This is a genomic window from Streptomyces albus subsp. albus, assembly GCF_000719865.1.
Lineage (GTDB): Bacteria > Actinomycetota > Actinomycetes > Streptomycetales > Streptomycetaceae > Streptomyces > Streptomyces albus_E.
Map to the genome: position 1 here is coordinate 57,672 of NZ_JOID01000004.1, position 57,671 is coordinate 115,342.

At 73.5% G+C, this 57,671-nt stretch carries 49 protein-coding genes and 1 riboswitch (2 of these 50 cut by a window edge); of the genes, 35 read left to right on the forward strand and 14 right to left on the reverse strand.

The genetic code is table 11. The features are described 5' to 3' along the window. Positions 1-34: the 5' portion of a transcriptional repressor LexA gene (lexA, locus tag IF83_RS0104945; protein WP_463607008.1), read on the reverse strand. 698 nt of this gene lie to the left of the window's left edge; the window shows 34 of its 732 coding nt (coding positions 1-34); it begins with the start codon at positions 32-34; the stop codon falls past the left edge of the window. A 564-nt stretch (positions 35-598) separates the two neighbouring features. Here lexA and nrdR point away from each other — a divergent pair. The 6 genes from nrdR to IF83_RS29875 all read left to right on the forward strand — a co-directional run bounded on the left by nrdR (position 599) and on the right by IF83_RS29875 (position 7,464). After that, the gene (gene nrdR, locus IF83_RS0104950) at positions 599-1,147 is read left to right on the forward strand and encodes a transcriptional regulator NrdR (protein ID WP_051722472.1); all 549 of its coding nucleotides are present in this window, start codon (positions 599-601) and stop codon (positions 1,145-1,147) included. Positions 1,148-1,258: 111 nt separating this feature from the next. Then, positions 1,259-4,138, forward strand: coding sequence for a vitamin B12-dependent ribonucleotide reductase (locus IF83_RS0104955; protein WP_030542780.1), 2,880 nt, complete (start codon positions 1,259-1,261; stop codon positions 4,136-4,138). Positions 4,139-4,338: 200 nt separating this feature from the next. After that, a complete protein-coding gene (locus IF83_RS0104960; protein WP_030542781.1) occupies positions 4,339-4,944 on the forward strand; it encodes a YdbC family protein in 606 nt (201 codons plus the stop codon). A gap of 171 nt (positions 4,945-5,115) precedes the next feature. After that, entirely contained in the window at positions 5,116-6,024 is a 909-nt protein-coding gene (locus tag IF83_RS0104965; RefSeq protein WP_030542782.1) for an ADP-ribosylglycohydrolase family protein, read from the forward strand. 67 nt (positions 6,025-6,091) lie between these two features. Further along, entirely contained in the window at positions 6,092-6,793 is a 702-nt protein-coding gene (locus tag IF83_RS0104970) for a ribonuclease HII (RefSeq protein ID WP_030542783.1), read from the forward strand. 65 nt (positions 6,794-6,858) lie between these two features. Then, positions 6,859-7,464: a hypothetical protein gene (locus IF83_RS29875; RefSeq protein WP_030542784.1), complete on the forward strand. Its 606-nt coding sequence runs from the start codon at positions 6,859-6,861 to the stop codon at positions 7,462-7,464. Positions 7,465-7,485: 21 nt separating this feature from the next. On the opposite strand, the gene IF83_RS0104980 is transcribed toward IF83_RS29875, so the two are convergent. Continuing rightward, on the reverse strand, positions 7,486-8,106 hold the full coding sequence (locus tag IF83_RS0104980) for a hypothetical protein (RefSeq protein ID WP_037678787.1): 621 nt from the start codon (positions 8,104-8,106) through the stop codon (positions 7,486-7,488). Between the two features lie 291 nt (positions 8,107-8,397). Here IF83_RS0104980 and IF83_RS0104985 point away from each other — a divergent pair, with 291 nt between their 5' ends. From IF83_RS0104985 to IF83_RS0105010, 6 genes are all read left to right on the forward strand, one after another. Beyond that, entirely contained in the window at positions 8,398-10,557 is a 2,160-nt protein-coding gene (locus tag IF83_RS0104985) for a RecQ family ATP-dependent DNA helicase (RefSeq protein ID WP_030542786.1), read from the forward strand. Between the two features lie 158 nt (positions 10,558-10,715). Beyond that, positions 10,716-12,017, forward strand: a complete 1,302-nt coding sequence (locus IF83_RS0104990; protein ID WP_030542787.1) for a DUF4192 domain-containing protein — start codon at positions 10,716-10,718, stop codon at positions 12,015-12,017. Positions 12,018-12,261: 244 nt separating this feature from the next. Next, a complete protein-coding gene (locus IF83_RS0104995) occupies positions 12,262-13,026 on the forward strand; it encodes an NUDIX hydrolase (protein ID WP_030542788.1) in 765 nt (254 codons plus the stop codon). Between the two features lie 231 nt (positions 13,027-13,257). Continuing rightward, positions 13,258-14,199, forward strand: a complete 942-nt coding sequence (locus IF83_RS0105000; protein ID WP_078843176.1) for a FadR/GntR family transcriptional regulator — start codon at positions 13,258-13,260, stop codon at positions 14,197-14,199. Between the two features lie 316 nt (positions 14,200-14,515). Beyond that, entirely contained in the window at positions 14,516-16,096 is a 1,581-nt protein-coding gene (locus IF83_RS0105005; protein WP_078843177.1) for an RNA polymerase sigma factor, read from the forward strand. A 159-nt stretch (positions 16,097-16,255) separates the two neighbouring features. Next, positions 16,256-17,089: a S1 family peptidase gene (locus IF83_RS0105010; protein ID WP_030542791.1), complete on the forward strand. Its 834-nt coding sequence runs from the start codon at positions 16,256-16,258 to the stop codon at positions 17,087-17,089. 115 nt (positions 17,090-17,204) lie between these two features. Here the strand turns inward: IF83_RS0105010 and IF83_RS0105015 are convergent, their stop codons facing one another. After that, a complete protein-coding gene (locus tag IF83_RS0105015; RefSeq protein ID WP_030542792.1) occupies positions 17,205-17,429 on the reverse strand; it encodes a DUF7455 domain-containing protein in 225 nt (74 codons plus the stop codon). A 438-nt stretch (positions 17,430-17,867) separates the two neighbouring features. Between IF83_RS0105015 and IF83_RS0105020 the strand changes: the two genes are divergently transcribed. Beyond that, positions 17,868-20,006 carry a DNA gyrase/topoisomerase IV subunit B gene (locus IF83_RS0105020; RefSeq protein WP_030542793.1) on the forward strand — a complete coding sequence of 713 codons (2,139 nt, stop codon included), beginning with the start codon at positions 17,868-17,870 and terminating at the stop codon, positions 20,004-20,006. A gap of 37 nt (positions 20,007-20,043) precedes the next feature. On the opposite strand, the gene IF83_RS0105025 is transcribed toward IF83_RS0105020, so the two are convergent. From IF83_RS0105025 to IF83_RS0105035, 3 genes are all read right to left on the reverse strand, one after another. Next, positions 20,044-20,976: a sucrase ferredoxin gene (locus IF83_RS0105025; RefSeq protein ID WP_030542794.1), complete on the reverse strand. Its 933-nt coding sequence runs from the start codon at positions 20,974-20,976 to the stop codon at positions 20,044-20,046. A gap of 446 nt (positions 20,977-21,422) precedes the next feature. Next, on the reverse strand, positions 21,423-23,237 hold the full coding sequence (locus IF83_RS0105030; protein ID WP_244176848.1) for a SulP family inorganic anion transporter: 1,815 nt from the start codon (positions 23,235-23,237) through the stop codon (positions 21,423-21,425). Next, positions 23,234-23,575, reverse strand: coding sequence for an ArsR/SmtB family transcription factor (locus IF83_RS0105035; protein WP_030542796.1), 342 nt, complete (start codon positions 23,573-23,575; stop codon positions 23,234-23,236). The genes IF83_RS0105030 and IF83_RS0105035 overlap by 4 nt, the downstream gene beginning before the upstream one ends. Positions 23,576-23,730: 155 nt before the next feature. Here IF83_RS0105035 and IF83_RS0105040 point away from each other — a divergent pair, with 155 nt between their 5' ends. Continuing rightward, entirely contained in the window at positions 23,731-24,933 is a 1,203-nt protein-coding gene (locus IF83_RS0105040) for a CobW family GTP-binding protein (RefSeq protein ID WP_037678747.1), read from the forward strand. 90 nt (positions 24,934-25,023) lie between these two features. Here IF83_RS0105040 and IF83_RS0105045 read toward each other — a convergent pair whose 3' ends face one another. Further along, a complete protein-coding gene (locus IF83_RS0105045; protein ID WP_030542798.1) occupies positions 25,024-27,477 on the reverse strand; it encodes a DNA gyrase/topoisomerase IV subunit A in 2,454 nt (817 codons plus the stop codon). 202 nt (positions 27,478-27,679) lie between these two features. On the opposite strand from IF83_RS0105045, the gene IF83_RS0105050 reads away from it, so the two are divergent. The 4 genes from IF83_RS0105050 to IF83_RS0105065 all read left to right on the forward strand — a co-directional run bounded on the left by IF83_RS0105050 (position 27,680) and on the right by IF83_RS0105065 (position 32,745). Beyond that, positions 27,680-29,059 carry a M16 family metallopeptidase gene (locus IF83_RS0105050; RefSeq protein WP_167343571.1) on the forward strand — a complete coding sequence of 460 codons (1,380 nt, stop codon included), beginning with the start codon at positions 27,680-27,682 and terminating at the stop codon, positions 29,057-29,059. After that, positions 29,056-30,444: a M16 family metallopeptidase gene (locus tag IF83_RS0105055; RefSeq protein ID WP_030542800.1), complete on the forward strand. Its 1,389-nt coding sequence runs from the start codon at positions 29,056-29,058 to the stop codon at positions 30,442-30,444. Before IF83_RS0105050 ends, IF83_RS0105055 begins: the two co-directional genes overlap by 4 nt. Before the next feature lie 337 nt (positions 30,445-30,781). Further along, a riboswitch (cyclic di-AMP (ydaO/yuaA leader) is annotated at positions 30,782-31,004 on the forward strand. 14 nt (positions 31,005-31,018) lie between these two features. Continuing rightward, complete coding sequence (locus IF83_RS0105060) at positions 31,019-31,816, forward strand: M23 family metallopeptidase (protein WP_030542801.1); 798 nt, start codon at positions 31,019-31,021, stop codon at positions 31,814-31,816. A 221-nt stretch (positions 31,817-32,037) separates the two neighbouring features. Next, positions 32,038-32,745 (forward strand): GntR family transcriptional regulator, encoded by a 708-nt coding sequence (locus IF83_RS0105065; protein ID WP_030542802.1) that lies wholly within the window; start codon positions 32,038-32,040, stop codon positions 32,743-32,745. 420 nt (positions 32,746-33,165) lie between these two features. On the opposite strand, the gene IF83_RS0105070 is transcribed toward IF83_RS0105065, so the two are convergent. Continuing rightward, a complete protein-coding gene (locus IF83_RS0105070; RefSeq protein WP_030542803.1) occupies positions 33,166-33,447 on the reverse strand; it encodes an HPr family phosphocarrier protein in 282 nt (93 codons plus the stop codon). A gap of 298 nt (positions 33,448-33,745) precedes the next feature. On the opposite strand from IF83_RS0105070, the gene IF83_RS0105075 reads away from it, so the two are divergent. From IF83_RS0105075 to IF83_RS0105090, 4 genes are all read left to right on the forward strand, one after another. Then, positions 33,746-36,574 (forward strand): bifunctional acetate--CoA ligase family protein/GNAT family N-acetyltransferase, encoded by a 2,829-nt coding sequence (locus IF83_RS0105075; RefSeq protein WP_030542804.1) that lies wholly within the window; start codon positions 33,746-33,748, stop codon positions 36,572-36,574. A gap of 83 nt (positions 36,575-36,657) precedes the next feature. Beyond that, positions 36,658-37,251 (forward strand): DUF5998 family protein, encoded by a 594-nt coding sequence (locus tag IF83_RS0105080; RefSeq protein ID WP_030542805.1) that lies wholly within the window; start codon positions 36,658-36,660, stop codon positions 37,249-37,251. Further along, positions 37,251-38,447, forward strand: a complete 1,197-nt coding sequence (locus tag IF83_RS0105085) for an alkaline phosphatase family protein (protein ID WP_030542806.1) — start codon at positions 37,251-37,253, stop codon at positions 38,445-38,447. Before IF83_RS0105080 ends, IF83_RS0105085 begins: the two co-directional genes overlap by 1 nt. 79 nt (positions 38,448-38,526) lie before the next feature. Next, entirely contained in the window at positions 38,527-39,213 is a 687-nt protein-coding gene (locus IF83_RS0105090) for a thymidine kinase (protein ID WP_030542807.1), read from the forward strand. Here the strand turns inward: IF83_RS0105090 and IF83_RS0105095 are convergent. Beyond that, entirely contained in the window at positions 39,188-39,949 is a 762-nt protein-coding gene (locus IF83_RS0105095; protein WP_030542808.1) for a VOC family protein, read from the reverse strand. The genes IF83_RS0105090 and IF83_RS0105095 overlap by 26 nt on opposite strands. 263 nt (positions 39,950-40,212) lie before the next feature. Between IF83_RS0105095 and IF83_RS0105100 the strand changes: the two genes are divergently transcribed. Continuing rightward, positions 40,213-41,049, forward strand: coding sequence for a sulfurtransferase (locus tag IF83_RS0105100; protein ID WP_030542809.1), 837 nt, complete (start codon positions 40,213-40,215; stop codon positions 41,047-41,049). A 73-nt stretch (positions 41,050-41,122) separates the two neighbouring features. On the opposite strand, the gene sepH is transcribed toward IF83_RS0105100, so the two are convergent. From sepH to IF83_RS0105115, 3 genes are all read right to left on the reverse strand, one after another. Continuing rightward, on the reverse strand, positions 41,123-42,214 hold the full coding sequence (gene sepH, locus IF83_RS0105105; protein WP_030542810.1) for a septation protein SepH: 1,092 nt from the start codon (positions 42,212-42,214) through the stop codon (positions 41,123-41,125). 554 nt (positions 42,215-42,768) lie between these two features. After that, positions 42,769-44,079, reverse strand: a complete 1,311-nt coding sequence (locus IF83_RS0105110) for a D-arabinono-1,4-lactone oxidase (protein ID WP_030542811.1) — start codon at positions 44,077-44,079, stop codon at positions 42,769-42,771. Further along, positions 44,048-45,283, reverse strand: a complete 1,236-nt coding sequence (locus IF83_RS0105115) for an MFS transporter (RefSeq protein ID WP_030542812.1) — start codon at positions 45,281-45,283, stop codon at positions 44,048-44,050. The genes IF83_RS0105110 and IF83_RS0105115 overlap by 32 nt, the downstream gene beginning before the upstream one ends. Before the next feature lie 117 nt (positions 45,284-45,400). Between IF83_RS0105115 and IF83_RS0105120 the strand changes: the two genes are divergently transcribed. Together IF83_RS0105120 and IF83_RS0105125 are read left to right on the forward strand one after the other, a co-directional pair. Beyond that, the gene (locus tag IF83_RS0105120; RefSeq protein WP_030542813.1) at positions 45,401-46,540 is read left to right on the forward strand and encodes a ferrochelatase; all 1,140 of its coding nucleotides are present in this window, start codon (positions 45,401-45,403) and stop codon (positions 46,538-46,540) included. Continuing rightward, entirely contained in the window at positions 46,537-47,370 is an 834-nt protein-coding gene (locus IF83_RS0105125; protein ID WP_030542814.1) for an inositol monophosphatase family protein, read from the forward strand. The genes IF83_RS0105120 and IF83_RS0105125 overlap by 4 nt, the downstream gene beginning before the upstream one ends. Before the next feature lie 89 nt (positions 47,371-47,459). Here the strand turns inward: IF83_RS0105125 and IF83_RS33610 are convergent, their stop codons facing one another. After that, positions 47,460-47,762, reverse strand: a complete 303-nt coding sequence (locus IF83_RS33610; protein ID WP_158710997.1) for a hypothetical protein — start codon at positions 47,760-47,762, stop codon at positions 47,460-47,462. Between the two features lie 174 nt (positions 47,763-47,936). Between IF83_RS33610 and IF83_RS0105135 the strand changes: the two genes are divergently transcribed. The 4 genes from IF83_RS0105135 to IF83_RS29880 all read left to right on the forward strand — a co-directional run bounded on the left by IF83_RS0105135 (position 47,937) and on the right by IF83_RS29880 (position 51,504). Then, positions 47,937-48,590 carry a response regulator transcription factor gene (locus tag IF83_RS0105135; protein ID WP_030542815.1) on the forward strand — a complete coding sequence of 218 codons (654 nt, stop codon included), beginning with the start codon at positions 47,937-47,939 and terminating at the stop codon, positions 48,588-48,590. A gap of 6 nt (positions 48,591-48,596) precedes the next feature. Continuing rightward, positions 48,597-49,844 carry a sensor histidine kinase gene (locus IF83_RS0105140; protein WP_030542816.1) on the forward strand — a complete coding sequence of 416 codons (1,248 nt, stop codon included), beginning with the start codon at positions 48,597-48,599 and terminating at the stop codon, positions 49,842-49,844. A gap of 381 nt (positions 49,845-50,225) precedes the next feature. Then, entirely contained in the window at positions 50,226-50,525 is a 300-nt protein-coding gene (locus tag IF83_RS0105145) for a DUF4193 domain-containing protein (RefSeq protein ID WP_019709681.1), read from the forward strand. Positions 50,526-50,538: 13 nt separating this feature from the next. Continuing rightward, complete coding sequence (locus tag IF83_RS29880; protein ID WP_078843178.1) at positions 50,539-51,504, forward strand: hypothetical protein; 966 nt, start codon at positions 50,539-50,541, stop codon at positions 51,502-51,504. Positions 51,505-51,544: 40 nt separating this feature from the next. Here IF83_RS29880 and IF83_RS0105155 read toward each other — a convergent pair whose 3' ends face one another. Further along, positions 51,545-51,988 carry a DUF3093 domain-containing protein gene (locus IF83_RS0105155; RefSeq protein ID WP_030542818.1) on the reverse strand — a complete coding sequence of 148 codons (444 nt, stop codon included), beginning with the start codon at positions 51,986-51,988 and terminating at the stop codon, positions 51,545-51,547. A 58-nt stretch (positions 51,989-52,046) separates the two neighbouring features. On the opposite strand from IF83_RS0105155, the gene IF83_RS0105160 reads away from it, so the two are divergent. The 6 genes from IF83_RS0105160 to IF83_RS0105190 form a co-directional block, all read left to right on the forward strand. Continuing rightward, entirely contained in the window at positions 52,047-52,631 is a 585-nt protein-coding gene (locus IF83_RS0105160) for a PaaI family thioesterase (RefSeq protein WP_030542819.1), read from the forward strand. Further along, on the forward strand, positions 52,628-53,143 hold the full coding sequence (dut, locus tag IF83_RS0105165; RefSeq protein WP_030542820.1) for a dUTP diphosphatase: 516 nt from the start codon (positions 52,628-52,630) through the stop codon (positions 53,141-53,143). The genes IF83_RS0105160 and dut overlap by 4 nt, the downstream gene beginning before the upstream one ends. A gap of 1 nt (position 53,144) precedes the next feature. Beyond that, complete coding sequence (locus tag IF83_RS0105170) at positions 53,145-53,936, forward strand: DUF3710 domain-containing protein (RefSeq protein WP_030542821.1); 792 nt, start codon at positions 53,145-53,147, stop codon at positions 53,934-53,936. Positions 53,937-54,129: 193 nt separating this feature from the next. After that, positions 54,130-56,676, forward strand: coding sequence for a DUF4118 domain-containing protein (locus IF83_RS0105180; RefSeq protein ID WP_030542822.1), 2,547 nt, complete (start codon positions 54,130-54,132; stop codon positions 56,674-56,676). Between the two features lie 92 nt (positions 56,677-56,768). Beyond that, the gene (locus tag IF83_RS0105185) at positions 56,769-57,485 is read left to right on the forward strand and encodes a response regulator (RefSeq protein WP_051722473.1); all 717 of its coding nucleotides are present in this window, start codon (positions 56,769-56,771) and stop codon (positions 57,483-57,485) included. 34 nt (positions 57,486-57,519) lie between these two features. Beyond that, positions 57,520-57,671, forward strand: the start of a protein-coding gene (locus IF83_RS0105190; protein ID WP_030542824.1) for an OB-fold nucleic acid binding domain-containing protein. Its footprint extends 250 nt past the window's final position; 152 of the gene's 402 nt are visible here — the first part of the coding sequence; the start codon lies at positions 57,520-57,522; its stop codon lies beyond the right edge, outside the window.

Below are 57,671 nucleotides of genomic sequence, written 5' to 3' on the forward strand. Positions count from 1 at the left end.
CCGGTGTTCCGTCGGCCGGGCGGCTCTGCTCCAGCCCGTGCGGGACCCGGTCCTGGGCGGTGATGGTCGCGCTGTCTGCGGTGGTGGTCACGTCGGCCCCTCTCTCAAGTGTCTCCCTCTAGCTGGACAACGGTAGTTGCTTTCGAAAGGTTGCGCCAAACACACGTTCGAGTGAAAATTCGCAGTTCAATCGGCTTGATCATGAGATCAGGTGTATATGCCGAGGGTTCCTCCGAGTGAGGAGCCGCGCGCGGGGTACGCGTGCCACGGTGTGCCGGCGCGGGGTGTGCGCCGTCCGGCCGTGTGGCGCGCCCCAGTCTGACACCCCCGCCCCGGGAGGCGCGGCGCGGCCCGGCTCCCGTAGTCTTCGGAAGCCGGCCGGGGCCGCCACGCCCGGTCACCGTGTCTGACGGTCAGCCACCAGATCTAGTGGTCCCATAATCGGCGCGGTCCCAGAAGTTGTGGTTTCGGGTGCGGCGGGGGCTCGGTCATCACCTATGCTGGTGCCTGCTCCGAACGGCCCACGCGGCCGTGCCGGGGCGGTGCGGCCGTGCCGTGCCGTAGACGCGATACGAGGGTCCGAGGAGGGTGAGGAACGATGCACTGCCCCTTCTGCAGGCACCCCGACAGTCGCGTGGTCGACAGCCGGACGACGGACGACGGGACGTCCATCCGCAGGCGCCGGCAGTGCCCGCACTGCTCCCGCCGGTTCACCACGGTGGAGACCGCCTCGCTCATGGTGATCAAGCGGAGCGGGGTCACCGAGCCCTTCAGCCGCGACAAGGTTATCTCCGGGGTGCGCAAGGCATGCCAGGGGCGGCCGGTCACCGAGGACGCCCTGGCGAAGCTGGGCCAGCGGGTGGAAGAGGCCGTGCGCGCCACCGGCAGCGCCGAACTCTCCACCCACGACGTCGGTCTGGCGATACTGGGGCCGCTCAAGGAGCTGGACCTCGTCGCCTATCTGCGCTTCGCGTCCGTCTACCGGGCGTTCGACTCTCTCGAGGACTTCGAGGCCGCCATCGCCGAGTTGCGCGAGGAGCGGCCTCCCGCGGAAGTGGATGACCCCCCGGCCGGGGCTCCGGCCGGACCGGCGGTCCCCGCGCCGGCCGTCACCGGATCCGGGCGTGGGGGTTCCCACGCCGGCTGAGCGGCGGCCGGTCCACCCGGGGCGCGACGCGTCCGGGTATCAGAACAGACACCGTGCCGGGGGAAGATTCCGGGCACATCAGGGCGTTTCAGCCCGTATCAGGGAGGCGGCATGACAGAGACGGCGAGCGGTCCCGCACGAGGTTCCCGTTCCAGGGGGAGCAAGGCGAGCAAGGGCCTGCGCATCGAGCGGATCCACACCACTCCCGGTGTGCATCCGTACGACGAGGTGGTCTGGGAGCGCCGTGACGTCGTCATGACCAACTGGCGCGACGGTTCGGTCAACTTCGAGCAGCGCGGCGTCGAGTTCCCCGACTTCTGGTCGGTGAACGCGGTCAACATCGTGACCAGCAAGTACTTCCGCGGCGCGGTGGGCGCGCCCGACCGCGAGCACAGCCTGAAGCAGCTCATCGACCGCGTGGTCCGGACGTACCGCAAGGCCGGTGAGGAGCACGGCTACTTCGCCTCCCCCGCCGATGCCGAGATCTTCGAGCACGAGCTGGCCCACGCCCTGCTCCACCAGATCTTCAGCTTCAACTCGCCGGTGTGGTTCAACGTCGGGACGAAGCAGCCCCAGCAGGTCTCCGCCTGCTTCATCCTCTCCGTCGACGACTCCATGGAGTCGATCCTCGACTGGTACAAGGAAGAGGGGATGATCTTCAAGGGCGGTTCCGGCGCGGGCCTGAACCTCTCCCGCATCCGTTCCTCCAAGGAGCTGCTCTCCTCCGGCGGCAACGCCTCCGGCCCGGTCTCCTTCATGCGCGGCGCCGACGCCTCCGCCGGCACCATCAAGTCCGGTGGCGCCACCCGCCGCGCGGCCAAGATGGTCGTCCTCGACGTGGACCACCCGGACGTCGAGGCCTTCATCGAGACCAAGGTGAAGGAGGAGGAGAAGGTCCGCGCGCTGCGCGACGCGGGCTTCGACATGGACCTGGGCGGCGACGACATCACGTCCGTCCAGTACCAGAACGCCAACAACTCGGTCCGGGTGAACGACGAGTTCATGAAGGCCGTGGAGGCGGGCGGGAAGTTCGGCCTGCGCGCCCGGATGACCGGAGAGGTCATCGAAGAGGTCGACGCCAAGGGGCTGTTCCGCAAGATGGCCGAGGCCGCCTGGGCGTGCGCCGACCCCGGCATCCAGTACGACGACACCATCAACCACTGGCACACCTCACCGGAGTCGGGCCGGATCACCGCCTCCAACCCCTGCAGCGAGTACATGCACCTGGACAACTCCTCGTGCAATCTGGCCTCGCTGAACCTGATGAAGTTCCTGCGCGACGACGACCGGGGCAACCAGTCGTTCGACGCCGAGCGCTTCGGCAAGGTCGTCGAACTGGTCATCACCGCGATGGACATCTCCATCTGCTTCGCGGACTTCCCGACCCACAAGATCGGGGAGACCACCCGCGCCTTCCGCCAGCTGGGCATCGGCTACGCCAACCTCGGCGCCCTGCTGATGGCCACCGGCCACGCCTATGACTCGGACGGCGGCCGCGCCCTCGCCGGCGCCATCACCTCCCTGATGACCGGCACCTCGTACAAGCGCTCGGCCGAACTCGCCGCGGTCGTCGGCCCGTACGAGGGGTACGCCCGCAACGCCGACGCCCACAACCGCGTCATGAAGCAGCACGCCGACGCCAACGCCGCCGCGAAGCGCATGGACGACCTCGACACCCCGGTCTGGGCCGCGGCGACCGAGGCCTGGCAGGACGTCGTCCGCGTCGGCGCCAAGAACGGGTTCCGCAACGCGCAGGCGTCCGTGCTCGCGCCGACCGGCACCATCGGCCTGATGATGGACTGCGACACCACCGGCGTCGAGCCCGACCTGGCGCTCGTGAAGTACAAGAAGCTCGTCGGCGGCGGCTCCATGCAGATCGTGAACAACACGGTCCCCAAGGCGCTCAAGCGCCTCGGCTATCAGCAGGAGCAGATCGAGGCGATCGTCGCCCACATCGCCGAGCACGGCAATGTGATCGACGCTCCCGGCCTGCGGCCCGAGCACTACGAGGTCTTCGACTGCGCCATGGGCGAGCGCTCCATCTCGCCGATGGGCCACGTCCGGATGATGGCGGCCGCCCAGCCGTTCCTCTCCGGCGCCATCTCCAAGACCGTCAACATGCCGGAGTCGGCCTCGGTCGAGGAGATCGAGGAGATCTACTACGAGGGCTGGAAGCTCGGCCTCAAGGCGCTCGCCATCTACCGCGACAACTGCAAGGTGGGCCAGCCGCTCTCCACGAAGAAGTGGGAGGAGAAGGGCAAGGGCGCTGCCGAGGAGGAGCCGGCGGCCGCCAAGGTCGTCGAGTACCGTCCGGTCCGCAAGCGGCTGCCCAAGGGCCGTCCCGGCATCACCACCTCCTTCACGGTCGGCGGCGCCGAGGGCTACATGACGGCCAACTCCTACCCGGACGACGGCCTGGGCGAGGTCTTCCTGAAGATGTCCAAGCAGGGCTCGACCCTCGCGGGCATGATGGACGCCTTCTCGATCGCCGTCTCGGTCGGCCTGCAGTACGGCGTGCCGCTGGAGACCTACGTCTCCAAGTTCACCAACATGCGGTTCGAGCCGGCGGGCATGACGGACGACCCGGACGTGCGGATGGCGCAGTCGATCGTCGACTACATCTTCCGCAGGCTGGCGCTCGACTTCCTGCCGTTCGAGACCCGTTCGGCGCTGGGCATCCACTCGGCCGAGGAGCGCCAGCGCCACCTCGAGACGGGCTCGTACGAGCCCTCCGACGAGGAAATGGACGTCGAGAGCCTCGCGCAGTCCGCCCCCCGCCGGGCCGAGAGCTCCCCGGCCCCGGCGGCGCAGCCGTCGAAGGCCGCCGAGGCGCCGGCGCCCAAGGAGGCGCACAGCTCCACCGAGCTGGTGGAGATGCAGCTCGGCCTGAATGCCGACGCCCCGCTCTGCTTCTCCTGCGGTACGAAGATGCGCAGGGCCGGCAGCTGCTACCTCTGCGAGGGCTGCGGCTCGACCAGCGGCTGCAGCTGACGGGCGCCGCCTGCCGGGCGGCCCGCGGGGCCGCGGCCCGGCGGGAGCCGGCGCGGACATGACGGAGCAGAGGCGGAGGGGACCGGTCGCCGGCCGGTCCCCTCCGCCGCGTCCCGGGTGCGGAGGGCGCACGCGTCACGCGGGGGCGCACTCCGTGATCACCGGGGTCCGGCGGGCGCGCGGGGCCGTACGATGGCGCGGTGCTGGTCAAGTGGATTCGCTGCACCGTGGTGGACCGCCGCGGTTTCGAGCGCGGGCAGCGGAAGTGGGCGGGGCTGCTCGGCGAGCCCGGCTTCCGGGGGCAGGGCGGCGGCTGGAGCCGTATCCGTCCCGGTGTGGCCCATCTCTTCGGGTTCTGGGAGAGCCGCGCCTTCTACGATTCCTTCATGGCCCGCTCGCACCACCGGCTCGCCGCGGCGCAGGCCGGCACCTACACCGACGCCCGGGTCAGGCTCTTCGAGCACCGGTTCGACGTCAAGGTGGGTTTCCGGCCGACCTTCGCCGACGCGGACGTGGCGCGGGTCGCGCACTGCCGGGTCCACGAACCCCGGGTGGAGCACTTCACGCTGATGCAGGAGAAGGTCTGGAACCCGGCGATGGCCGGATCCCCGGGCATGCTGCGCGGCGTCTTCGGCGAGGCGCCCGGGAACGAGTTCCTGGTGCTCTCCCTGTGGGCGTCGGCGGCGGAGCACGGGAAGTACCGGGAGGAACGCGTGGAGCGGCTCGCCCTGCGGGCCCAGCTGGAGGCCGACGTGGCGGCGATCACCGGTGACGTGGTCGACCTCGAGCCCTCCTGGACCGTCTGACCGGCCGCGGCGCCGAGGCGACGGGTCCCCCGCCGTTGCGCCGGACGTCGCCCACGGGCCGGCCGCGCGGCTGTTCCGCACGCGCCGGCTGACGGGAGCACACTCGACCGGCCCTCCGGGGCGCCGGGGTGTCCCGACGCGTACGGTGCCAGAGGTTAGAGTGCCTGGACGATGACCGCTGATCCCGACCTCGCGCGCCGCTGCGCCCGTGCCCTCGCCGGCCTCCGTGGTCTGACGGTGGGCGACGCGCTCGGTGCCCGGTTCACCGACCCCGCGCACCATGCCGCACTGCGGCGGCGCGAGCTGCCCGCGGGAGTGGCGCGGTGGACCGACGACACCGAGATGGCCTGCTCGGTGGTCGGCGTGCTGTCCGAATACGGCTCCATCGACCAGGACGCACTGGCGCGCTCCTTCGCACGCCACCACGACCCGGACCGTGCCTACGGCTCCACCGTCAACCGGATCCTGCGGGCGATGGGCGAGGGCGGCGACTGGCGCGAACTCGCCTCCGCCCTCTTCAACGGCACGGGGTCCTGGGGCAACGGCGCCGCGATGCGGATCGCCCCCCTGGGCGCCTGGTACGCGGGCGAACCGGAGCGGGCGGTGCGTGAGGCCGAGCTCTCCGCCTACGTCACCCATCAGCACCGGGAGGCCGTCGCCGGAACCATGGCCGTGGCGGCCGCGGCGGCCCTGGTGGCGGCTCCCGGCAGCGGCGGCGGCCCGGAGGGCCTTCTCGGCGCCGTGACCGAGCTCGTGCCGCGCAGCGCCGTCCGGGCCGGTCTGCGGCGGGCCCGTGACCTGCTCGACTACGCCGATCCGGGCACGGTCGCCGCGGTGCTCGGCTGCGGGCGCCGCAACAGCGCGCATGACACCGTGCCCTTCGCCCTCTGGGCCGCGGCCCGCCATCTCGGCGACTTCCGGGCGGCGTTCTGGACCACGGCCCAGGCCGGCGGGGACGTGGACACCACCTGCGCGATCGTGGGCGGAGTGGTCGCCGCCGCCGAGGACGGGGCACCGCCCGCGGCCTGGCTGGAGCGCACGGAGCCGCTGCCGGAGTGGGCGCCCGCCTGCGCGGGCTGACCGGTGCGGCCCGTACGGGTGCCCGCCCGCCGGCCGTCCGACCCGGCCGCGTAACCTGTCTGGCGCCATGCCGTACGAACCACCGACCCACAGCGTCGAGCGCTCGATCCGCGCCACCACCGGCGCGCGCGTCGTCGCCGGCGTCGACGAGGTCGGCCGCGGTGCCTGGGCAGGGCCGGTCACGGTGTGTGCCGCCGTCACGGGACTGCGCCGGCCGCCGGAGGGCCTGACCGACTCGAAGCTGCTCACCCCCAAGCGCCGTACGGAGCTGGCCGCCCGGCTGGAGGGATGGGTCACGGCGCACGCTCTGGGGCACGCCACGCCCCAGGAGATCGACGAGCTCGGCATGACCGCGGCCCTGCGCCTGGCGGCGGTACGGGCCCTGGAGGCGCTTCCGGTCCGCCCCGACGCCGTCATCCTCGACGGCAAGCACGACTACCTCGGAGCGCCGTGGCGGGTCCGCACGGTCATCAAGGGCGACCAGTCCTGTGTGGCCGTGGCGGCCGCCTCCGTGCTCGCCAAGGTGCGGCGGGACGCGCTGATGGCCGATCTCGGCCGGGAATACGAGGAGTTCGCGTTCGCCACCAACGCCGGCTACCCCTCGCCGGCGCACCGGGCCGCGCTGGCCGAGCGGGGGCCGACCGCCCACCACCGGGTGTCCTGGGCCTATATGGACGCGCTGCCCCGGTGGAGGCACCTCAAAAAGGCGCGGACCCACGGGCCGGAGGAGACCGCGGAGTGCGGGGGGCAGCTCGGCTTCGATTTCTGAACGGTTCCCGTTCCCTCCCCGCCCCACCGGTGCGGATCGCACCGGTGTTTGATAGACATCAGCTCATGCCTCTCATCCCCGAGGAGCCTCAGATTCACGCGAGTGTCCCGGGTCCCCGCGCAACTCCGGCCGCCGGCCGTACCGCGCAGACCCCCCGCCCTGTCCCCGGTCCCCGTCCCACGCCGCCGCGGCCGTCCCGGCCCGGCACCGCCCGCGGCGCAGCCGTGCCGGCGCAGCGCGGTCCCCGCGACCGGACCGCGCCCGCGGCCCCCACCGCGGCCGGACCGCAGATCCAGCTGATCCCCGCCCCCGCGGACGGCGCGCTGGACGCCGCGGAGGAGGCCGTCGACCTGCTCCTGGACTCCGGCCGCGCCCCCGGTGACGTCCTCGTCCTGACCACGGGTGAGGAGCACCCGTGGGCCGCGCACGAACTGTCCTTCGGAGAGAAGGCCTACTGGGCGCAGCACGATGCGCGCGAGGACGTCTTCTACGCGGCCGCCTCGGCGGCCGGGCGCACGACGGCACGCCCCGTCGTGGTCGTCGCGGTCAACGGCGGTGCGGACGACGATGCCGTCCAAGCCCTGCCGGCCGCCATGGCGAAGGCCGGTTCGCTGCTCATCGTGTGCGGTGACCCCGAGCGGATCAACTCCCTCATCGGCACCGGAGCCTGACCGCGCGGTGCGCTCCGTCCGTCAGCGGGCGGCCGTACGGCGCCGGGCTTCCGGTGCCCCGCCGGCCGTCCGCCGGGGCGTGACCGCGCCGCGGGTCCGTCCCGCCGGGCGTGCGGCGCCGCCGGGTGCCGCCCCGGCGTGCGGATGGCGGCCGCCCCGGCCCTCGCCGAGCACCCGCCAGCCGCCGGGAGTCAGCACGATGTAGGCGCCACAGCGCAGCCCGTGCAAGGTGCAGGCGTCGCGCAGTCCCCACATCCAGGCTCCGTCGAGGGGCGTCCACTCCTCGCCCCCGTCCCGGCAGTGGAGGAGCACGGCCGTCCGGACGGGACTCCGGCGCCGCAGGTCGTGCGGGACGATCCGGCGCAGCCGGTCGAGCAGGGCGTTGCGGAGCACCCAGCCGTCGGCGACGGTTTGGCCACCGGGGAACGACGCGCTGGCGATGACGCGTTGTTCCGCGTCGAGGACGGCGGCGACGACGATCCCCGGCGCGGGCCGGTGGCGGGTGTGCAGCCCGGTGACGATCTCCCGGGGGTCCCGCAGCAGCGGGATGCCCGCGGCCGCCCACTCCGCGGGTTCCAGGGCCCGCCCGAGCCGGGCGGCGGGCACGGTGGCCGAGGGCGGGACCGCCGCCGGAGAGATCATGGAACCGGAGGTCACGGTCCTCCCTTCGGGGTGCGCGCAGCCGCCATCGGGCGGAGGCGGGGCGCGGGGGCACACCGGACCGGCCTCCGGCCCGTGTGCGAACGAAGCTGTGGTTATCCGATTCTCCCTGGCGGGAGGGCTCCCCGGCAATGAGCAGCCGGGGAGAGCGGCCCGCGAGAACGGCCCGCGAGAACGGCCGGGACAACGGGCCCGCCCGGAACCGGGCCCGTGGGGCGGGGCCGGGTCCGTCCGGTGTCGGCGTGGTCCTCCACGAGGTGGTTGCATGGGGGCATGGACGATCTGGAGCTCCGCACCGAAGCCGACGCCATCCTCGCCGAGCTCGTCGGCGACCCGGAGGGCTCGGCGCGGCTGCGGGAGGACCAGTGGCAGGCGGTGGCGGCTCTGGTGGAGGAACGCCGGCGCGCCCTGGTGGTGCAGCGCACCGGCTGGGGCAAATCGGCCGTGTACTTCGTCGCCACCGCGCTGCTGCGCCGGCGCGGCTCCGGCCCCACGGTGATCGTCTCCCCGCTGCTGGCGCTGATGCGCAACCAGGTCGACGCGGCCGCACGGGCCGGCATCCGGGCGCGCACCATCAACTCGGCCAACCCGGAGGAGTGGGACACCATCCACGAGGAGGTCGAGCGGGGTGAGACGGACGTTCTCCTCGTCAGCCCGGAGCGTCTCAACTCGGTGGATTTCCGCGACCGGGTGCTGCCCAAGCTGGCGGCCACGACGGGTCTGCTGGTGGTCGACGAGGCGCACTGCATCTCCGACTGGGGGCACGACTTCCGCCCCGACTACCGCCGGCTGCGGGCGATGCTCACGGAACTCGCCCCCGGCGTACCGGTACTGGCCACCACCGCCACCGCCAACGCGCGGGTGACCGCGGACGTGGCCGAGCAGTTGGGCACCGGTGCCGGCGAGGCCCTGGTGCTGCGCGGTCCGCTGGAGCGGGAGAGCCTGCGGCTGGGGGTGGTCCGGCTGCCGGACGCCGCGCACCGCCTGGCCTGGCTTGCCGAGCACCTGGACGAGCTGCGGGGCTCCGGGATCGTCTACGCCCTGACCGTCGCCGCGGCCGAGGAGGCCACCGCCTTCCTGCGGCAGCGCGGCTTCCGGGTGGCCTCCTACACGGGGCGCACGGAGAACGCCGACCGGCTGCAGGCCGAGGCCGACCTGCAGGAGAACCGCGTCAAGGCGCTGGTGGCGACCTCGGCGCTGGGCATGGGCTTCGACAAGCCGGACCTGGGCTTCGTGGTCCATCTCGGCTCGCCCTCCTCGCCGATCGCCTACTACCAGCAGGTGGGGCGGGCGGGCCGCGGCGTGGACCACGCCGATGTGCTGCTGCTGCCCGGCAAGGAGGACGAGGCCATCTGGCGCTACTTCGCCGACACGGCCTTCCCGCCCGAGGCGCAGGTCCGCCAGACCCTCTCCGCCCTGGCCGAGGCGGGGAGGCCGCTGTCCGTGCCGGCCCTGGAGGCCCTGGTCGACCTCCGACGCACCCGCCTGGAGACCATGCTGAAGGTGCTCGACGTGGACGGGGCGGTCAAGCGAGTCAAGGGCGGCTGGATCTCCACCGGCGAGCCGTGGGTCTACGACGCCGAGCGGTACGCCTGGGTCGCCCGGCAGCGGGCGGCCGAACAGCAGGCCATGCGGGACTACGTGAACACCTCGCAGTGCCGGATGGAGTTCCTGCGCCGGCAACTCGACGACGAGGGGGCGGCTCCGTGCGGCCGGTGCGACAACTGCGCCGGGGCCTGGGCCGACTCCGCCGTTTCGGCCGAGACGCTGACGGGGGCGGCGAGGGAACTGGAGCGCCCGGGGGTGGAGATCGAGCCGCGCCGGATGTGGCCGACGGGGCTGCCCGCCCTGGGCATCGACCTCAAGGGGCGCATCCCGGCCAAGGACCAGTGCTCCACCGGGCGCGCCCTGGGGCGGCTCTCGGACATCGGCTGGGGCAACCGGCTGCGCCCGCTGCTGGCGGAGAACGCGCCCGACGGGCCGGTCCCCGAGGACGTCCTGCGGGCCGCGGTGGCCGTCCTCGCCGACTGGGCGCGCTCTCCCGGTGGCTGGGCACCAGGGGTCCCGGACGCCTCGGCCCGGCCGGTGGGGGTGGTCGCCGTACCGTCCCTCTCCCGCCCGCAGTTGGTCGGCTCCCTCGCCCGGGGCATCGCGGAGATCGGCCGCCTCCCCTTCCTGGGCGCCCTCACGTACACCGGTCCGGACGGCGCGCACGTGGCGCGCCGCAGCAACTCCGCCCAGCGCGTCAGGGCGCTGTCCGGCGCCTTCACCGTCTCCGGGGAACTGGCGGGCTCCCTGGCGGGCGCGCCGGGTCCCGTCCTGCTCGTGGACGACTACACGGACTCCGGGTGGACCCTGGCGGTCGCCGCGCGCCTGCTCCGCCGGGCGGGCAGTGAAGAAGTTCTTCCGCTGGTCCTCGCCGCCGCGGCCTGAACCACCCCGCCGGGCGGGGGGAGGAAGTACGGGCCTTCTTCCGCTGTCACAACGCCGGTTCGGGCCGGTCCTCCACAGGACGGTGAAGAAATAGGACAAGACCCTTTATTTATCCACAGGGCTGGCGAATCGGGGCGGTGAGGCGCCAGGCTCGCAGCATGACGAAGCACAGCGAACCGCGTCCGCCGTCCGCGGGCGAGCAGGTCATCCTCCGCGGCCCCGCCGAGCTGGCGGACGCCCTTCCGTATCTCGTGGGCGGTTTCCATCCGGACGACAGTGTCGTGATGGTGGCCGTGCACGGCGATCGCGGCCGTTTCGGCGCCCGACTGCGCCTCGGGATCCCGGGCGATCCCGCCGAATGGGGGGCCGTGTCGGGCCAGTTGGCCCGGTGCCTGGTCTCGGGCAGCGCCGAGCGGGACGGCCGGCCCGACGGGATCATCGTGTTCCTCTGCCAGGACCCGGGCGAGGGGGAGAGCGCCCGCGAGGTCGTGGAGCGGCTGCGGCCGCTCTCCCAGGCGCTGCGGCTGGCCTGCGGAGGGCTCGACGTCCCGGTGCTGGAGGCGCTGTGTGTCTCCGGGGGCCGGTTCTGGTCCTACTGCTGCCCCGACCCGCGCTGCTGCCCGGAGGACGGCACCCCGCTCGCCCTCCCCGGCACCTCGGTGATGGCCGCGGCCGCCGCCTACGCGGGTATCCGGGCGCGCGGCTCACTGCGGGAGCTGGAAGCCGGGTTCGCCCCGCTGACGAGCCCGGCCGCCGCGGGACAGGAGAGCGCGCTCGACGCGGCCGCGGCGGAGTTGGTGCCGCGCGTTCTCGAGGAGGCCGGCCGGGAGGCCGTCCGGAAGGAGACCATCGCCCTCGCCGGCCTGCTCATCGACCGCCTCGCCGACGGCCCGCCGCCGCCCCCGGACCGCGTCGCGGCCGATGCCCGCGACGACGCGATGCTGGCTCACGACGAGGCGGCGGCCGTGATTCTCGGCCTGCAGGACCGGACGACCCGGGACCGGGCCGCGGAATGGATGGAGGGGCCCGAGGCGGGGCCCGCGCTGCGCCTCTGGCGGGCCCTGGCCCGCCGCTGTGTCGGAGCCTACGCGGAGCACGCCGCGGCCCCGCTCACCCTCGCGGGCTGGGTCGCCTGGTCCACCGGTGACGAACCGGAGGCCCGTGTGGCGCTGGGGCTCGCGCTGCGCGCCGACCCGGAGTACGTCTTCGCCCGGCTTCTGCACCAGGGGGCGAACGAGGGGGTCGATCCGGAAGTGCTGCGAGGCTGCCTGCGCCGGGAGCGCGCCGCGCGCCTCGCCGCCGCGGCCCTGGAGGTGCGGGCCGGCGCCTCCGTCACCGGGCCCGGGCGGGGGAGCAGGCCAGCGGGGCGGCCGCGTGCGGGCACCGGGCCGTCCGGCACCGTCCGGCGCCGGGGCGGCGAGCGGCGGGCCGGGCGAACCGGCGGGACGGGGCGGTCGTGACGTCCGGGAGCGTGCGGGGAGCCCGGCCGCGACGACCCGTGCCCGGGCAGGACGGTGGGGGAGGGGCGCGGTCCGCCTCTCTGCCCCGGGGCTCTTTCCGCGGTGCCCGGCACGGCTCCGGGGCCCGCCCTCGCCTCTGCGGTGACCGTGTCCGGCGGCCGGTCCACCTCGCCGCGTGGCGGCCGTGGCGACGGAGAGCCGGCGAACTCCTGTTTATCGTCAGGGAGACGCCTATGATCGCGGCATGTCGCCCTACGACCCGTCGGCTTTCCCGCCCTTCGCCGTCACCGTGGATCTGGTCGTGCTCACCGTCAAGCGCGATGCGCTCTGCGCCCTGGCCGTCCGGCGCGGTGAGCCTCCTTTCCAGGGCCGGTGGGCCCTGCCCGGCGGTTTCGTGCGGGCGGACGAGGACCTGGCGGCCGCCGCCGCCAGAGAACTCGCCGAGGAGACAGGGCTGTTGGCACTCGACCCGGCCGGCCCCGGCCCCGTCGACGGCGGTGCTCACCTCGAACAGTTGGCGACCTACGGGGACCCGCGCCGTGATCCCCGGATGCGCGTCGTCAGCGTCGCTCACCTCGTGCTGGCCCCCGATCTCCCCGCGCCGCGGGCGGGAGGGGACGCCCACAGCGCGCGCTGGGCGCCGGTGGACTCATTGCTGGGGAAGGACGGCTTCGGGCGGGAGGGAGAGCAGCCCGCTCCGCTCGCCTTCGACCACGACCGGATTCTGTCCGACGGAGTGGAACGGGCCCGATCCAAGATCGAATATTCGTCCCTGGCCACCGCTTTCTGCCCGCCGGAGTTCACCGTGGGGGAGCTGCGCCGGGTCTACGAGGCCGTCTGGGGTGTGGCGCTCGACCCCCGCAACTTCCACCGGAAGGTCACGGGCACCCCCGGCTTCCTGGTTCCCACCGGCGGCACGACCACGCGTCAGGGCGGGCGGCCCGCACAGCTGTTCCGGGCGGGCGGCGCCACGCTCCTCAACCCGCCGATGCTGCGCCCGGAGGTCTGAGGCGGTTCCGAGGGGGATGTTCGTGCCATCCCAACGGGGGCGCACACTTCGCTGGTTGTGTTCGCCGACGTGGCGTCCGCCGCTGGTCGCGCGCGTGTTGCGGCCGGGATCCGAGGAGCTGCCGTACCGCTCCGGGCTGTTCGGCCGGGGGCAGCGGGCGACATGCGGCGCGTCATCCGGCTGCTTCCGAAAAGGCGTCAATTGTGAGGTAATGGGCGATCACCCTTTCGTGTGCTTTTCACCAAAGACCTCAAGGGTGTCCGAGGGCTCGCCGACAAAGGATGCGTGAGTACCCTTGCGCACACCACGATGACCGCGGCTCGCCCCGTCGACTCCGGCCTCTCCGGTCCGGGCGAGCTTGACCGTTACCCCTACGCGGAGGGCCCGGTGGGGGAACGTGCCGTCGGCCGCTCCTGGGAGGGAGGCGACTCCGAGGCGGGCCGGGTCGGCCGCCGCACAGCCGGGAACCGGGGCCGCGGACTCCACGGCCAGCTCGTCCAGCAGCTCGGGCAGATGATCGTCTCCGGTGACCTCGGCGCGGACCGCCCGCTCGTCCCCGAGGAGATCGGGCAGCGCTTCGAGGTCTCCCGCACGGTGGTGCGGGAGTCGCTGCGCGTCCTCGAGGCCAAGGGTCTGGTGAGCGCCCGGCCGAACGTCGGCACGCGCGTCCGCCCCGTGAGTGACTGGAACCTCCTGGACCCGGACATCATCGAGTGGCGCGCCTTCGGGCCGCAGCGCGATGACCAGCGCCGGGAGTTGTTCGAGCTGCGCTGGACCATCGAACCGCTCGCGGCGCGGCTGGCGGCCGGGCACGACCGGGAGGAGGCGCAGCAGCGGCTCACCGACATGACCGACATCATGGGCCGTGCCCTCGCCCAGGGCGATGCCCTGACCTTCGGCCGTGCCGACGCCGAGTTCCACTCCCTGCTCCTCCAGCTCGGCGGGAATCGCATGCTGGAGCACCTGGCGGGCATCGTGTCCTCCGCGCTCCATGTCTCCGGCGGGCCCGCGACCGGCTGCGACCGCCCCACCGAGAGTTCCGTCGGCCATCACGTCCGCATCGTGGAGGCCGTCGGCGCGGGTGACGCGGCCGGGGCCGAGGCCGCCATGCGCCAGCTGCTCACCATCCATCCCGATGTCGAGCATGTGGTGCCCGCTCCGCGCGAGCACTGACCGGACGGAGCAGTGGTGCCGCGGAGCCCCGCCGCCGGATTCCGGCGGCGGGGCTCGGGTTTTCGGATTCAGGCGGTCTGCCCCGCTTTCGGAGGTTTGGAATCCTCGTCGAGTGTGACCCGGGCCACGCGGATCGGGCGTAACGCTCTTTGTGGATGCGCGATGACCTAAGAGGTGATGGCCGGTGGAGGAATACGGATGTCGTTCGCGACGCTGAATTGCTCCGCGGTCCGCTCGCGCCGCCGGTCCACCCCGCCGGCGGTCGTCGGTTCCCGTCGCAGACGGGGCCGGAAGCCGTTCCCATCGTTCCGAGAGGTTGTTCGTGTCGGCCAGCACATCCCGTACGCTCCCGCCGGAGATCGCCGAATCCGAGTCTGTCATGGCGCTCATCGAGCGGGGAAAGGCTGATGGGCAGATCGCCGGCGACGACGTGCGTCGGGCCTTCGAGGCTGACCAGATTCCGCCAACCCAGTGGAAGAACGTTCTGCGCAGCCTCAACCAGGTCCTCGACGAGGAGGGTGTGACGCTGATGGTCAGTGCCGCAGAGGCGCCCAAGCGCACCCGCAAGAGCGTCGCAGCGAAGAGCCCGGCGAAGCGCACTGCCACCAAGACCGTCGCGGCCAAGACAGCCACGACCAGGAAGGCCGCAGCCCCCGCCGCGGCTGCCCCGGGCGCGGACGAGGACGTGGACGGCACGGCCGCCGAGGCCCCGGCGGCGCCCGCCAGGAAGGCGGCCCCGAAGAAGGCCGCCGCCAAGAAGACCACCGCGAAGAAGACCGCGGCCAAGAAGACCACCGCGAAGAAGACCGCCTCCAAGAAGGACGCCGACGAGCTGCTCGAGGGCGCGGACGGCGTGGCGGAGGAGGCCGGTCCTGCGTCCGGGAAGCCGGGCGAGGCCGCCGAGGGCGAGCAGCCGGAGAACCAGGGCTTCGTCCTCTCCGACGACGACGAGGACGACGCGCCCGCGCAGCAGGTGGCGGCCGCCGGGGCCACCGCCGACCCGGTGAAGGACTACCTCAAGCAGATCGGCAAGGTGCCGCTGCTCAACGCCGAGCAGGAGGTCGAGCTCGCCAAGCGCATCGAGGCGGGCCTGTTCGCCGAGGACAAGCTGGCGAACTCCGACAAGCTCGCACCGAAGCTCAAGCGCGAGCTGGAGATCATCGCCGAGGACGGCCGGCGGGCCAAGAACCACCTGCTGGAGGCCAACCTCCGGCTGGTGGTCTCGCTGGCCAAGCGCTACACCGGCCGCGGCATGCTCTTCCTTGACCTGATCCAGGAGGGCAACCTGGGTCTGATCCGCGCCGTCGAGAAGTTCGACTACACCAAGGGCTACAAGTTCTCCACCTATGCCACCTGGTGGATCCGGCAGGCGATCACCCGCGCGATGGCCGACCAGGCCCGCACCATCCGCATCCCGGTGCACATGGTCGAGGTCATCAACAAGCTCGCGCGGGTGCAGCGGCAGATGCTCCAGGACCTGGGCCGCGAGCCCACCCCGGAGGAGCTGGCCAAGGAGCTCGACATGACCCCCGAGAAGGTCATCGAGGTCCAGAAGTACGGCCGTGAGCCGATCTCCCTGCACACTCCGCTGGGCGAGGACGGCGACAGCGAGTTCGGTGACCTCATCGAGGACTCCGAGGCCGTCGTCCCGGCCGACGCGGTCAGCTTCACGCTGCTGCAGGAGCAGCTGCACTCGGTGCTCGACACGCTCAGCGAGCGCGAGGCCGGCGTGGTGTCGATGCGCTTCGGGCTCACCGACGGCCAGCCGAAGACGCTGGACGAGATCGGCAAGGTCTACGGCGTGACGCGTGAGCGCATCCGGCAGATCGAGTCGAAGACGATGTCCAAGCTGCGGCACCCGTCGCGCTCCCAGGTGCTCCGCGACTACCTCGACTGATCACTCGGTCGGAGCAAGCGGGATCATCGTCCCGCCGGCCCGGAATCCCTTGGGGATTCCGGGCCGGCGGCCTTTTGGGCGCCCTCCGTCCGGGTGGCGGAGGGCGCCGTGCTGTTTGACGCTGGGGCGGCACGTGTCGTCGCGGAGTGAGGAGACAGCATGCGTCCCATCTCGCGCACCCTGGCCGGGGCCCTGGCGCTGATACCGGCGGCCGCGGCGGTGTCCCTGGTGACGGCGCCGTCCGCGGCCGCGGACAGTGTGGTGGTGGGCGGCCGGCAGGCCAGTACGGAGGAGATGCCCTGGGCGGTCGCCCTGGCGAGCCGCGACCGCTTCGGTGACTCCCGGTCCGGCCAGTTCTGCGGCGGGGTCGTGGTGGCACCGCGGACGGTCCTGACGGCGGCGCACTGTGTGAGCCGCTCGGTCCTGGGTGTGGACGTCTCAGCGGTCGGTGATCTCACGGTCATCGCGGGGCGGGACGACCTGCGCGCCACCGGGGGCGAGGAGCTGCCGGTACGGGAGGTCCGGGTGAATCCGGACTACGACAGCGCCTCGAACGCGGGGGACGTGGCCGTTCTCACGGTGGAAGGGGGGCTGGCCGGGGAGGGGCTGCCGCTGGCGAGGAGCGGGGACGCCGCGTACCGCCCGGGCACTCCGGCCGAGGTCTACGGCTGGGGCGACACCACGGGACGGGGAGGGTACGCGTCGGTGCTGCACGCGGCCCGCGTGCGGATCCTGGGGGACGAGATCTGTGAGCGGGCCTATCCGGGCAGTGCCGACGGCACGTACCGGGCCTCGTTCATGGTGTGCGCCGGGCATTCCGGCGGTGGCGGGGACGCCTGCCAGGGGGACAGCGGGGGGCCGCTGGTGGCCCGGGGCCGCCTGGTGGGGCTGGTCTCGTGGGGCAGTGGCTGCGGCGGGGCGGACAGCCCCGGTGTCTACACCAGGATGTCCGCGATGGAGCACGTGGTCGCCCTGCCGGAGCCGGGGGAGTGACGGCAGGCCCGACCGCGACGAGAGCGGGCGTGCGGTCCTGTGGTGCAGGGCCGCACGCCCGCTGTCCGGCCGGAGGGCCGGCTGTCGCTCGTCGTCGCTGCGGTGCTCGGCGTCGTCAGTCGTCGGACGCCGATGAGGGAGAGGCGGTGAGCCGCTCCGTCTCGTCCTGTATCTCTGCGGCGATCTTCTTGAGTTCCGGCTCGAACTTGCGCCCGTGGTGAGCGCAGAAGAGCAGTTCACCGCCGCTCATCAGGACGACGCGCAGGTATGCCTGGGCGCCGCAGCGGTCGCAGCGGTCGGCGGCCGTCAGCGGGCTCGCGGGGGTCAGAACAGTAGTCACGTCGCCTCTTCTCTAGCTCGACGAGCTGTCGTACCAGGGTCAACATCCAACCAGGCCGAAAACGTTCCCGCTCGTGCCTTTTTCTCGAAAACCTTCCTTCCGAGTCGACCGGATGCTGCCGGGTGGCGGCGAATGAGCCGTATCGCGTTGGCTTACGTATTCATCGCGCTGCTTGTCGGGGTCCGTCCTCCGGCGGGATTGCCGTTGTTCATGAGGACGTGCCCGGAGCCTAAATGGTTCATGCCTCGAAGGGAACGTGATGTCCATGTCACCCTACCGAGGGATCGAACAGATGAACGATCCTCGACTAGCATGGCCCCTCCCGACGGGTGGCGTCACAAAGGCTCTACCAGGCCTCGGTACCCTCTCCTCGGTGACCCAAGCCGCCCTGAGCCCGGAGTTGGGCCAGCAACGAAAATTAAGCGAGGAGCGAACCGCGTGACCGCCGAGACGTCCGTACCGTCCACAGCGCTGCTGACCGGAGCAGACCGGGACGGCGGTTCCAACTACACCGCGCGGCACCTGCTCGTCCTCGAAGGGCTGGAAGCGGTCCGCAAGCGGCCGGGCATGTACATCGGCTCGACCGACAGCCGCGGCCTGATGCACTGCCTCTGGGAGATCATCGACAACTCGGTCGACGAGGCCCTGGGCGGGCACTGCGACCACATCGAGGTGCTGCTGCACGACGACGGCTCCGTGGAGGTCCGGGACAACGGCCGCGGCATCCCGGTCGACGTCGAGCCCAAGACGGGGCTGTCGGGCGTCGAGGTCGTGATGACCAAGCTGCACGCCGGCGGCAAGTTCGGCGGTGGCTCGTACGCGGCCTCCGGCGGTCTGCACGGCGTCGGCGCCTCCGTCGTCAACGCGCTGTCCAGCCGGCTCGACGTCGAGGTCGACCGGAACGGCCACACCCACGCCATCAGCTTCCGGCGCGGCGTGCCGGGCATCTTCACCGAGTCCGGCACGGACGCGCCCTTCGACCCGGCCGGCGGACTGATCAAGAAGAAGCGGGTGCCCAAGACCCGCACCGGCACCCGGGTCCGCTTCTGGGCCGACCGGCAGATCTTCCTCAAGGACGCCCGGCTCTCCCTGGAGAACCTGCACGCACGGGCCCGCCAGACCGCCTTCCTGGTGCCCGGCCTCACCCTCGTCGTCCGGGACGAGCGCCGCCTCGCCGGCCCCGACGGCGAGGCGCAGCGGCCCTCCGAGGAGGTCTTCCGCTACGACGGCGGGATCAGCGAGTTCTGCGAGTACCTCGCCCAGGACCGGGCCATCTGTGACGTGCTGCGGCTGACGGGCCAGGGTTCCTTCAAGGAGACCGTGCCCGTCCTCGACGACCGCGGCCACATGACGCCCACCGAGGTCACCCGGGAACTCGGCGTCGACATCGCGCTGCGCTGGGGCACCGGCTACGACACCACCGTCCGGTCGTTCGTGAACATCATCGCGACGCCCAAGGGCGGCACCCACGTCTCCGGTTTCGAGAGGTCCCTCACCCGCACGGTCAACGAGGCGCTGCGCTCCGCCAAGCTGCTCCGGGTCGCCGAGGACGACGTCAACAAGGACGACGCCATGGAGGGGCTCACAGCGGTCGTCACAGTCCGGCTGGCCGAGCCCCAGTTCGAGGGCCAGACCAAGGAGGTGCTGGGCACCTCCGCCGCCTCCCGGGTCGTCGCCGCGGTCGTCGCCAAGGAGCTCAAGGCCTTCCTGACCTCCGCCAAGCGCGACACCAAGCAGCAGGCCCGTGCGGTGCTGGACAAGGTCGTCGCGGCCGCCCGCACCCGCATCGCGGCCCGGCAGCACAAGGAGGCGCAGCGGCGGAAGACGGCCCTGGAGTCCTCCTCGCTGCCGGCGAAGCTGGCGGACTGCCGCAGTGACGACGTGGACCGCAGCGAGCTGTTCATCGTCGAGGGCGACTCGGCCCTGGGCACCGCGAAGCTGGCCCGCGACTCCGAGTTCCAGGCGCTGCTGCCGATCCGCGGCAAGATCCTCAACGTCCAGAAGTCCTCGATCTCGGACATGCTCAAGAACGCCGAGTGCGGAGCGATCATCCAGGTCATAGGAGCCGGGTCCGGGCGGACCTTCGACATCGACCAGGCGCGCTACGGCAAGATCGTGCTGCTGGTGGACGCGGATGTGGACGGCGCCCACATCCGCTGCCTGCTGCTGACGCTGTTCCAGCGCTACATGCGGCCGATGGTGGAGGCCGGACGGGTGTTCGCCGCGGTGCCGCCGCTGCACCGGGTGGAGCTGAGCCACCCCAAGAAGGGCCAGGACCGTTACGTCTACACGTACTCGGACAACGAGCTGCGCACCACCCTGCTGGAGTTCCAGCGCAAGGGGATCCAGTACAAGGACTCGATCCAGCGCTACAAGGGCCTCGGCGAGATGGACGCGGACCAGCTGTCGGAGACGACGATGGACCCCCGGTTCCGGACCCTGCGCCGGATCAACATCGGCGATCTGGAGGCGGCCGAGCGGATCTTCGATCTGCTGATGGGCAACGAGGTCGCGCCGCGCAAGGAGTTCATCACCAGCTCCGCGGCCACGCTGGACCGCTCGCGCATCGACGCCTGAGCGCCGCGGGGCGCTCCGCCGGGGCGCCCCGCCCGCCTCAGGCCGTTCCGCCGGTGATCTCCCGCAGGGCGGTCACGTCCATCCGGGCCGGGCTGCCCGGTACCGCGCCGCAGCTCTCGGGACGGGGCGGCAGCGCGGCGCCGCGCTCCACCTCCACCCGCCAGCGGCGGCCGTCGGTGTGCTCCACGGTCACGCTCCAGCCGCCCGGCTCCGCCGTGCCGGCCGGGTGGGGCTCGGTGCGGGTGATCCGCAGCGCGTGGGCGCGGTCCTCCCCGGTGCGCTCCCGGACCGCCAGGTCGGCGGCCTGCGCGGGCCGCTCCCAGGAGGAGCGGCCGCGGGCGTTCGCCGTCACCACCTGGCCGTCACGGACGGCGTGCAGGATCTCCTTGACGGCCCGCGCGGTGACGCGGCCGTAGGCGTAGCCGTACGGGAGGACGAACAAGGTCGGCGCGAAGCGGTGGCCGCCGATGTGCGTGACCTCCCAGACGGCCTCCCCCGTGGCGGCGAGTTCCTCGGCCAGCGGGCGGCCGAGCAGGGCGCAGCAGCGGTCGCGTTTGCCGTTGGTGCAGACGAGGACGAGCGGATCGCCCTCGTACGGGTCCCAGAGCCCGCCGTGCCGGCCCGCGCCGAGGGCGTGGAGGTCCAGGTCCAGGAGTTCCGCCGGATCGGCGAGAAGGGCCGTACGGATCCACGAGCGGCCGGGCAGGGTGTGGGCTGCGAAGACCCGGCGGGCGCCGCCCGGGGGACGGTCGGCGTGACGGCCGGGCCTGCGGATGAGGGCCACGCGGACCCCGGTGCCAGCGGCGGCGGTTTCCAGGGCGCGGCCGAGGGCGGGGTCGAGGTGGCTGGATGTGAGCGCTTTGGCGCCCCACGGGCCCGGCTGTTCGACCAGCAGCCAGGTACGGGCTGTGGCGGCCGTCCCGGCCAGCGGTTCGGACAGTTCCCGGGATGCCGTCGCGCACGTGCTCACACAGGCGAGCCTAACCTGCGGTGACGTGAGGCCGCCGGGCGAGCGGGCGTCGCGGTGCCGGAAGGGGCGGCCGCACCGGATCCCGTTGACCGAACGCGGGCGTTCGAACGCATAAGGTCACGGCAGTCCGGCCGGTCGCTGCCCGGTCTCTTTCCGGCCAAGGAGCGCCCGTTGTCCGCCGTTCCCGGGCCGGGCCGCGGTGTCGGTGCCGTGCGTCGCGCGGCGGAGGGACGCCCCCGTACCGGGGGGTGTCCGCGGGCCTGCCCGCGGCGGGGGAGGCGGGCAGGGCTACCAGCCGTGCCGGGCCGGCGGGGATGGCCGGACCGCGCCGAGGGGGCGGGGCGGGCCACCGCCCGTCACCCCGGGGCCGCCGTCCGCCGTTCCGCGCTCCGGTGCCCGGGCGCGCGAACGCCCGTGCGGCGAGGCCGCGTTCACGCAGCGGCGGGTCACAGGGGCAGCGCCGTCGGCGGGCTGTCCTCCCGTGCGGCCCCGGCCACGGGCCCCTCCGCGGCCTCCGCTGCTCCCGCCGCCTCCACGGCGGATTCCGGCGGGCTCTCCGGCCGGGGTGCCCTCGGCGCGGGCAGGACTCCCGAGCCGTGGAGCAGCTCCCGGGCGGCGGCGATGGCCTCGGGCGTGGTGGCGAACACCCGTCCGGTGGCGTCGAGCCGTCCGATGACGCCGAGCGCCTCCAGCGGTCGGTGGTGGCCGTCGCGGATGCCGGAGACCAGCACCGTGATCCCACGGCGCTCCAGCTTCTCGATGGCGTCCTTCAGCACCAGCGAGCCGCTGGCGTCGATGGTGGTCACCCGCGACATGCGCAGGATGACCACGGAGACGTCGGCGACCTCGGAGAGCTCCAGCAGGAAGCGGTGGGCGGCGGCGAAGAAGAGCGGTCCGTCCAGGCGGTAGGCCACGATGTGCTCGGCCAGCAGGGCCTGTTCGGCGGCGTCGTGGCCGCCGGAGGGGTCGTCGTGGTGCAGCGGCACCTCGTCCACCCGGGCGTTCCGGGCGACCGCCCGCAGGGCCAGGGCGCCCGCGACGATCAGTCCGATGACGACCGCCTGCACCAGGTCGAGCGCCAGCGTGGCGCATGCGGTGAGCACCAGCACGACGGCGTCGGCGCGGGTGGCGCGGGCCATCGCGCGGACCGAACCGACCTCGATCATGCGGATGGCGGTGGCGAGGAGGACGCCCGCCAGCGCGGCGAGCGGGATACGGGAGACCAGCGGTGCGGCGGTGAAGACGATCACCGCGAGGACCACCGCGTGGGCCAGGGCCGCCAGGCGGGAGGTCGCCCCGGTACGGACGTTGACGGCGGTCCGGGCGATCGCACCCGTCGCGGGCACGCCGCCGAAGAGCGGCGAGGCGAGGTTGGCGAGGCCCTGGCCGAAGAGCTCACGGTCCGGGTCGTGCTTCTGCCCGACGGTCATGCCGTCGGCGACCGCAGCGGACAGCAGGGATTCCAGGGCGGCCAGGGCGGCCACCGCCACGGCGGGCGCGATCAGCGAGGACAGGGCGGAGAGATCGACGAAGCCGAGGGAGGGCGCGGGCAGCCCGGCGGGCAGTGCCCCGATGCGGTCCACGTCCAGCCCGGTCGTCTCGGCGGCGATCGTCGCCGCCACCACGGCCAGCAGCGAGAACGGCACGGCCGGGCGCCACCGCGCGCCGGCGAGCATCAGCCCGGCGACCGCGAGCGCGATGGTGACGGCGGGCCAGTCCGGTGCGCCGAGGTAGTCCCGTACGGCCTCGAAGGCCGCCACGGTGACCTTCTCCTCGTCCGGGACCGGTACGCCGAGGATCGCGGGGATCTGCTGGAGCCCGATCACACAGGCGATGCCCACGGTGAAGCCCTCGACCACCGGCGCGGGCACGAAGGCCATGTACTTCCCGGCCCGGGCGGCGGCCAGCAGCAGGAGCAGCACGCCCGCCATCAGGCCCACCATGAGCACCCCGGAGGCACCGTGGGTGTGGACGATCGGCACCAGGACGACGGTCATCGCCCCGGTCGGTCCGGAGACCTGGAGGCTGGAGCCGCCGAAGACGGCCGCCAGCGCGCCGGCGACCACGGCGGTGGCCAGCCCGGCCTCGGCGCCCAGGCCGGAGGAGATGCCGAAGCCGAGCGCGAGGGGCAGCGCGACGACGGCCACGGTGAGGCCGGCGAGCAGGTCCCGGCGTGGGCGGCCGCGCATCGCGGCGAGGTCGGAGCGGGTGGGCAGGAGGGAGAGCAGCGCGGAGAGGGCCCGTGCGAGGAGTTGGTTCACCGGCGTATGTCCTTGGACTCCCGCAGTTCGGCCAGCAGTTCGTTGCGCCCGGCCAGCATCTCGGTGAGGATCCGCCGGGCCGCGGTCATCAGGTCCGCCACATCACCGCCGGCCAGGGCGTAGACGACGGTGGACCCCTCGCGCGTCGAGGTCACGATGCCGGACCGGCGGAGCACGGCCAGCTGCTGGGAGAGGCTGGACGGCTCGGTGCCGATGGCGGCGAGCAGGTCCCGTACGGGCATGGGGCCGTCCTGGAGGAGTTCCAGCACCCGGATGCGCACGGGGTGTCCGAGCATGCGGAAGAACTCCGCTTTGGCCTGGTAGAGCGGGACCTGCAAGATCGGCACCTGTCTTCGGGGGAGCGGGCGGGAGGCTCACTCCATAATGTGGCCAATTGAAGAATTCTTCAAATCGTTGACGAGCTGAGGCCGTCTATCCTGGCCCGCGGCCGTTCCCGCGGCACACCACGGACACCGATGACGGAGGCGCCCCTGTGGCCAGGAGACAGATACCGGTCGTCGTGCTGGCGGGGTTTCTGGGATCGGGCAAGACCACCCTGCTCAACCATCTGCTGAGCAGCAGTGACGGTACTCGCGTCGGCGCCGTCGTCAATGACTTCGGCAGGATCGAGATCGACGCGATGGCCCTGGCCGGCCAGGTCGACTCCATGGTCTCGCTCGGCAACGGCTGCCTCTGCTGCGCCGTCGACACCAGCGAGCTCGACGGCTTCCTGGAGCGGCTCGCCCGCCCCGGAGCCGGGATCGACGTCATCGTCATCGAGGCGAGCGGACTGGCCGAACCGCAGGAGCTCATCCGGATGATCCTGGCCAGCGACAACGAGCGCATCGTCTACGGCGGGCTGGTCGAGGTCGTCGACGCCGCCGAGTTCGGCCGGACCCGCGCCGCGCACCCGGAACTCGACCGGCATGTGGGCATCGCCGACCTGGTGGTGCTCAACAAGGCGGACCGGGTGGACGAAGCGGGGCTGCGGGACACCCTGGAGACCCTGGAACGGCTCGCTCCGCGCGCCCCCGTCATCCCCGCCGCGCACGGGCGGATCGATGCCGGGCTGCTCTTCGACGAACGGCCGCGCGCGGAGGAGACCGAGGGGGTACGGCAGCTGTCCTTCGAGGACCTGTACCGGGAGCTGAACCGGGAGCGGGAGACCGGCGGGCACACGGACCATGACGGCGGCTGCGCCGGTGGCGGCCACTTCCACAGCGGCTACGAGAGCGCGGAGTTCGTCTCCGGCACACCGCTGGACCCGCGCCGGCTGATGGCCTTCCTCGACAGCCGGCCGGACGGCCTCTACCGGATCAAGGGCTGGGTCCACTTCGGCGTGGATGGCCACCGGGAGAAGTTCACCCTGCACGCGGTCGGTGACTTCCTGCGCTTCTACCCCTCGCCGTGGGGGCGGGACGAGACGCCGGACACGCGGCTCGTCCTGATCGGAGCCGGCATCGACGCCGGGGCCGTGCGCAAGGAGCTGGAGGCCTGCCGGGAGGCGGAGCCGGGGGAGGGGGCCGCCGACGAGACGGGCATGTGGGGCGTCCTGCGGTACACGCTGCGCGAACAGCCGGAAGAACCGGAGGAGCCCGGGGAGCCCGAGGAGCACGGGGCGTACGGCGCCTACGGGGCGTACGGAGAGCCGCCGGAAGCCGCCGGAGACCCCGGGGCGGCGGCCGGGCACGTCTGAGCCCGCGAAGCCCCGGCCCGCGCCCGGAACCCCGGGCGCGGGCCGATGAACGGGAGAACGCGCGGGAGACGAGGGACGCGCGCCGCCCCCCTACACCGGTCCGGCGACGACCGTGACCGGCTTCGGCAGCGGCATGCCCGAACCGTCCCGGCGCGGATCCGGCTCCGGCAGCTCCACCGGGGCGCCCGAGGAACCGGCCGCCCGGGGCGGCGTGGCGCCGGCCCATGCGAAGACCAGCCGGTCCTCGCCCTTGAGGAAGCGCTGGCAGCGCACCCCGCCGGTGGCCCGCCCCTTGCGCGGGTACTGGTCGAACGGGGTCAGCTTCGCCGACTGCTGCGCCGACGCGTCGAGCGTGCCCTGGGCGGCGCCGGCGACGGTGAAGACCGCGGCGTCACCGGCCGGGTCCACGGCGCCGAAGAAGATCACCTCGGCCCCCTCGGGCAGCTTCACCCCGGCCATGCCGCCCGCCGCGCGGCCCTGCGGCCGTACCTGGGAGGCCGGGTAGCGCAGCAGCTGCGCCTCGCTGGTGACGAAGACCAGGTCCTCGTCGCCCGTGCGCAGCTCGACCGCGCCGACAATCCGGTCGCCGTCCCGGAGGCCGATGACCTCCAACTCCTCCTTGTTGGCCGGGTAGTCCGGCACCACGCGCTTCACCACGCCCTGTCGCGTGCCGACGGCCAGACCGGGGGAGCTCTCGTCGAGCGTGGTCAGGCAGATGAGCTCCTCGCCCTCGTCGAGGGTGAGGAACTCGGCGATCGGCGCACCCCCGGCCAGGTTCGGGGCGGAGGCCGTGTCGGGCAGCTGCGGCAGGTCGATCACCGACAGCCGCAGCAGCCGCCCGGTGGAGGTCACCGCGCCGACGTGGCCGCGGGCCGTGGCCGGGACGGCGGAGACGATCACGTCGTGCTTGACGCGCTTGGTGGAACCGCCCTCCAGCGGCTCGCCGCCCGCCGTGCGGGCCAGCAGGCCGGTGGAGGAGAGCAGCACCCGGCACGGGTCGTCGGCCACCTGCAGCGGCACCGCCTGCACCGGGGCGTCCGCCGACTCCAGCAGCACCGTGCGCCGGTCGGTGCCGAACTTCTTCGCCACCGCGGCCAGTTCCGAGGAGACCAGCTTCCGCAGCTCCGCGTCGGAGTCCAGGATGCGGGTCAGCTCCGCGATCTCGGTGTTGAGACGGTCCCGCTCCGACTCCAGCTCGATCCGGTCGAACTTGGTCAGCCGGCGCAGCGGGGTGTCCAGGATGTACTGCGTCTGGATCTCGCTCAGCGAGAAGCGGGCGATCAGCGACTGCTTCGCCTCCGCCGAGTTCTCGCTGGAACGGATGATGCGGATGACCTCGTCGATGTCGATCAGGGCGGTCAGCAGGCCCTCGACGAGGTGCAGCCGGTCGCGGCGCTTGCCGCGCCGGAACTCGCTGCGCCGCCGGACCACCTCGAAGCGGTGGTCCAGATAGACCTCCAGCAGTTCCTTGAGCCCCAGCGTCAGCGGCTGGCCGTCCACCAGCGCGACGTTGTTGATGCCGAAGGACTCCTCCATGGGCGTCAGCTTGTAGAGCTGCGCCAGCACCGCCTCAGGGTTGAAGCCGTTCTTGATCTCGATGACGAGCCGCAGGCCGTGCGTCCGGTCGGTCAGGTCCTTGACGTCGGCGATGCCCTGGAGCTTCTTGGCGCCCACCAGGTCCTTGATCTTGGCGATGACCTTCTCGGGGCCCACGGTGAACGGCAGTTCGGTGACGACGAGGCCCTTGCGGCGGGCGGTGACGTTCTCCACCGCCACCGTGGCGCGGATCTTGAAGGTGCCGCGGCCGGTCTCGTACGCGTCGCGGATGCCGGCCAGCCCGGCGATCCGTCCGCCGGTCGGCAGGTCCGGGCCGGGGACGAAGCGCATCAGCGTGGCCAGGTCGGCGCCCGGGTGCTTGATCAGATGCCGGGCGGCGGCGATCACCTCGCCCAGGTTGTGCGGCGGCATGTTGGTCGCCATGCCCACCGCGATGCCCGAGGCGCCGTTCACCAGCAGATTCGGATAGGCGGCCGGCAGGGCGACCGGCTCCCGCTCCTGGCCGTCGTAGTTGGGCGCGAAGTCGACCGTGTCCTCGTCGATCGACTCCGTCATCAGGGAGGTGGCGGCGGCCATCCGGCACTCGGTGTACCGCATGGCGGCGGGCGGGTCGTCGTTGCCCAGCGAGCCGAAGTTGCCGTGGCCGTCCACCAGCGGGAGCCGCATCGAGAACGGCTGTGCCATGCGCACCAGGGCGTCGTAGATCGAGGCGTCGCCGTGCGGGTGGAGCTTGCCCATCACCTCGCCCACGACGCGTGCGCACTTCACGTACGAGCGGTCGGGCCGCAGGCCCATTTCGTTCATCTGGTAGACGATGCGCCGGTGGACGGGCTTGAGGCCGTCGCGGGCGTCGGGGAGTGCGCGCGAGTAGATGACCGAGTAGGCGTACTCCAGGAAGGAGCCCTGCATCTCGTCCACGACGTCGATGTCGAGGATGCGCTCCTCGAATTCCTCGGGAGGCGGGGTCTTCGTACTGCGGCGGGCCATCGCGGCTGCTGCTCCTTAGGACTTCGAAAACTTCGCTGGGCGGGGTGGTGACGCGGACCATTGTGGACCCCGCCGCGGACAGTGCCGTCCACGACCCGTCCGAACGGCACGGTACGGGAACTTCGCCAGGTCTCCGGCCGCTTGCATACAGTGGCAGCACTCATCATCTCCGCACCCCTCACCCGCGATCGAAGGGACGTACATGCCCATGGGTCACACGGCCACCGAGAAGGCCGGGTCCGGCGGCCTGACAGCGACGGAGCACCGGCTGGCCAACGGTCTGCGCGTGATCCTCTCCGAGGACCACCTGACCCCGGTCGCCGCGGTCTGCCTCTGGTACGACGTCGGCTCCCGCCACGAGGGCCAGGGCCGCACCGGCCTGGCACACCTCTTCGAGCACCTGATGTTCCAGGGCTCCGCGAACGTGAAGGGCAACGGCCACTTCGAGCTGGTGCAGGGCGCCGGCGGCTCGCTCAACGGCACCACGAGCTTCGAGCGCACCAACTACTACGAGACCATGCCGGCCCACCAGCTCGAACTCGCGCTCTGGCTGGAGGCCGACCGCATGGGCAGTCTCCTCGCCGCCCTCGACGAGGAGAGCATGGAGAACCAGCGGGACGTCGTGAAGAACGAGCGCCGTCAGCGCTACGACAACGTCCCCTACGGCACGTCGTTCGAGAAGCTGACCGCCATGGCCTATCCCGAGGGCCACCCGTACCACCACACCCCGATCGGTTCGATGGCCGACCTCGACGCCGCCTCCCTGGAGGACGCCCGGAACTTCTTCCGGACGTACTACGCGCCGAACAACGCCGTCCTCGCGGTCGTCGGCGACATCGACCCCGAGCGGACCCTCGCCTGGATCGAGCGCTACTTCGGCTCCATCCCCGGCCACGACGGCAAGCAGCCGCCGCGCGACGGGGCCCTTCCCGACATCATCGGCGAGGAACTGCGGGAGGAGCTGCGCGAGGACGTCCCGGCCCGCGCCCTGATGTCCGCCTACCGGCTCCCGGAGGACGGCACCCGCGCCGCCGACGCCGCCGATCTCGCCCTGACGGTCCTCGGCGGCGGGGAGTCCTCCCGGCTGTACAACCGGCTGGTCCGCCGGGACCGCCTCGCCGTCGGCGCGGGCTTCGGCCTGCTGCGGCTGGCGGGTGCCCCGTCGATGGGCTGGCTGGACGTCAAGGCGTCCTCCGGGGTGGAGATCCCCGCCATCGAACGGGCGGTCGACGAGGAGCTGGCCCGGTTCGCGGAGGAGGGCCCGACGCCGGAGGAGATGGAGCGCGCCCAGGCGCAGTTGGAGCGCGAGTGGCTGGACCAGCTGGCCACCGTCGGCGGCCGTGCCGACCAGCTCTGCCGCTACGCCGTCCTCTTCGGTGACCCGCAGCTCGCGCTGACGGCGGTGCAGCGGCTGCTGGAGGTCGGCCCCGAGGAGGTGCGCGAGGTGGCGGCGGCGCGGCTGCGCCCCGACAACCGCGCCTCGCTCGTCTACGAACCGGCCGGGCCCGGACAGGGGCCCGGTGACGGGACGGACGGCACCGACGGCACCGACGGCAGCGACCAGAAGGAGGCGGCCCAGTGAGCGACGCCGGCACCACCATGACGTTCCACCCGATGCCGCGCGCCGGGGAGCCCACGCCCTGGGCCTTCCCGACGCCGGAGCGGGACACCCTGCCCAACGGCCTGACGGTGCTCCACTGCCACCGCCCCGGCCAGAAGGTGGTGGCCGTCGAGATCAACCTGCACGCGCCTCTGGAGGCCGAGCCGGAGGGCACCGAAGGTGTCGCCACGATCATGGCGCGCGCCCTCTCGGAGGGCACCGACCAGCACACCGCCGAGGAGTTCGCCGCCGAACTGGAGCGCTGCGGCGCCACTCTGGACGCCCACGCGGACCATCCCGGCGTGCGGGTCTCCCTGGAGGTCCCGGCCTCCCGGCTGGCCAAGGCGCTGGGGCTGCTCGCGGACGCCCTGCGGGCCCCGGCCTTCCCCGAGGGCGAGGTGGAGCGGCTGGTCCGCAACCGGCTCGACGAGATCCCGCACGAGCTGGCCAACCCCGCCCGCCGGGCCGCCATGGAGCTCTCCAAGGAGCTGTTCCCGGCCGCGTCCCGGATGTCCCGGCCCCGCCAGGGCACCGAGGAGACCGTCGCCCGCGTGGACGCCGCCGGCGCGCGCGCGTTCTACGAGACGCATGTCCGCCCCGCCACCGCTACCGCCGTGATCGTGGGCGACTTCACCGGCATCCCGCTGGCCGAGGTCCTCGCCGGCACCCTGGGCACCTGGACCGGCGGCACGGCCGAGGCCCGCCCCGTGCCGGCCATCACGGCGGACGACACCGGCCGGGTCGTCATCGTGGACCGGCCGGGCGCGGTGCAGACCCAGGTCCTCATCGGCCGGGTCGGGCCCGACCGGCACGACCGCGTCTGGGCGGCCCAGGTGCTCGGCGTCTACTGCCTCGGCGGCACGCTCACCTCCCGCCTGGACCGGGTGCTGCGCGAGGAGAAGGGCTACACCTACGGCGTGCGCGCCTTCGGGCAGGTGCTGCGCTCGACGCCCGAGGGCACCGGCGCCTCGCTGCTGGCCATCAGCGGCTCGGTGGCCACCGACGTCACCGGCCCGGCCCTGGAGGACACCTGGCAGGTGCTGCGCACCCTCGCGGCCGGCGGGCTGACGGACGAGGAGCGCGATGTGGCCGTGCAGAACCTGGTCGGGGTCGCGCCGCTCAAGTACGAGACCGCCGCCTCCGTCGCCGGGACCCTGGCCGACCAGGTCGAGCAGTACCTTCCGGACGACTTCCAGGCGCAGTTGTACGCCCGGCTCGCCGAGACCGGCACGGTGGAGGCCACCGCCGCCGCGGTCAGCGCGTTCCCGGTCGACAACCTGGTGACGGTGCTGGTCGGGGACGCCTCCGCGATCGAGGAGCCGGTCCGGGCGCTCGGCATCGGGGAGGTCAAGGTCGTCAGCGGCTGAACGAACGGGCCGCGTCCGGGCGTTCGGGACGCGGCCTGCCGCACGCACGGCCGTGACGGACCGTCAGAACTGGCGGTCCGTCACGGCCGTGCGCGGTGCTGGGCCGGCACACGGCCGGCAGGCGGGCGGAGAGCCGGGCGGAGGGCCGGGCGGAAGTGCCGGTTCCGCCCTCGCGCGCGGCGGGGAGCGCCGCCCTTTGGTCCCTTTTGCCGTCGTGCGGGCGTTCTCTCCTGTGGTCTCCGCAACAAAAAGCCGGTTTTGTTTGGCGCGGCGGAGCCGTCCGTCTTAGCGTCGGTCCGGCTGTTCGGCCGGGCACTTCGCCGCAAACCGCGGCACCGGACAGTCATCGCCGAGTCCCCATGGCGCGAGCCAGGGGAGCCGGGGACCCTCCTTCCCGCACCTCACCGGTGCGGGACGGGCCCGCACCACACCGCCCGCGGCGGTATGGCAACGGCCCGGTCCCTTGGGGTGAATCGGGCGCCTCCTCAGCGGAGGGGCCCGTAGGAGACCTTCCTGCTCCGAACCCGTCAGCTAACCCGGTAGGCGAGAAGGAAGGAAAGGACAGCCGCACCCTATGCCGCTCACCCGTACCACCGGGAAGCACCGCCGTCCGAGCCGTCGCAGCAGCAGCCGCCCCGCGCGCGTCGCCGGCCTGGCCACCCTCGCCACCAGCGGCGTCGCAGCCACCCTCGCCTCCCCCGCGTTCGCCGCGGACGACAGCTCCCGCGGAGCCGCGGACACCGGACTCCGCCAGGCGGTCGTCCTCGACGACACTCTCGGCGAGCGGGTCGGCGACCAGGCCGAGGCCCAGCAGTCCGCCGCCGACGTGGCCGCCGCCATGGAGCGGGCCGAGGCCGCGGCCAAGCGCGAGGCCGCCGAGGCCAAGCGGATCGCCGACGCCCGGGCCAAGGAGGAGCGCGCCGCCAAGGAGCGGGCCGCCCGCGAGGCCGAGCGCAAGCGCCTCAACACCTTTGTGATGCCGGTCGACGGCAGCTTCGTCTCCACCCAGTACCACGCCTCCGGTGCCGCCTGGTCCTCCGGCAGCCACACCGGGATCGACTTCAAGGCGTCCGAGGGCACCCCGGTCAAGTCCGTGGGCTCGGGCACCGTCGTCGAGGCCGGCTGGGACGGCTCCTACGGCAACAGCGTCGTCATCAAGATGAACGACGGCACGTACACCCAGTACGGGCACCTGTCCGCGCTCAACGTCACGGCGGGCCAGACGGTCACCCCCGGGCTGCAGATCGGCCTGGCGGGCAACACCGGCAACTCCTTCGGCGCGCACCTCCACTTCGAGGCCCGCACCAGCGCCGAGTACGGCTCCGACATCGACCCCGTGGCGTACCTGCGTTCGCACGGCGTCTCGCTCTGACACCCGGCGCCCCGCGAGACCCCGGCCCTCCCGGCCGGGGTCTTCCGCGTATCCGGCTCCGCGTCCGGCTCCCGCCCCGGCCGTGGCCGGTTCCTGACCGGATCTCCCACGCCCCAGGGCATCCTCGTCACCATATTCCGCGTCCTGCAATACAGTTCGGGAATGTCGAGCCCTGTGTTCCACGGGAATTCCAGTGGAGGTCCGGAAATGCGGAGGCGGAGATGAACGGTGATGCGCCGCCGGCCGGCCGCCGTATTCCGGCGCACGCGGTGCGCCATGCGATCCGTGACGACATCGTCGCCGGTACCTATCCCTTCGGCAGCCGCCTCACCGAGGAACTGCTCGCCCGCCGCTACGGCGTCTCCCGGGTCCCGGTCCGGGAGGCCCTGCGAGCCCTGGAGTCCGAGGGGTTCGTCACCACGCGGCGGCACGCGGGCGCCTGCGTGGCCGAACCGACGGAGCGGGAGGCGGCCGACCTGCTGGAGATCCGCGCTCTGCTGGAACCGCTGGCCGCCGGGCGCGCGGCGCAACGCCGCACCGAGGCCCATCTCAAGGTGCTGCGCGGGCTGGTGGGGCTCGGCCGGGAGCGGGCGCGTCACGGTCAGGCGGCGGATCTGCGCTCGCTGGACGCCTGGTTCCACGAGACGCTGGCCCAGGCCTCGGGCAGTCCCAGCCTGATCGCCCTGCTCACCCAGGTCCGCCGCAAGATCGCCTGGGTCTACGCGGTGCCGCGGCCGGCCCCCGCGCCAGGCACCTGGTCGGAGCGCGGCGCCATCGTGGACGCCGTCGCGCGGGGGGACGCGGCGCGCGCCCGCGCCCTCATGGCGGCGCACACGGAACTGGCGCCGCCGGAGGGCTTCCGGCTGCGCCCCCGGGCCGCGGTGAGGAATCCGAAACAAACCGTCAACACGGAACGCGTGCAGAATTAACAAAGCGGGGTGGGGAATCGGGGGAGAAAAAGCCGCGAAGGCGGAGAAGGTGAAGAGCGCGCCGGGAGGGGCTTATCGGGGCGGCGGCGCGTAAATCGCGCAGAGGGAGAGAAGCGGCGGCCGGAAGGGCAACGGACCGGCCGGGCCGTGGCCGGACCGGTCCTCCCCGTCCGCTGTCGCGGGGTCTGCGCTCGGGGTGGCGCGCGGGCCGCCGCACGGGTCACAGACGCGGAAGCCGCGGCCGCCCCGAGGGGCAACCGCGGCTCCGCCGCGCGCTGTTGGCCGTTGCCGGCGGCCGCACCGGCATCCCGCGGGCCGAAATCGCCGGGTACGCACCCCGCAGAGCCGGCACCCCGCAGAGCCGGCACCCCGCGGGGCCGGGACTCCGACGGGCCGGGCCCGCGGTCCCGGCCCGCGGCCTCAGACCGTCTCCGGCAGCTCCTCCAGCCCCTCCGCGACCAGCTTGGCCAGCCGGTCGAGCGCGGCGTCCGCGCCCTCCGCCTCGGAGGCGAGAACGATCTCCTCGCCGCCCTGCGCGCCCAGGCTCAGCACCGCGAGCATCGAGGCGGCGTTGACCGGGGAGCTGTCGCCCTTGGCGATCGTCACGGGGACGCCGGAGGCGGTCGCCGCGCGGACGAAGATCGAGGCGGGACGGGCGTGCAGCCCCTCGGCCCAGCCGACGGTGACGCGGCGCTCTGCCATGGTGGTGCCCTTCGGTCGCAGGAACGGGTAATCCGTAAGCCGTAAGTTGTCTAGACCATTCTCGCACGGTGCCGCAAGTGCCCGGACGGGTCCGCGGTCACCGTACCGGCGCACCGCGCCCCGTTCCGGCACCGCCGGGAGGGCCGTCGCGCGGCGCCCGGACGCGTCCGCGCGGCCGCCCCGTACGCACTCCCACGCGCCCCGAAGCACCGCGTACGCGCCCCGGACGCGCCCCGGTCCGCCGCCCCCGGTGCACGGTGCTCCACGCACCGGGCGCCACACCCGTACGCTGGGCCCCATGGAAACGCCGTCGGAGCACGTCTATCCGGCCCACTGGGAAGCCGACGTCGTCCTGCGCGACGGCGGCACCGCCCACATCCGCCCCATCACCGAGGACGACGCGCAGCGCCTGGTCGACTTCTACGAGCAGGTCTCGGACGAGTCCAAGTACTACCGCTTCTTCGCGCCGTACCCCCGGCTGTCCGACCGCGATGTCCACCGCTTCACCCACCACGACTACGTCGACCGGGTCGGCCTGGCGGCCGTCGTGGGCGGGGAGTTCATCGCCACCGTGCGGTACGACCGCATCGACGCCACCGGACGGCCCGCCTCCGCGCCGGCCGACGAGGCCGAGGTCGCCTTCCTCGTCCAGGACGCGCACCAGGGCCGCGGCCTCGCCTCCGCCCTCCTCGAACACATCGCCGCCGTCGCCCGCGAACGCGGCATCCGCCGCTTCGCCGCCGAGGTGCTGCCCGCCAACACCAAGATGATCAAGGTGTTCACGGACGCCGGTTACACCCAGAAGCGCAGCTTCGAGGACGGCGTCGTCCGGCTGGAGTTCGGCCTCGAACCCACCGACCGCTCCGTGGCCGTCCAGCGCAGCCGCGAGCAGCGCGCCGAGGCCCGGTCCGTCCAGCGGCTGCTGGCCCCCGGCTCGGTCGCCGTGATCGGCACCGGACGGCGGCCCGGCGGCATGGGCCGCGCCGTGCTCCGCGGCCTGCTGCACGGCGGCTTCACCGGCCGCGTCCACGCGGTCAACCGGGCCTTCCCCGAGGACCTGGGCACCCTGGAGCCGGAGGGGGTACCCGCCCACCGCACCGTCGGCGCCATCGGCGAGCCCGTCGACCTCGCCGTCGTCGCCGTTCCCGCGGAGTCCGTGCCCGCCGTCGTCGCCGACTGCGGCGAACACGGCGTCCAGGGCCTCGTCGTCATCTCCTCCGGCTACGGCGAGAGCGGCCCCGAGGGGCGCGAGCGCCAGCGCGAACTGGTCCGCCAGGCCCGCTCGTACGGCATGCGCATCATCGGCCCCAACGCCTTCGGCATCCTCAACACCGCGCCCGGCGTACGCCTCAACGCCTCTCTCGCGCCCGAACTCCCGCCGCCCGGGCACATCGGCCTCTTCACCCAGTCCGGCGCCATCGGCATCGCCCTGCTCTCCGCGCTGCACCGGCGCGGCGCCGGCCACATCGGCACCTCGACCTTCGTCTCGGCCGGCAACCGCGCCGACGTCTCCGGCAACGACGTGCTGCAGTTCTGGCACGACGACCCGGCGACCGACGTCGTCCTGATGTACCTGGAATCCATCGGCAATCCGCGCAAGTTCACCCGGCTCGCCCGCCGCACGGCCGCCGCGAAGCCGGTCGTCGTGGTCAAGGGCGCCCGGCACAGCGGCGCCGCCCCCACCGGGCACGCCGTGCCCAGCACCCGCATCCCCGACGCCACCGTCTCGGCGCTGTTCCGGCAGGCGGGGGTGATCCGCGTCGACACCGTGACCGAACTCGTCGACACCGGCCTGCTGCTGGCCGGACAGCCCCTGCCGAACGGACCCCGGGTGGCCATCCTCGGCAACTCCGAATCGCTCGGCCTGCTCGCCTACGACGCCTGCCTCACCGAACGGCTCCGCCCGCTCACCCCCACCGACCTCACCACCCAGGCCACACCCGGCGACTTCCGCGCGGCGCTCGCCGGGGCGCTCGCCGACGACGCCTGCGACGCGGTCGTCGTCACCGCCATCCCCTGGGTCGGCGAGACCGACGGCCCCTCCCCGGACGAGGGCCCGGAGCTGGCCGCGGCCCTGCGCGACGCCGTCCGGGCGGGCGGTACCGGGAAGCCCGTCGTGGTGGCCCATCTGGAGATGGACGGCCTCGCGGCCGCTCTCGGCGCCTCCGGCGGAAGCCCCGCGGCGGGCCCCGGCGTACCCGCCGCGGCGGAGGAGGACGGGGACGCGGACGCCGCAGGCCCCGCGCGCGGATCGGGCATCCCCGCCTACCCCGCGGCCGAGCGCGCCGTCCGCGCCCTCGCCGAGGCCGTGCGCTACGCCGCCTGGCGCCGGACGGCCGCCGAACCGGGCCGCGTGCCCGAGTACGAGGACATCGACGAGGCCGGCGCGGGCACCGAGATCGAGGACCTGCTCACCGCCGCGGGCAGCCGGGACACCCGCAGCTTCCCGCTCCCCGCCGACCGCGCCGCCTCCCTGCTCGCCCGGTACGGCATCACCGTGCGGCCCGCGCTGCCCGCGCCCGACGCGGACACCGCCGCCCGGGCCGCGGCCGTCCTCGGCTATCCCGTGGCGCTCAAGACCACCGCCCCGCATCTGCGCCACCGGGCCGACCTCGGCGGCGTGCGGCTCGACCTCACCACCGAGGAAGCCCTGCGCCGCGCCTACCGGGAGTTCACCGACTTCCTGGGGAAGCCGGAGGAACTGCGCCCCGTGGTGCAGGCCATGGCCCCCCGCGGCGTCGACACCGTCGTCCGGGCCGCGATCGACCCGGCGGCCGGAGCCGTGCTCTCCTTCGGCCTCTCCGGCGCCCCCTCCGAGCTGCTCGGCGACATCGCGCACCGGCTGCTGCCGGTCACCGACCGGGACGCCGCCGAGCTGATCCGCTCCATCCGGGCCGCACCGCTCCTCTTCGGCTGGCGCGGGGCGGACCCGGTGGACACCGCGGCCCTGGAGGAGCTGCTGCTCCGGCTCTCCCGGCTGGTCGACGACCACCCCGAGGTGGTCTCGGTGGAGCTGGAACCGGTCGTCGTCGCCGCGCACGGGCTGAGCGTGCTCGGCGCCTCGGTGCGGCTCGCGGCCCCGTCCGCCGGCCCGGACATCGGGCCGCGGCGGCTGCCCTTCTACTGAGCCCGGCCCGGGGCGGCCGGGCCCGGCCGCCCGGCGGTGCCGCCGTTCCTCGGGGGGTGCCGCCGCCCCGTAGGATGGGGGCCATGGCGAAGACCGGCACGACGACCCAAGGGCTGCGCTCGGCGATCGAGCGCAGCGGTTACTACCCGGCCCTGGTGGCCGAGGCGGTGGAGGCCGCCGTGGGCGGCGAACCGGTCACCTCGTACCTGGTCCACCAGGAGACGACCTTCGACTCCAACGAGGTCCGCCGCCATGTCACCGTGCTGGTGCTGACCCGCACCCGGTTCATCGTCAGCCACACCGACGAGCAGGCCGCCGACGGCACCTCCCCCTCCCCGTACGCGACCACCTCCACGGAGTCGGTGCGGCTGGAGCGGATCTCCTCGGTGGTGCTCAGCCGGGTCGTGTCCAACCCCGAGTCCTACACCCCGGGCACGCTGCCCCGCGAGGTCGTGCTCACCATCGGCTGGGGCGCGGTCAACCGCATCGACCTGGAGCCCGCCGCCTGCGGCGACCCCGGCTGCGAGGCCGACCACGGCTACACCGGCAACTCCACCGCCGACGACCTCAGCCTGCGGGTCAGCGAGGCCGGTGACGGCCCCGACTCCGTCCGCCAGACGCTCGCCTTCGCGCAGTCGCTCTCCGAGGCCACCGTGGCCTCCACCGCCGCCCGCTGATGGCCCAGCCCGCCACCGCCGGCTCCGCCTGGCAGGACCCCGCACCCCTCGATCCGCGCTCCGCGCCCGCGCCCGCCTACGGGCACGGCTCGCTCGCCGAGCTGCTGCCGACCCTGGCCGCCGGGCAGGGCGTCCCGGGCTTGAGCGCCGGCCTCGCCCTGGAGCCGGCCGACCGGAACTGCGTCTTCCTGGTGGACGGACTCGGCTGGGAGCTGCTGAAGGCCCATCCGGACGAGGCGCCGTTCCTGACCTCCCTCCTGGCGGGCTCGGGCGGCGGCACCGGCGGGCCCCTCACCGCGGGCTTCCCGTCCACCACGGCCACCTCCCTCGCCTCCGTCGGCACCGGTCTGCCGCCCGGCGCGCACGGCCTGGCCGGCTACACGGTCCTGGACCCGGCGAGCGGCGCGCTGATGAACCAGCTGCGCTGGCGGCCCTGGACCGACCCGCATCTCTGGCAGCCGTATCCGACGGTCTTCCAGCTCGCGGACGCGGCCGGGATCCACACCTGCCAGGTCTCCGCGCCCGGCTTCGAGACCACCCCGCTGACCCGGGTGGCGCTCAGCGGCGGCACCTTCCACGGCCGGCACACCGGCGCGGAGCGGATGGACCTCGCCGCGGAGCAACTCGGCGCCGCGGGCCGCTCGCTCGTCTACACGTACTACAGCGAGGTCGACGGCAAGGGGCACCGCCACGGCACCGGGTCCGACGAGTGGCTCGCCGAACTCGCCTATGTGGACCGGCTCGCGCTGCGCCTCGCCGAGCAACTGCCGCCCCGCTCGGCGCTCTACATCACCGCCGACCACGGCATGGTCGACATCCCGTTCGACGAGGAGTCCCGGATCGACTTCGACGAGGACTGGGAGCTGCGCGCGGGCGTCGCCGTCCTCGGCGGCGAGGGCCGGGCCCGGCACGTCTACGCCGTCCCCGGTGCCGCCGCCGACGTCGCCGCGGTCTGGCGCGAGGTGCTCGGCGACCGGATGTGGGTGGCGAGCCGCGAGGAGGCCGTCGAGGCGGGCTGGTTCGGCCCCGTGGAGGAGCGCGTGTACGGCCGCATCGGCGATGTCGTCGCCGCGGCCTGCGCCGATGTGGCGGTCACCGCCTCCCGCACCGAGCCCAACGAGTCCTCGATGGTGGGGCTGCACGGCTCCATGACGGCCGCCGAACAGCTCGTCCCGCTGCTCGAAGTACGCTCTTGACCGGTCCCCGCGCGGCGGCTCCCCGCAGGGCCCCGGCGGCGGCCGGCCACGACCCGAACCGAAAGGCCCTCCACTCCCGATGCCCGAACTGGTCTTCTTCAGCGGCACGATGGACTGCGGGAAATCGACCCTCGCCCTGCAGATCGAGCACAACCGGTCGGCGCGCGGCCTCCAGGGTCTGATCTTCACCCGGGACGACCGGGCCGGCGAGGGCAAGCTCTCCTCCCGGCTGGGCCTGGTCACCGAGGCCATCGAGGCGGGCGCGGACCTCGACCTGTACGCCCATCTCGTCGGCCATCTCTCCGCGGGCGGCCGCGCCGACTATGTGATCGCCGACGAGGCGCAGTTCCTGGCCCCCGTGCAGATCGACCAACTCGCCCGGGTCGTCGACGATCTGGACATCGACGTGTTCGCCTTCGGCATCACGACCGACTTCCGCTCCAAGCTCTTCCCCGGCTCCCAGCGCCTGGTCGAACTCGCCGACCGCATCGAGACCCTGCAGGTGGAGGCGCTCTGCTGGTGCGGCGCGCGGGCCACCCACAACGCTCGCACGGTCGGCGGCGAGATGGTCGTCGAGGGCGCGCAGGTGGTCGTCGGGGACGTCGGCCTCTCCGGGGCCGAGACGGGCTACGAGGTGCTGTGCCGCCGTCACCACCGGCGCCGGATGACGTCGGCGGCGGCCCGTGCCGCCGCCCTCTCGCCGGACGTCCTCCCCGTCGACCGCGGTGAACGGGCGGCCGTCAGCGGGCCGTTCGCAGCAGATTGAAGACCGCGCCCTCGGGGTCGGCGACGGTGGCCACCCGCCCGAGCGGCTGGTCGTGCGGCGGCGCCAGCAGGCGGCCGCCCAGGTCGGCCGCCCGGCGCGCGTCGGCGTCCGGATCGGCCGACTCGAAGTACGTCATCCAGCGCGGCCCGTGGCCCCGGACCGGCTCCTCGCCCAGCTCCCGCACCCGGGCCACGGGCTTGCCGTCCAGGGAGAGCGTGATCTCCTCCGGGCCGTTCGCCGCGCTGTCGTGGCCGAAGACCGCCTCGTAGAACTTCGCGGCCGCCAAGTCCTGCTGCTGCAGGTCGTTCCAGGTCTGGGTGCCCGGTTCACCGGAAGCCTGCGCTCCGGCCAGGGCCAGCCCCTGCCAGATCCCGAAGACCGCGCCGAACGGGTCGGAGGCGATCGCCAGCCGCCCCGCGTCCCCCGCGTCCAGCGGGCCGACGGCGACCGTACCGCCGCAGGCCCGGATCAGCTCGGCGGTCGCGTCGGCGTCGTCCGTGGCCAGATAGGTGGTCCAGGCGACCGGCAGCTCGCGCCCGCCCGACAGCTCGCCCACCCCGGCGACCTCGCGTCCGCCCAGCTGGGCGCGGACGTACGGCCCGAGCTGCCGCGGCGCGGGCACGAAGCTCCAGCCGAACAGGGCGCCGTAGAACTCCTGGGTCGCCGCCAGGTTGTGCGCCATCAGGCTCACCCAGCAGGGCGTTCCCGGTGTACGCGGCGTGGCTGGCTCGGTCATCGTCACTACTCTCCTCGGGGCGTTCGGATCCGGGCGGGACCGGGCGCACGTCGTCGCGGTGGGAGGGCGCCCGGCCTCATGCTTGCACCAGCTGCCGCGCCGAGGGAGACGGCCGCGCCGCGTTCCATGGCTTTGGGGTCAAGGATGCCCACTTTGCCGTTGCGTATCCGTGCCGGCGGTCCGGCTGTCCGACAACTGCCCGCCGTACGGCTGGTTTACGGGGTCTGCGGCCTGCGCAGCCGGGACTGCGCGAAGATGGCCGCATGGACACCCTCATCACCGCATCCGGACTGACCCGGGAAGCGGCGGGCGAACGGCCGCCGGTCCTGCTCGACGTGCGCTGGGAACTGGGCGGCCCCCCGGGCCGTCAGGCGTACGGGGAGGGGCACATCCCCGGCGCCGTCTTCGTGGACCTGGAGGCCGACCTCGCCGGCCCGGCCGGGAGCGGCGGCCGGCATCCGCTGCCGGACCCGGCCGTGTTCGGGTCCGCGATGCGCCGGGCCGGTGTCTCCCCGGAGCGGCCGGTCGTGGTGTACGACGACGCGCGGGGCTGGGGCGCCGCGCGCGCGTGGTGGCTGCTCCGCTGGGCCGGGCATCCGTCCGTGCGCGTGCTCGACGGCGGGCTCCGGGCCTGGCGGGAGCACGGCGGCCCGCTGGAGACGTCCGAACCCGCGCCCGCCGCCGGCACCTTCGAGCCCGTACCCGGCGGTCTCCCGGTGCTGGGCCCGGACGAGGCCGCCGAACTGGCGCGCAAGGGCGTGCTGCTGGACGCCCGCGCGGCGGAGCGCTACCGCGGCGAGGTGGAGCCGATCGACCCGGTGGCGGGCCACATCCCGGGCGCGCTGTCCGCGCCGACGGCCGGCAACCTCACCGCCGAGGGCCGGTTCCGCCCGGCGCGCGAGCTGGCCGAGCGCTTCGCCGCCCTCGGGGTCCGCGGTGACGCGCCCGTGGGCGTGTACTGCGGCTCCGGGGTCTCGGCGGCGCAGGAGGTGATCGCGCTGGAGCTGGCGGGCATCCCGGCGGCCCTGTACGCCGGCTCCTGGAGCGAGTGGTCCGCCGACCCGGACCGCCCGGTCGCCACGGGCGCCGACCCGGGCTGATCCGCGCCCCGCCGCCGGCCGACCCCGGCGGACCGGGTCCGGGCCACCGGGCGTCATCGCCGGACGGCTCCGGCTACTCCTGCTTCTTGCGGCGGGTGCCGAAGACGATCTCGTCCCAGCTCGGCACGGCCGCGCGGCGGCCCGGACGGACGCCGTCCGCCTCGGCCTGCCGGTCCGTGGTGCCGGTGAGCCGGTCCCGGTGCCCCGCCACGGCGCGCGGCATCAGCACGTCGGCGTACGCGGAACCGGCGCTCGCCGCGGCGGCGGGCGGCGCCGCGGGCTCCTCGGCGGCCGCCGGCTCGTCGTCCGGCGGGCTGTCGGCGGGCTCGGCACGGGACGGCGAGGTCTGCTCCGGTACGACCAGGTCGCCACGGAAGCTCGGCACCGCCTCCAGCAGGCTGGTCAGCGAGTCGCGGTCACGGCTCTCCCGCTCGGCGGCCTCGTCCGGCTCCGTCGACCGCGGCCGCTCCGAGCGGTCGATCGGGACGGTGCGGTCCATCGGACGGTCCCGGGGCAGGCGGGCGATCCGGGGGACGAACGGAACGCTCGGCTCGGGGGTGTCGTCCGTGTCCCCGATCAGCGAGCGGGCCTCGTCGTCCACCGCCTGCACCAGCCGGCGCGGGGGGTCGTAGGTCCAGCTCGCGGAGTGCGGTTCACCGGCGACCCGGTAGGCGAGCAGCACCTCCCAGGTGCCGTCGTCGCGCCGCCAGGAGTCCCACTGAACGGTGTCCTTCTCCGCGCCGCGCAGCATCAGGCGCTCGGCGACGGCCTCGCCGAGCTGGGGCCCGGTGTTCTCGCCCGGGCGGCGGACGGGGGTCTTGCGGGCCCGCTCGGCCATGAAGGCGCGCTCGGCGAGCACCGGGCCCTCGAAGCGGCGCACCCGCTCCACGGGGATACCGGCGAGCTGCGCGACCTCCTCGGCGGAGGCTCCCGCCCTTATCCGCGCCTGGATGTCCCGGGGGCGGAGGTGGCTCTCGACCTCGATCTCGATCTGGCCCAGCCGGGCACGGTCGTTCCGCACGGCGGCGCGCAGCCGCTCATCGATCGGAAGGGTGTATTCCGTGCTGTCCGCAGCCTTCAGCACCAGCCGTGTGCCGTCGTTGCTGACGGCCACGACACGCAGTTCGGGCATGGGGACCTCCCGGGTGGTGCCTGCCGACGTCACGTGCGTCGCTGCTTCCGCTAGACGAGTGTGGCCTGCCCGGGTGCAGCCTGCCACAGCATTGCCGAGTTGCCCGGCGTGTCGGGCCGGGAGGCCTTCTTCGCCGTTGTGGCGCGGTTACCCACACGTCACGATGCGTGACCACGCCGTCCGTCCCATGCACCCTACCCAGGTCCTGCCACGACTACGTCGGTCCGAACCCTGCTCCGGGCCGCTTTCGCGGCTCCGGGCAGCCTGGCGGGGAGCCGGAGCCAGGATTCGTCACAGTACTCCATTCAGCCCACCCGGGTGGACTGGCACGCCGCCGGCTTCTTCCCGGGGCCGGAACGGCCGGGAGGCGGATAACCGCGCACGGGAGGAGTTTCACCGAACCTCCCGATGCGGAGTCACCTCCTCCGTTTGCCGTGACCCCCGCCGCGGGCAGCCGGACCGCGGGCGGCTGGACGGAGAGTGACGGTCCGGCGGCCGCGGCGGGCGGACACCCGCCGCGACCGCCGGACCCGTACATCAGACCGAAGGAGCAGAAACCGGTACGCGCGGACGCCCGGCGCCCCCGGTCAGTCGCCCAGGACCCGCCGCAGATACGGATTGCCGAACACCCGCTCCGGGTCGAGCCGGTCGCGCAGCCCCGTGAACTCGCCGAAACGGGGGTACACGGAGGCGAGTTGCCCCGCGTCGCGGCTGTGCAGCTTCCCCCAGTGCGGGCGTCCCTCGTGCGCCGTCATGATCCGCTCCACCTCGGAGAAGTAGCGCCGGTACGGGGTGCCCCGGTACAGGTGCACGGCGATGTAGACGCTGTCCCGGCCGGAGGCGGTGGAGAGCGTGATGTCGTCGGCCGGCGCGGTGCGCACCTCGATGGGGAAGCCGACGCGCAGGCCGGAGCGTTCGATGAGGGCCTTCACCTCGCGGAGCGCCGCGGTGCCCGCCGCGCGCGGGACCGCGTACTCCATCTCCACGAAACGGACCCGGCGCGGGCAGGTGAAGACCTTGTAGGGGATATCGGTGTAGGTGCGGGCGGACAGCGCGCGGCCGGTGACCCGGGCCATCCGCGGTATCGCGGCGGGCACGGCGCGGCCCGCCGAACAGACCAGCTGGAAGGCACCGTTGGAGAGCAGTTCGTCCTCGACCCAGCCGCCGATCCGGCCGAGCGGGGCGGGGGGACCGGCGCTGCGGTTGTTCCGCTTGGTGTTGCAGTGCTCCGTGTGCGGGAACCAGTAGAACTCGAAGTGTTCGTTCTCCCGCGTCAGTTGGTCGAAGTCGGCGAGCACCCGGCCCAGCGGCATCGGTTCCTCGCGGGCGGTCAGCAGGAAGAGCGGTTCGACGGCGAAGGTGAGAGCGGTGACGATCCCCAGCGCGCCGAGGCCGATCCGGGCCGCGGCGAAGACCTCGGGGTTCTCCTCGCGCGAGCAGTGCAGCACCGAGCCGTCGGCGGTGACCAGTTCCAGCGCGGTGATCTGGGCCGACAGGGAGCCGGAGTCCCGCCCGGTGCCGTGCGTCCCGGTGCTCGTGGCACCGGCGGCGGTCTGCGCCATGATGTCGCCCATGTTCGTCAGCGACAGGCCCGCGCCGGCCAGGGTCTGGTTGAGCTGCCACAGCGGGGTGCCCGCCGCGACGGTGACCGTCCCGGCGTCCCGGTCGATCCGCTGGACACCGGTCAGCCGGTCGGGGCGGATCAGCACGCCGTCGGTGGCCGCGGCGGCGGTGAAGGAGTGGCCGGTGCCGACGGCCTTCACCGGTATCCCGTCCTCGGCCGCCGCCTTGACGATCCGGGCCACCTCGTCGGTGGTCGCGGGGGCGGGGGAGCGCAGCGGCCGCGCGGCCGCCGTCCCCGCCCAGTTACGCCACAGGCCGCCGGTCTTCTGCGTCATGTACTCCCACTTTCTCCCGCCGCGGAGCCGGCCGGAGCCGGCGGTACCCCAGGGATGCCACCACTGCCGCGAGAAGTCCAGCCCCGGCGGGCACCGAGTATCCGGCCCCGGCCCCCGCCGCGTCGACCACCCGGCCGCCGACGGCGGCCCCGGCGGCGATGCCGAGCTGCACGCCGGTGCTCGTCCAGGTCATGCCCTCGGTCAGCCGGGCGGCGGGGACGTGCCGCGCGACCAGCGCCATGGTGGTGACCGCCGTGGGGGCGATCGTCATGCCGGCGACGAACAGGGCGGCGGCCAGCGCGAGGAGGTTCCCGGCCAACAGCAGGGGCAGCGCGCAGAGGCCCATCGCCCACACCCCGAGCAGCCACCGCCGGGCCGGCGGCCCCTTGAGGTCCAGCAGCCCGAACACCCATGCGGCCAGCCCGGACCCCAGGGCGTACACGGCCAGGACGGGCCCGGCGAGCGCCGGCCGGCCGGCCTCCTCGGCGAAGGCCACCGTCACCACGTCGACGGAGCTGAAGATCGCGCCGCTGACGCCGAAGGTCATCACGAGCACCCGCAGGCCGGGGGAGCGGAGCGCCGAACCCGGGGTGTGCTGCTCCCGCGGGTGCGGCACGGGCTCGGTGGCGCGCTGCGCGGTCAGCCAGAGGACGCCGGTGACGAGGAACAGCAGGGCGGCCAGCGGGCCCGCCTCCGGGAACCACTGGGTGGACAACCCGATGGAGATGAGCGGTCCGAGGACGAAGCAGACCTCGTCGACCAGTGACTCCCAGGAGTACGCGGTGTGCAGCTTCCGCGGTTCCTCCCGGTGGAGCGCGGCCCAGCGCGAGCGGACCATCGAACCGAGGTGCGGTACGCACCCGGCGCCGGCCGCGAAGACGAAGTACGTCCAGGCGGGCAGTCCCTGGCGGGCGCTCACCAGCAGTCCCGTCACGGCCACCACCGCGCCGAGCAGCGCCGGGCGCAGCACCCGCCGCTGTCCGTACCGGTCGACGAGCCGCGACATCCGCGGGGACAGGCAGGCGGAGGACAGGGCCAGCGTCGCGGCGACCGCCCCCGCCAGCCCGTAGCGGCCCGTCAGCCGGGAGATCATCGTGACGACGCCGATGGCCAGCATGGCCGCCGGCATCCGCCCCAGGAGACCGGCCGCGGAGAACGCCCTGGTGCCGGGGTGCGCGAAGATCTCGCGATAGGGACTGGGCACGGACGGCTCCGGCGGGGACCTGGCGGACGGGGCGGGGCGCCTCAGCGTACGGCCGTCCGGGACCCCGGCGCCCGGGTATTTTCCCGGCCGCCGGCGGCGGGTGGCAGGATCGGCGGCATGTCCGATCAGTCAGTCCCCGATCCCTACGACGCCCTGCTGCTCCTGTCCTTCGGCGGCCCAGAGGGGCCGGACGACGTGGTGCCCTTCCTGGAGAACGTCACCCGTGGCCGGGGGATCCCCCGTGAACGGCTGGAGGAAGTGGGGCAGCACTACTTCCTCTTCGGGGGCGTGAGCCCCATCAACGACCAGAACCGCGAGCTGCTCGCCGCCCTGCGGAAGGACTTCGCGGAGCACGGTCTGGACCTCCCCGTCCACTGGGGCAACCGCAACTGGGCGCCCTACCTCACGGACACCCTGCGGGAGATGGTCACGGCCGGGCACCGCCGCATCCTGACCCTGGCCACCAGCGCCTACGCCTCGTACTCCGGCTGCCGCCAGTACCGCGAGAACCTCGCCGCGTCGCTGGCGACTCTGGAGGCGGAGGGCCTGCGGCTGCCGCGGATCGACAAGCTCCGCCACTACTTCAACCACCCCGGCTTCGTCGAACCCATGATCGAGGCGACGCTCACGGCGCTCGCCGGGCTGCCGGAGGAGGTGCGGGAGGGCGCCCATCTGGCGTTCACCACCCACTCCATCCCCACGGCCTCGGCCGACACCTCCGGGCCGCCCGGGGGCCACGGTGACGGCGGCGCGTACGTCGCGCAGCACCTGGACACCGCCCGGCTGATCGCCGCGGCCGTGCGCGCCGAGGACGGGGTGGAGCGGCCCTGGCGGCTGGTCTACCAGTCGCGCAGCGGCGCCCCGCACATCCCCTGGCTGGAGCCGGACATCTGCGAGCACCTGGAGGAGCTGCACGGCGCGGGCGCGCCCGCGGTCGTCATGGTCCCCATCGGCTTCGTCTCCGACCACATGGAGGTCATCTACGACCTCGACACGGAGGCCATGGCGAAGGCCACCGCGCTGGACCTGCCGGTGGCCCGTGCGGGCACCGTGGGCGCCGACCCGCGCTTCGTGGCCGGCATCCGGGAGCTGGTCCTGGAGCGCGCGGCGGCCGAGCGCGGCGAGGAGGTGCGGCGCCGCGCGCTGGGCACCCTCGGTGCGAGCCACGACCTCTGCCCGGTGGGCTGCTGCCCCGGCCGGGCGCCGAAGCCGGCCGCGGCCGGCGCGGACGACCCGTACGCGGGAGCCGCGCGATGAGCGCCCGGGGGACGGACCTCGGAGCCCTCGGCCGGGAGCTGCTGCCGATCGCCCTGGAGGCGGCCGAGCGCGCCGGGACGCTGCTGCGCGACAGCCGCCCGGACGACCTGGGCGTGGCCGCGACCAAGTCCAGCGCCATCGACGTGGTCACCGAGATGGACATCGCCTCGGAGAAGCTGATCCGGGACTTCCTCGCGGAGCGGCGGCCGGACGACGGCCTCCTCGGCGAGGAGGGCGCGGACACCGCGGGCAGCAGCGGCGTCCGCTGGATCGTCGATCCCATCGACGGCACGGTCAACTACCTCTACGGGCGGCCCGACTGGGCGGTGAGCATCGCCGCCGAATGCGACGGCGAGACGGTGGCCGGCGTGGTGGCGGCACCGATACGGGGCGAGACGTCCCGGGCGGTGCTGGGCGGCGGGGCGTACCGGGGGGAGCGGCGGCTGCGCTGCAATCCCGCGCCGCCGCTGGAGCGGGCCCTCATCGGCACCGGCTTCGGCTACGTCCGCGAGCGCAAGATCGGGCAGGCCGCGGTGCTCCGCGCGCTGGTGCCGGACCTGCGGGACGTCCGGCGCTCCGGGTCCGCCGCGATCGACCTCTGCGACGTGGCGGCGGGCCGGCTCGACGGCTACTACGAGCGCGGGCTGAACCCGTGGGACTACGCGGCGGGCGAGCTGATCGCCCGGGAGGCCGGAGCGGTCACCGGCGGACGGCCGGGGGTGCCGCTCTCCGGCGAACTGGCCGTGGCCGCCCCGCCGGGGCTCTTCGAGGCGCTGCGCGGCCGGCTGGAGGAGCTGGGCGCCTGGCACGACGACCACCCCGCCGGCTGATCCGGGCCGCGCACCGCGGAAACGGCGGAGGGCGCCCCGGTACCGGATGACCGGTACCGGGGCGCCCTCGCTGTGATCGGGGTGCCGGCTCAGGCGCTCAGGGCGCCGACCTCCACGCCGTGCTCGGCCGCGAGGCGACGGAGATCGTCCAGCTCCGCGAGCTCCACCTCCACGAGGAAGTCGTCGCCCGTCTCCCGAGCGCGCGACAGATCGGACTCGGTGTTCTGTATACGCTGCAGAAGTCCTGCGGTGAACGCGTCCATGGTTGCGCCCCCTCGTCGTGGGTCGATGGCACGGGGGTGTGCCGACGGCGGGTTGATCACGCACCGCTTCTCCGCGGGGGACAGCAGGCCGTGGCATGCCACGTACAGGGCGTGATCTCGGGTGTGCATTCGTCCTCCCCAACCCGGACCTCAGAGAAACCTCAAACGCGATAAGAATCCTGATTCTCCCGATCCGGTGATCCTCTTACCGCCGGTTTACGGCCGGCGGGGGCAGGATGGGGAGGATCACCCGAACAGCGTCCGGCCCGGTCACGGGCCGCGAGTCAGGGAAGGGAACGTGCCGTGCGCGTACTCGTCGTCGAGGACGAGCAGCTGCTCGCCGATGCGGTGGCCACCGGCCTGCGCCGGGAGGCCATGGCCGTCGACGTCGTGTACGACGGCGCCGCCGCCCAGGAGCGGGTCGACGTCAACGAGTACGACGTGGTCGTCCTCGACCGGGACCTGCCGCTGGTGCACGGGGACGACGTCTGCCGGCACATCGTGGAGCTCGGGCTGCCGACCCGGGTGCTGATGCTCACCGCATCCGGCGACGTCAGCGACCGCGTCGAGGGCCTGGAGATCGGCGCCGACGACTACCTCCCCAAGCCGTTCGCCTTCAGCGAACTCACCGCCCGGGTGCGGGCCCTCGGGCGCCGCACGACCGCGCCGCTGCCCCCCGTCCTGGAGCGGTCCGGCATCCGGCTCGACCCCAACCGCCGCGAGGTCTTCCGGGAGGGGCGGCAGGTGCAGCTGGCGCCGAAGGAGTTCGCGGTACTGGAGGTGCTGATGCGGGCCGAGGGCTCCGTGGTCTCGGCCGAGCAGCTGCTGGAGAAGGCCTGGGACGAGAACACCGACCCCTTCACCAACGTGGTCCGGGTCACCGTCATGACGCTCCGCCGCAAGCTCGGCGAGCCGCCCGTGATCATCACGGTCCCCGGCTCCGGCTACCGGGTCTGAGCGGCCGTGGCAGGCACGCCCGCGCCCCCCGCGACGCCCCCCAAGCCCACCTGGGATCCCCAGACGGCGCCCGGCGGCCCGCGGCCCTGGCTCCGTCCGACGATCCGGATCCGGCTCACCCTGCTCTACGGCGGCATGTTCCTGATCGCCGGCATCGTGCTGCTGTCGATCATCTACCTGCTGGCCGCCGAGGCGCTGGACAAGGGCAACGCCCTGCCGTTCAAGGTGCTGGAGGGCAGCTTCCGGCCGACCAGCAGCACCTGCCCGAACCTCACCGACCGCTTCTTTGAGAACCAGGAGGAGTTCAACGCCGCTCTGGAGGCCTGCATGGACTACCAGCGGCAGCTCGCGCTGGACAACCTCCTGCGGCGCTCGCTGCTGGCCCTGCTCGGTCTCAGCGTGGCCGCGTTCGCCTTCGGCTACGCCATGGCGGGCCGGGTGCTCTCGCCGCTCGGCCGGATCACCCGCACCGCCCGCCGGGTGGTCGGCTCCGACCTGTCGCGCCGGATCGAAATGGACGGCCCGGACGACGAGTTGAAGGAACTGGCGGACACCTTCGACGAGATGCTGGACCGGCTGGACCGGGCGTTCGACGCCCAGCGCCGCTTCGTCGCCAACGCCTCGCACGAGCTGCGCACCCCGCTGGCGATCAACCGCACCCTGCTGGAGGTCCAGCTCTCCGACCCGGAGGCGGGGCCCGAACTCACCCAGCTCGGCAAGACGCTGCTGGCCACCAACGAGCGCAGTGAGCAGCTCGTCGAGGGCCTGCTGCTGCTGGCCCGGAGCGAGAACGAGATCGTCGACCGCAAGCCGGTGGACCTGGCGGAGGTCGCCTCGCAGGCCGTGGAGCAGGTCCGCGAGGAGGCCCGGGGCAAGGGCGTGGAGCTGCGGGGCGAGCGGCGGCTCGCGGTCGTCCTGGGCAACGGGGTGCTGCTGGAGCGCGTCGCCCTCAACCTGCTGCAGAACGCGGTGCGGTACAACGCGCCGGACGGCTGGGTGGAGATCTCCACCGGGCAGTGGGAGAGCGGGGCCTCCCTGGTGGTCTCGAACACCGGGCCCGTGGTCCCGGCGTACGAGCTGGAGAACATCTTCGAGCCCTTCCGCAGGCTGCGCACCGAGCGCACCGGCAGCGACAAGGGCGTCGGGCTCGGGCTGTCGATCGTCCGCTCGGTGGTCCGGGCGCACGGCGGCCACGTCAGCGCGGAACCGCGGGAGGGCGGTGGTCTCGTGATGCGGGTCACCCTCCCCGTCTGAGATGCTGTCCGTGGTTCGCTTTGGGCGGAAATTCCCGGGACGGTCCCGGGACTCCTCTTGTGGAATCGCTCACAATCGCGATTTTCGGCCCCTTGACCCTCCGTGACCGTACAGGTCCCCGGAAAGCCGGGAAAATGCGGGTTTTCGAGGCCCTTGATCACGGGAAGTACACGGGATGGCCCCGCGCGGCGGGGGAACACGACCGTGTACGGTCCCCATCGCCATCCAACGCACTCGCCCCTTCAGGGGGGCGGTTGGGTGTCGATTGAGTAACAGACCTTGATGTGAGGCAAAATCTCCGCCTCAGGTCGGGCACAAGACCGGCCCCTCACGCGTTACGAGCGCTGAGACACCAGCAGACACCCAGAGGGGGAGAGCGACATGGCGACGGACTACGACACCCCACGCAAGACCGATGACGAGCTCAACGAGGACAGCCTCGAAGAGCTCAAGGCCCGGCGCAACGACAAGTCCACGTCCAGTGTGGACGTCGACGAGTTCGAGCAGGCCGAGGGCCTGGAGCTGCCCGGAGCGGACCTCTCCAACGAGGAGCTGTCCGTCCGCGTGCTGCCCCGGCAGGCCGACGAGTTCACCTGCATGAGCTGCTTCCTCGTGCACCACCGGAGCCAGCTGGCGGCGGAGAAGAACGGCCAGCCGGTCTGCCGCGACTGCGCGGCCTGAGGCCGGGACGGCCGTGACAGGCTCCACGCCGTCCCGTAAACGTCGCATCCGGCGGCAGGGCTCTCCGGGTTCCGGGGAGGACCGCGCGGGCCGTACGGCCCCCGTGGAAGGCGCTCAGGCGCCCACGGAACAGGACGCCCTGCCGGCGGACTCCACCGGACGCCCCGACCAGGCGTCCGGCACCACCGGCCCCGCGCACGGGGAGCGGGGCCGCACGGCCTCGCTCGTGGCGGCGGCCGGGCGGGGGGTGGCACGCGGAGGGCGCGGCGTCCGCAGCGGTCTCGCGGTGGTCTCCGACCGCATCATCGACACCGCGCCGCGCGTCCCGGTCCGGGACCTGGCGGCGCTCCGCGGGCAGTTCCCGGGGCTCGACGCCGAGGAGCTGGCCGACAGGCTGGTGGCCGGAGCGGTCCGCGCCTCCTCCGCGATCGGCGCGAGCGTGGGCGCGGCGGCCATGCTCCCCACTCCTCCCGCGATGCCGGCCGAGCTGGCCGCCGAGATCGTCGGCGTCGCCTCCGTCGAGTACAAGCTCATCGCCGAGCTCCACGAGGTCTACGGCATGCGCGCCCCCGGCAACGCCACGCAGCGCGCCTACGCGTACCTCTCCGCGTGGACCGAGCAGCGCGGGATCGACGTCACCGCCACCGCCGACGTGAGTTCCCTGCTCGGTGCCCAGATGCGCAGACGGCTGCGGCACCAGGTGCTCAAGCGCACCGTGCGCAACTTCCCCACCCTGGTGCCCTTCATGATCGGCGCCGCCGCCGGGGCCGTGATGAACCGGCGCGAGACCGCCGCCCTCGCTGCGAAGATCCGCCGGGACCTGCGCCGGCGGCAGGTGCCCTGGGACCAGCTCCCGCCCGGCCCGGACCCGCAGCCCGGCAGCCCCAAGTCGCTCCAGGGGCCCGGCGCCGCCGGTCCGGAGGGTGCCGCTCCGGACGCCGCTGGTCCGGAGGACGGAAACCCGGGCACCGCCCGCTGAGACCGGAGCCGCCGGGGCCGGGACCGCCGGTGCGCGGGCGTCAGGACCGCACGGCCGCGAGTGCCGCGGCCAGCTCCTCGGGGTGCCGGGTCGACAGATAGACGTACGGCGTGGGGTCGGCCGGGTCCGTGACCTCCACCCGCAGCGCCGTCGGGATGTAGCTGCGCAGCAGCATGAACGCGCGCGGATCGGCCTTGTGCGTGCGCCAGGCCATCGCCTCCGCCCGGTCCAGCACCTGGGCCCCGCCGAGAGCCTCCACCGGGATCCGCGCGTCACCGGCGACCAGCGAGCCCGCGACCACCCGGATCCGCGCCGAGCCGTACGAGCTGACGGCCGCCGCCGCGAGCGCCCCGCCGGCGATCAGCGCGCCCAGCACGGCCAGGATGCCGAAGGGCGCCGCGGTCAGCGCGCAGAAGAGTCCGGCGGCGACGGCGGCGGCCCACCAGGAGGCGGGCGCGGTGAGGCGTTCCTCGTACGACTGCATGGTCCAAGCTTGGCACGCCCGCGACCGGGCGTGACCGGCGCGGGTAGGGTCTGCACTCGTGAGTGGACCAACGACATCGCTGACGCCCCCTGCCGACGCCCGGCAGCCGGAACGGCACCCCGACGCCCCCGCGCCCGGAGAGCTCCTCGGCTCCCATTACGACCAGTGCTTCGGCTGCGGCGGCCTGCAGCCGCACGGGCTGCATCTGGAGACGCGCGCCGGCGAGGGCGTGAGCGTCACCGCCGTCTTCACCGTCAAGGAGGCCCACCAGGGCGCACCGGGCCTCGCTCACGGCGGTGTGCTGGCCACGGCGCTGGACGAGACGCTCGGCGGGCTGAGCTGGCTGCTGCGCACCATCGCGGTGACCGGCCGGCTGGAGACGGACTACGTCCGGCCGGTGCCGGTGGGCACCGAGCTGCACCTGGCCGCGGAGGTGACCGCGGTGCACGGCCGCAAGATCTACAGCACCGCGACGGGCCGCATCGGCGGCCCGGACGGGCCCGTCGCCGTCCGGGCGACCGCGCTCTTCATCGAGGTCAAGGTCGACCACTTCATCGAGAACGGCCGGGACGAGGAGATCCGGGCCGCGATGTCGGACCCGGACCAGATCAAGGTCACCCGCGCCTTCGAGGTGAACCCGTGACCCGCCCGCCGGTCCCCGTGCTGCTGCGGCGGCTCGACCCGGAGGTGCCGGTCCCCTCCTACGGCCACCCCGGCGACGCGGGCGCCGACCTCGTCACCACCGAGGCCGCCGAACTCGCCCCCGGGGAGCGGGCGGTGCTGCCCACCGGGGTGGCGATCGCCCTCCCCGACGGCTACGCGGCCTTCGTGCACCCGCGCTCCGGCCTCGCCGCCCGCTGCGGCGTCGCCCTCGTGAATGCGCCCGGCACCGTGGATGCCGGGTACCGTGGGGAGATCAAGGTGACCGTGGTCAATCTGGACCCGCGCGAGACCGTGCGGTTCGAGAAGTTCGACCGGGTCGCCCAGCTGATCGTCCAGCAGGTCGAGAAGGTGAGCTTCCACGAGGTCGCGGAGCTGCCCGGCTCGGCGCGGGGCGCGAACGGCTTCGGGTCGACCGGTGGCCACGCCGCGATGGACGGCTCCGCCGGGGGACATGATTACGCTTCGGTCGTCAACGACCGGGAAGGACAGTGACGTGTTCGGACGTCGTCGCAAGGGACGCGCAGACGCTGAGAACACCGCGGGCAAGGACGGTGCGGACGCGGCCGCGGCCGGGCCGGCCGGTGAGGAGCCGGAGGGCGCGGAGGGGACCGAGTCGCGCCGGGTGAACCTTCCGCCGGCGCCCCGGCCCGACGGGCCCTGGGACATCTCCGAGGTGAGCAGGCCCGCCGAGGGCCGCGTCGACCTCGGCGGGCTCTTCGTGCCCGGTGTCGAGGGCATGGAGCTGCGGGTCGAGGTCGCCGGTGAGTCGATCGTCGCGGCCACCGTCGTGCTGCGGGACAGCGCCATCCAGCTCCAGGCCTTCGCCGCCCCGAAGCGCGAAGGCATCTGGGGCGAGGTCCGCGATGAGATCGCCGGCGGCATCACCCAGCAGGGCGGCGTCGTCGACGAGGTCGAGGGCCCGCTGGGCTGGGAACTCCGCGCCCAGGTGCCGGTCCAACTGCCGGACGGCAAGAACGGCGTGCAGCTGGTGCGCTTCGTGGGCGTCGACGGCCCGCGCTGGTTCCTGCGCGGTGTGATCTCCGGCCAGGGCGCGGTCCAGCCGCAGGCCGCCGGTCTGCTGGAGCAGATCTTCCGGGACACCGTGATCGTCCGCGGCGACCAGCCGATGGCGCCGCGCGACCCGATCGTCCTGAAGCTGCCGGACGACGCGCAGATGGTGCCGGACGGCGTCCAGCAGGACGAGGCGGAGTCCGCGCAGGGCTCCCGCTTCGCGGGCGGCGCCGACCGGCTGGCCCGCGGCCCGGAGATCACCGAGATCCGCTGACGGACCCGGGACGGCGGGGAGCCGCGCCGACGCCGTCAGGGCGTGCCTCCCGCCCCCGGTCCGCCCGTACCGCCCCGGCCGAGGGGATTCCCCGGCCGGGGCGGGTGCGTTTCCCGCGTTCCACCGGGCCCCGGTCCGCGGTTGTTCCGGCCGCGGGTGCCGGAGCGGCGGGCCGAGCCGACAGAATGGGGCCATGGGACGGGGCAAGCTCAGGATCTACCTCGGGGCGGCGCCGGGGGTCGGGAAGACCTACGCGATGCTCTCCGAGGCGCACCGGCGCGCCGAGCGGGGCACCGACGTCGTCGTCGCGCTCGCCGAACCGCACGGACGCAAGCGCACCGCGGCCCTGCTGGAGGGCCTGGAGCGGATCCCCCGGCGGAAGCCGGAGGGCGGCAGCGGGGCCGGCGCGGGCGAGATGGACGTGGCGGCCGTGCTGGAGCGGCGCCCCGCCGTCGCCGTCGTGGACGAACTCGCCCACACCAACGCGCCGGGATCGCGGAACCCCAAGCGGTGGAAGGACGTCGAGGAGCTGCTGCGGGCCGGGATCGACGTGATCTCCACCGTCAACATCCAGCATCTGGAGTCGCTGGGCGATGTGGTGGAGTCCATCACCGGCGTCCGGCAGAGCGAGACGGTGCCGGACGAAGTGGTGCGCCGGGCCGACCAGATCGAGCTGGTCGACATGTCGCCGGAGGCGCTGCGCCGGCGGATGGCGCACGGCAACATCTACGCCCCCGACAAGGTCGACGCGGCCCTCTCCAACTACTTCCGCCCCGGCAACCTCACCGCCCTGCGCGAACTGGCGCTGCTGTGGACCGCCGACCGGGTCGACGAGTACCTCCAGCAGTACCGCAGCGAGCACCGCATCCGCTCCACCTGGCAGGCCCGGGAACGGATCGTCGTCGGCCTCACCGGCGGCCCCGAGGGCCGTACGCTGCTGCGGCGCGCCGCGCGGGTGGCGGCCCGCGGCTCCGGCGGGGAGATCCTCGCCGTGCACATCTCGCCGAGCACCGGGCTGGCCTACCCCTCGCCGAAGGAACTGGCCGTCCAGCGCACACTGGTGGAGGACCTCGGCGGCACCTTCCACCACGTGATCGGCGACGCGGTGCCGGCCGCCCTGCTGGACTTCGCGCGCGGGGTCAACGCCACCCAGATCCTGCTGGGTTCCAGCCGCCGAAAGCCCTGGCAGTACGTCTTCGGGCCGGGGGTCGGCGCCACGGTCGCCCGGGAGTCGGGTCCGGATCTCGACGTGCACATCGTCACCCACGAGGAGGCCGCCAAGGGGCGCGGGCTGCCGGTGCCGCGCGGGGTGGCGCTCGGCCGGACCCGGAGCGTGGCGGGCTGGCTGGCGGGGATCGCCGGGCCGGTGCTGCTGACCCTGATCCTCACGGCCCAGCACCCGCGGCCGGAGTTCGCCAACGACGTCCTGCTGTACCTCTTCCTCACCGTGCTGGCGGCGCTGCTGGGCGGGCTGCTGCCGGCGCTGGCCGCGGCTGCCATCGGCACCGTGCTGCTCAACTACTTCTTCACCCCGCCCGTGCGCACGCTGACCGTCGCCGACCCCGGCAACCTCGTCTCCATGGTGGTTTTCTTCGCGGTCGCGGTCTCCGTCGCCTCGGTCGTCGACCTGGCCGCCCGGCGCACCCAGCAGGCGGCGCGGCTGCGCGCGGAGTCGCAGATCCTGTCCTTCCTGGCGGGCGGGGTGCTGCGCGGGGAGACGAGCCTGGAGGCGCTGCTGGAGCGGGTCCGGGAGACCTTCGGCATGGACTCGGTGGCCCTGCTGGAGCGGGAGAGCGACGTCGAGCCGTGGCGCCGGGCCGGCGGCGTGGGGCCGGCCCCCGCGTCCTGCCCCGAGGACGCCGACGTGGACATGCCGGTCGGAGACCACATGATGCTGGCCCTGTGCGGCCGGGTGCTGCCCGCGGCGGACCGCCGGGTGCTCTCGGCCTTCGCGGCCCAGGCCGTGGCGGTACGGGACCGGGAGCGGCTCGTCGGCGAGGCGGAGCAGGCGCGGGAGCTGGCGGAGGGGAACCGGATCCGCACCGCCCTGCTCGCCGCCGTCTCGCACGATCTGCGCACCCCGCTCGCCGGGATCAAGGCGGCCGTCTCCTCGCTCCGCTCGGAGGACGTGTGCTGGTCGGAGGAGGACGAGCGGGAGCTGCTGGCGGGCATCGAGGACGGCGCGGACCGGCTCGACCACCTGGTGGGCAATCTGCTCGACATGTCCCGGCTGCAGACCGGCACCGTCACCCCGCTGATCCGGGACGCCGACCTCGACGAGGTGGTGCCGGTGGCCCTCGGCGGGGTCCCCGACGGCAGCGTGGTGCTGGACATCCCCGAGGTGCTGCCGATGGTCGCCGTGGACCCCGGGCTGCTGGAGCGGGCCGTGGCCAACATCGTGGAGAACGCGGTCAAGTACAGCCCGGAGGGGGTGCCGGTGCTGGTCGCGGCGAGCGCGCTGGGGGAGCGGGTGGAGATCCGGGTGGTGGACCGGGGGCCGGGGGTGCCGGACGCCGAGAAGGAACGGATATTTGAACCCTTCCAGCGGCACGGCGACGCCCCGCGGGGCGCCGGGGTGGGGCTCGGCCTCGCCGTCGCCCGCGGCTTCGCCGAGGCGATGGGCGGCACGCTCGCCGCCGAGGACACCCCGGGCGGCGGGATGACGATGGTGCTCACGGTGCGGGCGGCGGGCGGCCGCCCGCCGTGCCGTGCGGATCTCCCGGCGACGGTGACCTCGTGAACGCGGCGGCGGACGGCGGGGCGTATGGTCCTCCCGGTCCGGAGCGGCGGAGCGCCACCGGACGGCGGAGACGAGAGAAAGGCCGCACAGCCATGCCGCAGTCACCCGCACGGACCGGTCCGGCCCGGCGCAGGGTCCTGGTCGTCGACGATGAGCCGCGGATCGTCCGGGCCCTCGTCATCAACCTCCGGGCGCGCGACTACGAGGTCGACACCGCCGCCGACGGCGCCACCGCCCTCCGCACGGCGGCCGCCCACCGCCCCGACGCGGTGATCCTCGACCTGGGGCTGCCCGACATGGACGGGGTGGACGTCCTCCACGAGCTGCGCCGCACCAGCCGGGTGCCGGTCCTGGTGCTCTCCGCACGCCAGACCTCCGGTGAGAAGGTCAAGGCCCTCGACGCCGGCGCGGACGACTACGTCACCAAGCCGTTCGGCATGGACGAGCTGCTGGCCCGGCTGCGCGCGGCCGTCCGGCGCTCCGAGCCCGTCGCCGCCGCCGAGGAGACGGTGCTGGTCGAGACCGAGGAGTTCACCGTCGACCTGGCCGCGAAGCGCGTAAACCGCGGCGGCAGGGACATCCGGCTGACCCCGACGGAATGGCATCTGCTGGAGGTGCTGGTCCGCAGCCCGGGGCGGCTGGTGGGCCAGAAACAGCTGCTGCAGGAGGTCTGGGGGCCCTCCTACGGCACCGAGACCAACTATCTCCGCGTCTACATGGCGCAGCTCCGCCGTAAACTGGAAGCGGACCCTTCACATCCCCGGCATTTCATCACCGAGCCCGGCATGGGTTACCGCTTCGAGCCGTGATCCGTCCGGCCCCACCCCCCGGTAGGCTGCCCGTATGAGTGGTGCTTCCCGCCCCGTGAAACAGACCGGCCGCTTCCGCCGGATGCTCGACCGGCTCTCCTCCACCCCCGAGGAGCTGGACGCCGACGAGCTCCAGGAGGACGCCCGGGAGACGGCGGGCTGCGTTCCCATCCGGGAATGCCCCGA

Coding starts and splice junctions, on each gene's coding strand:
- nrdR (WP_051722472.1), top strand. CDS start 599: ATGCACTGCCCCTTCTGCAGGCACCCCGACAGTCGCGTGGTCGACAGC.
- IF83_RS0104955 (WP_030542780.1), top strand. CDS start 1,259: ATGACAGAGACGGCGAGCGGTCCCGCACGAGGTTCCCGTTCCAGGGGG.
- IF83_RS0104965 (WP_030542782.1), top strand. CDS start 5,116: ATGACCGCTGATCCCGACCTCGCGCGCCGCTGCGCCCGTGCCCTCGCC.
- IF83_RS0104970 (WP_030542783.1), top strand. CDS start 6,092: ATGCCGTACGAACCACCGACCCACAGCGTCGAGCGCTCGATCCGCGCC.
- IF83_RS29875 (WP_030542784.1), top strand. CDS start 6,859: ATGCCTCTCATCCCCGAGGAGCCTCAGATTCACGCGAGTGTCCCGGGT.
- IF83_RS0104980 (WP_037678787.1), bottom strand. CDS start 8,106: ATGATCTCTCCGGCGGCGGTCCCGCCCTCGGCCACCGTGCCCGCCGCC.
- IF83_RS0104985 (WP_030542786.1), top strand. CDS start 8,398: ATGGACGATCTGGAGCTCCGCACCGAAGCCGACGCCATCCTCGCCGAG.
- IF83_RS0104990 (WP_030542787.1), top strand. CDS start 10,716: ATGACGAAGCACAGCGAACCGCGTCCGCCGTCCGCGGGCGAGCAGGTC.
- IF83_RS0104995 (WP_030542788.1), top strand. CDS start 12,262: ATGTCGCCCTACGACCCGTCGGCTTTCCCGCCCTTCGCCGTCACCGTG.
- IF83_RS0105010 (WP_030542791.1), top strand. CDS start 16,256: ATGCGTCCCATCTCGCGCACCCTGGCCGGGGCCCTGGCGCTGATACCG.
- IF83_RS0105045 (WP_030542798.1), bottom strand. CDS start 27,477: ATGGCCCGCCGCAGTACGAAGACCCCGCCTCCCGAGGAATTCGAGGAG.
- IF83_RS0105050 (WP_167343571.1), top strand. CDS start 27,680: ATGCCCATGGGTCACACGGCCACCGAGAAGGCCGGGTCCGGCGGCCTG.
- IF83_RS0105060 (WP_030542801.1), top strand. CDS start 31,019: ATGCCGCTCACCCGTACCACCGGGAAGCACCGCCGTCCGAGCCGTCGC.
- IF83_RS0105065 (WP_030542802.1), top strand. CDS start 32,038: ATGAACGGTGATGCGCCGCCGGCCGGCCGCCGTATTCCGGCGCACGCG.
- IF83_RS0105070 (WP_030542803.1), bottom strand. CDS start 33,447: ATGGCAGAGCGCCGCGTCACCGTCGGCTGGGCCGAGGGGCTGCACGCC.
- IF83_RS0105075 (WP_030542804.1), top strand. CDS start 33,746: ATGGAAACGCCGTCGGAGCACGTCTATCCGGCCCACTGGGAAGCCGAC.
- IF83_RS0105080 (WP_030542805.1), top strand. CDS start 36,658: ATGGCGAAGACCGGCACGACGACCCAAGGGCTGCGCTCGGCGATCGAG.
- IF83_RS0105085 (WP_030542806.1), top strand. CDS start 37,251: ATGGCCCAGCCCGCCACCGCCGGCTCCGCCTGGCAGGACCCCGCACCC.
- IF83_RS0105090 (WP_030542807.1), top strand. CDS start 38,527: ATGCCCGAACTGGTCTTCTTCAGCGGCACGATGGACTGCGGGAAATCG.
- IF83_RS0105095 (WP_030542808.1), bottom strand. CDS start 39,949: ATGACCGAGCCAGCCACGCCGCGTACACCGGGAACGCCCTGCTGGGTG.
- IF83_RS0105100 (WP_030542809.1), top strand. CDS start 40,213: ATGGACACCCTCATCACCGCATCCGGACTGACCCGGGAAGCGGCGGGC.
- IF83_RS0105110 (WP_030542811.1), bottom strand. CDS start 44,079: ATGACGCAGAAGACCGGCGGCCTGTGGCGTAACTGGGCGGGGACGGCG.
- IF83_RS0105120 (WP_030542813.1), top strand. CDS start 45,401: ATGTCCGATCAGTCAGTCCCCGATCCCTACGACGCCCTGCTGCTCCTG.
- IF83_RS0105125 (WP_030542814.1), top strand. CDS start 46,537: ATGAGCGCCCGGGGGACGGACCTCGGAGCCCTCGGCCGGGAGCTGCTG.
- IF83_RS33610 (WP_158710997.1), bottom strand. CDS start 47,762: ATGCACACCCGAGATCACGCCCTGTACGTGGCATGCCACGGCCTGCTG.
- IF83_RS0105145 (WP_019709681.1), top strand. CDS start 50,226: ATGGCGACGGACTACGACACCCCACGCAAGACCGATGACGAGCTCAAC.
- IF83_RS0105155 (WP_030542818.1), bottom strand. CDS start 51,988: ATGCAGTCGTACGAGGAACGCCTCACCGCGCCCGCCTCCTGGTGGGCC.
- IF83_RS0105180 (WP_030542822.1), top strand. CDS start 54,130: ATGGGACGGGGCAAGCTCAGGATCTACCTCGGGGCGGCGCCGGGGGTC.
- IF83_RS0105185 (WP_051722473.1), top strand. CDS start 56,769: ATGCCGCAGTCACCCGCACGGACCGGTCCGGCCCGGCGCAGGGTCCTG.